44 protein-coding genes and 3 tRNA genes (1 of these 47 cut by a window edge) are annotated in these 57445 nt (G+C 49.8%); 28 read left to right on the top strand and 19 right to left on the bottom strand.

Features of this window, described 5'->3' with window-relative positions; all coding sequences use genetic code 11:
* Positions 1 to 304: 304 nt before the first annotated feature.
* The 10 genes from Q366_RS03270 to Q366_RS03225 form a co-directional block, all read right to left on the bottom strand.
* Positions 305 to 2089, bottom strand: coding sequence for an SLC13 family permease (locus Q366_RS03270; protein ID WP_035236321.1), 1785 nt, complete (start codon positions 2087 to 2089; stop codon positions 305 to 307).
* 596 nt (positions 2090 to 2685) lie between these two features.
* Positions 2686 to 4671, bottom strand: a complete 1986-nt coding sequence (locus Q366_RS03265; RefSeq protein WP_169742921.1) for a cache domain-containing protein — start codon at positions 4669 to 4671, stop codon at positions 2686 to 2688.
* Between the two features lie 331 nt (positions 4672 to 5002).
* Positions 5003 to 6280 carry a DNA-methyltransferase gene (locus Q366_RS03260; protein WP_084691684.1) on the bottom strand — a complete coding sequence of 426 codons (1278 nt, stop codon included), beginning with the start codon at positions 6278 to 6280 and terminating at the stop codon, positions 5003 to 5005.
* A 31-nt stretch (positions 6281 to 6311) separates the two neighbouring features.
* Positions 6312 to 6878, bottom strand: a complete 567-nt coding sequence (locus Q366_RS03255; protein ID WP_035236319.1) for a manganese efflux pump MntP — start codon at positions 6876 to 6878, stop codon at positions 6312 to 6314.
* Between the two features lie 63 nt (positions 6879 to 6941).
* On the bottom strand, positions 6942 to 8291 hold the full coding sequence (locus Q366_RS03250) for a multiheme c-type cytochrome (protein ID WP_035236238.1): 1350 nt from the start codon (positions 8289 to 8291) through the stop codon (positions 6942 to 6944).
* A gap of 184 nt (positions 8292 to 8475) precedes the next feature.
* Positions 8476 to 8988, bottom strand: a complete 513-nt coding sequence (locus tag Q366_RS03245; RefSeq protein ID WP_035236235.1) for a dihydrofolate reductase family protein — start codon at positions 8986 to 8988, stop codon at positions 8476 to 8478.
* A 143-nt stretch (positions 8989 to 9131) separates the two neighbouring features.
* Positions 9132 to 10739 (bottom strand): fumarate hydratase, encoded by a 1608-nt coding sequence (locus tag Q366_RS03240; protein WP_035236232.1) that lies wholly within the window; start codon positions 10737 to 10739, stop codon positions 9132 to 9134.
* 149 nt (positions 10740 to 10888) lie between these two features.
* Complete coding sequence (locus Q366_RS03235; protein WP_035236229.1) at positions 10889 to 11623, bottom strand: fumarate reductase iron-sulfur subunit; 735 nt, start codon at positions 11621 to 11623, stop codon at positions 10889 to 10891.
* Positions 11623 to 13593 carry a fumarate reductase flavoprotein subunit gene (locus tag Q366_RS03230; protein ID WP_035236227.1) on the bottom strand — a complete coding sequence of 657 codons (1971 nt, stop codon included), beginning with the start codon at positions 13591 to 13593 and terminating at the stop codon, positions 11623 to 11625. The genes Q366_RS03235 and Q366_RS03230 overlap by 1 nt, the downstream gene beginning before the upstream one ends.
* A gap of 15 nt (positions 13594 to 13608) precedes the next feature.
* Entirely contained in the window at positions 13609 to 14706 is a 1098-nt protein-coding gene (locus tag Q366_RS03225; RefSeq protein WP_084691683.1) for a fumarate reductase cytochrome b subunit, read from the bottom strand.
* A 290-nt stretch (positions 14707 to 14996) separates the two neighbouring features.
* Between Q366_RS03225 and Q366_RS03220 the strand changes: the two genes are divergently transcribed.
* The 3 genes from Q366_RS03220 (at position 14997) to Q366_RS03210 (ending at position 20198) form a co-directional block, all read left to right on the top strand.
* Positions 14997 to 17042, top strand: coding sequence for a FapA family protein (locus tag Q366_RS03220; RefSeq protein ID WP_035236224.1), 2046 nt, complete (start codon positions 14997 to 14999; stop codon positions 17040 to 17042).
* Positions 17020 to 18729: a hypothetical protein gene (locus tag Q366_RS03215; RefSeq protein ID WP_035236222.1), complete on the top strand. Its 1710-nt coding sequence runs from the start codon at positions 17020 to 17022 to the stop codon at positions 18727 to 18729. Before Q366_RS03220 ends, Q366_RS03215 begins: the two co-directional genes overlap by 23 nt.
* Before the next feature lie 104 nt (positions 18730 to 18833).
* Positions 18834 to 20198, top strand: coding sequence for a glycerate kinase type-2 family protein (locus tag Q366_RS03210; RefSeq protein ID WP_035236219.1), 1365 nt, complete (start codon positions 18834 to 18836; stop codon positions 20196 to 20198).
* A gap of 10 nt (positions 20199 to 20208) precedes the next feature.
* Here Q366_RS03210 and rho read toward each other — a convergent pair whose 3' ends face one another.
* Positions 20209 to 21285 (bottom strand): transcription termination factor Rho, encoded by a 1077-nt coding sequence (gene rho, locus Q366_RS03205; protein ID WP_035236216.1) that lies wholly within the window; start codon positions 21283 to 21285, stop codon positions 20209 to 20211.
* Positions 21286 to 21580: 295 nt separating this feature from the next.
* Here rho and Q366_RS03200 point away from each other — a divergent pair.
* Positions 21581 to 21656: transfer RNA gene (locus Q366_RS03200), tRNA-Val, on the top strand.
* A 16-nt stretch (positions 21657 to 21672) separates the two neighbouring features.
* A tRNA-Asp gene (locus Q366_RS03195) sits at positions 21673 to 21749 on the top strand.
* 180 nt (positions 21750 to 21929) lie between these two features.
* On the opposite strand, the gene leuB is transcribed toward Q366_RS03195, so the two are convergent.
* From leuB to aprB, 6 genes are all read right to left on the bottom strand, one after another.
* Complete coding sequence (gene leuB / locus Q366_RS03190; protein WP_035236214.1) at positions 21930 to 23018, bottom strand: 3-isopropylmalate dehydrogenase; 1089 nt, start codon at positions 23016 to 23018, stop codon at positions 21930 to 21932.
* A 140-nt stretch (positions 23019 to 23158) separates the two neighbouring features.
* Entirely contained in the window at positions 23159 to 24364 is a 1206-nt protein-coding gene (gene qmoC, locus Q366_RS03185; RefSeq protein ID WP_035236211.1) for a quinone-interacting membrane-bound oxidoreductase complex subunit QmoC, read from the bottom strand.
* A 34-nt stretch (positions 24365 to 24398) separates the two neighbouring features.
* A complete protein-coding gene (locus Q366_RS03180; RefSeq protein WP_035236209.1) occupies positions 24399 to 26738 on the bottom strand; it encodes an FAD-dependent oxidoreductase in 2340 nt (779 codons plus the stop codon).
* Between the two features lie 6 nt (positions 26739 to 26744).
* Positions 26745 to 28016 (bottom strand): CoB--CoM heterodisulfide reductase iron-sulfur subunit A family protein, encoded by a 1272-nt coding sequence (locus Q366_RS03175; protein ID WP_035236206.1) that lies wholly within the window; start codon positions 28014 to 28016, stop codon positions 26745 to 26747.
* A 289-nt stretch (positions 28017 to 28305) separates the two neighbouring features.
* The gene (gene aprA, locus Q366_RS03170; RefSeq protein ID WP_035236204.1) at positions 28306 to 30267 is read right to left on the bottom strand and encodes an adenylyl-sulfate reductase subunit alpha; all 1962 of its coding nucleotides are present in this window, start codon (positions 30265 to 30267) and stop codon (positions 28306 to 28308) included.
* 51 nt (positions 30268 to 30318) lie between these two features.
* Positions 30319 to 30756 carry an adenylyl-sulfate reductase subunit beta gene (gene aprB, locus Q366_RS03165; RefSeq protein WP_035236196.1) on the bottom strand — a complete coding sequence of 146 codons (438 nt, stop codon included), beginning with the start codon at positions 30754 to 30756 and terminating at the stop codon, positions 30319 to 30321.
* 445 nt (positions 30757 to 31201) lie between these two features.
* Between aprB and Q366_RS03160 the strand changes: the two genes are divergently transcribed.
* From Q366_RS03160 to Q366_RS03150, 3 genes are read left to right on the top strand one after another with little or no spacing between them, the layout of a single operon-like run.
* Positions 31202 to 31948 (top strand): YkgJ family cysteine cluster protein, encoded by a 747-nt coding sequence (locus Q366_RS03160; RefSeq protein ID WP_035236193.1) that lies wholly within the window; start codon positions 31202 to 31204, stop codon positions 31946 to 31948.
* A gap of 5 nt (positions 31949 to 31953) precedes the next feature.
* Complete coding sequence (locus tag Q366_RS03155) at positions 31954 to 32772, top strand: SDR family NAD(P)-dependent oxidoreductase (protein WP_035236192.1); 819 nt, start codon at positions 31954 to 31956, stop codon at positions 32770 to 32772.
* Between the two features lie 22 nt (positions 32773 to 32794).
* Positions 32795 to 33700 (top strand): LysR substrate-binding domain-containing protein, encoded by a 906-nt coding sequence (locus tag Q366_RS03150; RefSeq protein WP_035236188.1) that lies wholly within the window; start codon positions 32795 to 32797, stop codon positions 33698 to 33700.
* Between the two features lie 84 nt (positions 33701 to 33784).
* On the opposite strand, the gene Q366_RS03145 is transcribed toward Q366_RS03150, so the two are convergent.
* Together Q366_RS03145 and Q366_RS03140 are read right to left on the bottom strand one after the other, a co-directional pair.
* Complete coding sequence (locus Q366_RS03145) at positions 33785 to 34357, bottom strand: zinc/iron-chelating domain-containing protein (RefSeq protein ID WP_035236187.1); 573 nt, start codon at positions 34355 to 34357, stop codon at positions 33785 to 33787.
* 22 nt (positions 34358 to 34379) lie between these two features.
* Positions 34380 to 35468 carry a deoxyguanosinetriphosphate triphosphohydrolase gene (locus tag Q366_RS03140; protein ID WP_035236185.1) on the bottom strand — a complete coding sequence of 363 codons (1089 nt, stop codon included), beginning with the start codon at positions 35466 to 35468 and terminating at the stop codon, positions 34380 to 34382.
* Between the two features lie 75 nt (positions 35469 to 35543).
* On the opposite strand from Q366_RS03140, the gene Q366_RS03135 reads away from it, so the two are divergent.
* The 20 genes from Q366_RS03135 to Q366_RS03045 form a co-directional block, all read left to right on the top strand.
* The gene (locus Q366_RS03135; RefSeq protein WP_035236183.1) at positions 35544 to 36071 is read left to right on the top strand and encodes a nucleoside deaminase; all 528 of its coding nucleotides are present in this window, start codon (positions 35544 to 35546) and stop codon (positions 36069 to 36071) included.
* 105 nt (positions 36072 to 36176) lie between these two features.
* Complete coding sequence (gene infC / locus Q366_RS03130) at positions 36177 to 36722, top strand: translation initiation factor IF-3 (protein ID WP_084691682.1); 546 nt, start codon at positions 36177 to 36179, stop codon at positions 36720 to 36722.
* 132 nt (positions 36723 to 36854) lie between these two features.
* Positions 36855 to 37052 carry a 50S ribosomal protein L35 gene (gene rpmI / locus Q366_RS03125; protein ID WP_004071481.1) on the top strand — a complete coding sequence of 66 codons (198 nt, stop codon included), beginning with the start codon at positions 36855 to 36857 and terminating at the stop codon, positions 37050 to 37052.
* Between the two features lie 85 nt (positions 37053 to 37137).
* On the top strand, positions 37138 to 37491 hold the full coding sequence (gene rplT, locus Q366_RS03120; RefSeq protein WP_035236180.1) for a 50S ribosomal protein L20: 354 nt from the start codon (positions 37138 to 37140) through the stop codon (positions 37489 to 37491).
* Positions 37492 to 37511: 20 nt separating this feature from the next.
* Positions 37512 to 38519, top strand: a complete 1008-nt coding sequence (gene pheS, locus Q366_RS03115) for a phenylalanine--tRNA ligase subunit alpha (protein ID WP_035236178.1) — start codon at positions 37512 to 37514, stop codon at positions 38517 to 38519.
* A 2-nt stretch (positions 38520 to 38521) separates the two neighbouring features.
* Entirely contained in the window at positions 38522 to 40984 is a 2463-nt protein-coding gene (gene pheT / locus Q366_RS03110) for a phenylalanine--tRNA ligase subunit beta (RefSeq protein WP_035236176.1), read from the top strand.
* 110 nt (positions 40985 to 41094) lie between these two features.
* Positions 41095 to 41170: transfer RNA gene (locus tag Q366_RS03105), tRNA-Gly, on the top strand.
* Between the two features lie 74 nt (positions 41171 to 41244).
* Positions 41245 to 41814 (top strand): ribosome maturation factor RimP, encoded by a 570-nt coding sequence (locus Q366_RS03100; RefSeq protein WP_084691681.1) that lies wholly within the window; start codon positions 41245 to 41247, stop codon positions 41812 to 41814.
* Positions 41815 to 41831: 17 nt separating this feature from the next.
* A complete protein-coding gene (nusA, locus tag Q366_RS03095) occupies positions 41832 to 43229 on the top strand; it encodes a transcription termination factor NusA (RefSeq protein ID WP_035236174.1) in 1398 nt (465 codons plus the stop codon).
* A 72-nt stretch (positions 43230 to 43301) separates the two neighbouring features.
* Entirely contained in the window at positions 43302 to 46265 is a 2964-nt protein-coding gene (infB, locus tag Q366_RS03090; protein ID WP_035236172.1) for a translation initiation factor IF-2, read from the top strand.
* A gap of 12 nt (positions 46266 to 46277) precedes the next feature.
* The gene (rbfA, locus tag Q366_RS03085; protein ID WP_035236170.1) at positions 46278 to 46688 is read left to right on the top strand and encodes a 30S ribosome-binding factor RbfA; all 411 of its coding nucleotides are present in this window, start codon (positions 46278 to 46280) and stop codon (positions 46686 to 46688) included.
* The gene (truB, locus tag Q366_RS03080; RefSeq protein ID WP_035236168.1) at positions 46685 to 47638 is read left to right on the top strand and encodes a tRNA pseudouridine(55) synthase TruB; all 954 of its coding nucleotides are present in this window, start codon (positions 46685 to 46687) and stop codon (positions 47636 to 47638) included. Before rbfA ends, truB begins: the two co-directional genes overlap by 4 nt.
* Positions 47639 to 47788: 150 nt before the next feature.
* Positions 47789 to 48058, top strand: coding sequence for a 30S ribosomal protein S15 (gene rpsO, locus Q366_RS03075; protein WP_035236166.1), 270 nt, complete (start codon positions 47789 to 47791; stop codon positions 48056 to 48058).
* 232 nt (positions 48059 to 48290) lie between these two features.
* Positions 48291 to 50396: a polyribonucleotide nucleotidyltransferase gene (pnp, locus tag Q366_RS03070; protein WP_051957790.1), complete on the top strand. Its 2106-nt coding sequence runs from the start codon at positions 48291 to 48293 to the stop codon at positions 50394 to 50396.
* Positions 50371 to 51162, top strand: coding sequence for an MBL fold metallo-hydrolase (locus Q366_RS03065; protein WP_035236163.1), 792 nt, complete (start codon positions 50371 to 50373; stop codon positions 51160 to 51162). Before pnp ends, Q366_RS03065 begins: the two co-directional genes overlap by 26 nt.
* 330 nt (positions 51163 to 51492) lie before the next feature.
* Complete coding sequence (locus Q366_RS20710; protein ID WP_245619850.1) at positions 51493 to 51633, top strand: hypothetical protein; 141 nt, start codon at positions 51493 to 51495, stop codon at positions 51631 to 51633.
* A gap of 3 nt (positions 51634 to 51636) precedes the next feature.
* A complete protein-coding gene (locus tag Q366_RS03060; protein WP_035236161.1) occupies positions 51637 to 52821 on the top strand; it encodes an efflux RND transporter periplasmic adaptor subunit in 1185 nt (394 codons plus the stop codon).
* Entirely contained in the window at positions 52821 to 55943 is a 3123-nt protein-coding gene (locus Q366_RS03055) for an efflux RND transporter permease subunit (protein ID WP_035236160.1), read from the top strand. Before Q366_RS03060 ends, Q366_RS03055 begins: the two co-directional genes overlap by 1 nt.
* Positions 55936 to 57084, top strand: a complete 1149-nt coding sequence (locus Q366_RS03050) for a DUF362 domain-containing protein (RefSeq protein WP_035236158.1) — start codon at positions 55936 to 55938, stop codon at positions 57082 to 57084. Before Q366_RS03055 ends, Q366_RS03050 begins: the two co-directional genes overlap by 8 nt.
* A gap of 167 nt (positions 57085 to 57251) precedes the next feature.
* Positions 57252 to 57445, top strand: the beginning of a protein-coding gene (locus tag Q366_RS03045) for a bacteriohemerythrin (protein WP_035236156.1). Its footprint extends 226 nt past the window's final position; 194 of the gene's 420 nt are visible here — the first part of the coding sequence; it begins with the start codon at positions 57252 to 57254; its stop codon lies off the right edge, out of view.

The raw sequence follows: 57445 nt of genomic DNA, 5'->3' as shown, positions 1-57445 counted from the left end.
AACCTGGCTGTAAGCCCGGTCTTCACGGGGGTCTGAACAATCATTGAAACTTGACAAAACAAACCCCGGAGGCAGTGATTCCGCCCCCCCCCCCCCGGGGGGGGGGGGTGTTTTTATATAGAGATGCCAATCAATTATTAGTTTCCGTACGTTATTGTCTCCCATCTTTTCGACGCGTTTGGCTCATCGTTTTCTGGACAAAATGCGTATAGCGTATCCATCATGTTTTACCGCTAAGCTTATTCATTGATTTCTGTACCGGTATGAAAAAAAACTGTTCGACAAAAGTTGGGGATCCACAGGCTTAAAACGGCCAGAAAACAGGGACAAAAATGGCTGCCATAACAATGACAATTAAGTTTAACGGCAGGCCCAGTTTGATGAAATCTGAAAATCTGTATCCTCCGGGACCGTAGACCAGCAGATTAGTCTGGTATCCTATGGGACTGGCGTAACAGGCACTGGCACCAAAACAGATGCCGATGATAAATGGTCTGGGGTCAACGTTGAGGGAAAGCGCTGTTGCGATGGCTATGGGAAGCAGTAATACAGCCGTTGCATTGTTGCTTAAAATATGGCTTAACGCACTGGTCAGAAAGATGATGGCAAAAAGGATAATATGGGGCCCTTTGCCTTCGAACAGGTTTAAGAACGCATGGGCGTAGAGTTCGGTTGCACCGGTTTTCTGCATGGCCAGGCCCAGGGCCAGGGTCCCTATAATCAGAAGGAGTACTTCAGGCTGGAGAGAACGGTAAGCGTCTTTCAGGCTCAGGCAGTGGGTGAGCGTCATTGCTAAAACACCGGCAAGGGCGCATACCATGATGCTGCCAAGCCCCAGAGTCGCTGCAATAACCACGGCAGCAAATATGCCAGAGGCAATGCGGGCCTTTTCCCTGTCAATGATCGTGTGGTGAATATCCTCAATGATCACAAAATCGGCGCTTCTTCTTATTTTCTCCAGCTTGTTCCTGGGGCATTGGACCAGAAGGATATCTCCAATCGTAAGTTTTACGCTTTGAATTTTGCGATAGGAAAAATGCCCCATACGAGTTCGTATTGCGATAATGCGTATATCGGCGTCGTTCTGTAGCTCTACTGATATCACAGGTTCTCTTAACAGGGATGAAAGCGGAGGGATAATCAGTTCGACGATAATATCGTCTTCTGGTTTCCCGCCGAATGTAAGATTTTCCTCTCCATAAACCAATGACAACTTTTTGCTTTGCAGGCTGGAGATCAGGTCCTGTGCCGACCCTTTGACCAGAAGGATGTCCTGCGGCTCTAACGCCACTGCATGTCGGGATGGATCAAAAATATTTTCATTTCTGAAAATTTCAACGACGTTCAGTCCTAAATTCTCCCTGACATACCCAGTAATATCAGTTTTTCCGATTAATGGGCTTTTATCAGTCACCATCAATTCGGCAATATATTTATTTTCGTTTTCATCATCCATTTCACATATCGGTCCGGTCCGGCCAGGCATCAGCCTGGGCGATACCAGGAATAAAAAGAGAATACCGATGACCGCAATGGGTACCCCCAGTCGGCTGAGTTCAAACATGGAGAGCGGATTAAACCCTGCACTGTATGCAAGATCACTTACAATAATATTGGTTGAAGTGCCTATCAGGGTGGATGTGCCGGCTAAAATTGAAACATAGGACAATGGGATGAGCATTTTGGACGGCGAGAAATCACATTCACAGCTCAATGCCATGATGATGGGAATAAAAAGCACCACAACAGGTGTATTATTGATAAACGCCGACAAAACAGCCACGCCTGACAGAACGATGATGAATGCATAGTAGCGGTTTCCTTTGGAAAATTTGAGGACCAGGTCTGTCAGAAAGCCCACAGCACCGGTCCGAATAAGCCCGTGGCTAAGCAAAAACATGGCGCCAACGGTAATCACGGCAGGATTGGCAAACACCGACACTGCCTGTGCCGGGGTGAGAATACCGGTTAAGGAAAGAAGTACCATGATCCCGATGGCAGTCTTATCAACTGATATTTTTTCAGAGATCAGAAGTCCCAGGGTCAGGACCAGAATAAGTGAAACCGCAACAACCGGAATATCCATCATGGGGCAACTTTCTTTATTTTCAATCAAGCTCTTTCAGGATACCTTTAAGGAATGAGTCTTAAATAACTTGCCCATTTCAAAACAGGTGGCCATTGTAGATCCTACGTTTGGAAATTCTAATTGGTCATCTTATTTCGTGCTCATTCCTAAACTTTCTGAAAGGCGATTTACGTCCATGAGCGCTGGAACACAATTTCATGTTCCGGTTAGCATCCGACACTCGAATGTCATTGAATCTTCTCGACATGGGCAATACAGGCTAACAAGACCTTTTTGCCAGGATCGACTGTCATTCATTGAAAAACCTGGACAATTATCATCATTCTTAGAATTTTCTCCGGGTATAAATATATTCCACCATCTATTTTCAGTGTCTGATCTCATCATACACCTCCATAAATTCAGGTTGCATTTTTAACTTAGACTGGAAACTATTCTTGCCTTTGATTTATAAGTTAGTTCAATAATAAAATATTTCAATGGTCTGCTTAAATAAAAATAATGCCCAAAAAGTTCTTGTGGCCCATGGCTATCTGCCCAGGTAATAACGGTATTTAGACAACTTCGGGGTGAGTTTTGCGGTATTGCCTTTATTGTTACATGGGGATAAACACCATACTGAGAATATCATTGCGATAACCGTCAGTGCGCTTATATTCCCGGTAACCCGCTGAAACCTGCATACCCATGGCATAGGTACGGCTTGTCAAGGTTATGATTGATGCCCCTCGTTCTCCATTTTTAAGGGAAAACAAATTATCATCTAATTCAAGAATAGAGCCCACTGGATATTCCGGAGATGTTGACGCCAATATTGTTTTTTTTCGGTCGGCAAACAAGGCAAAACTGCCTTCAATAATCTTTTTGTCCTCGTTTCGGGGTAAAATATCCATGAGCATTTCCTTAAACTGAGGCTCTGCATCAAAAACAATGAGGATCGTTCCGACGATTTTAGAGATATTTTTGGAGTCTCGAATTGCGGTCGAATAGATATAAGTGGGCCTGGCACCATAAAGTGGGGTAGACAAAAAGTCGGTGACTGCATAGTCTTGTTTGGAAGGCAATGCCATTGTTTTCGCCAGAAGGCCTTTATCTATTTTCGTGCCGATGAACTCCTGGCCTTTGGGTAAATTATTTTCAACAAAATGTTCTTCTACGCCCAAGGGAGGGTTGGATACTGCGATAATTTCCCCGGCCTTGTCGGTGAGGGCAAGCCGCAGATAGGGTGTGTAAAGATCATTAATGTACTGAAGGCGTTCTCTGAGATTTTGGGAATCCTGATCTTCAAAGGTCCCCGTCTCCCTGCGCGTTAAGGTTTCGCGAAACAAAGGGGTTAGAGCCCACCAACAGACATCATTGGCCCTCTCATAGAGGTTGCGGTCTGCAATATTATTTCCCTGAAAGGCCCTGAACTGAAGCTCATTGAACAATGATGTGCCAACGGTCTGCATGAGATTGCTGAAAATGAGATTAAAAATACTATTTATCTCCGTACCAATTTCTTCTATATATTTAATGATCTCTACAAATGTTTTATCTTGAAATTTGATAGCCTGGATAATGCCGTTAAGCCCGTCCCTTTTCATATCCTCCAAAAGAAGGTCTGATCGGTTTTTAATATTGGCAAGGTCTTTAAAATAATTTTGTATCTCGACTATTGTTTCCTTCTCAAATACATCATTATTTTGATCCATGGAAAAAACATGTCCCATCTCAATCATGGCAAGACCATACCAGGTTAGCCCGTAAAATCCCTGATATCCTTCTGTGGGAACAGTACTCATGATGTACTCTTTTCCACCAAGGTTCATGAATGTGAATTCCGCGTCTATTTTGACGGGCACCCTTTTGGCTTGGGGCAAAACTTTTGTATTACAGGTACTTAAAACCACGCCTTTCTCATCTAATATCCCACAGATAATGTTCTCATTGCCTTGTTTTAAATCTTTAAAAATACCGGCTATCTCATCTTCAAAATCAAAGCACAGGCACAACGTCCCCAATGCGATACGTTTTTTGGGATCTTCAATTTTTTGAGAGTAAATCAGCACGTTGCCATGGCCCGGCATCAAATCCGTTGGCCGAAAAGTTTCCACATATTTATCTTCATCAATGTTTTTGTGAAGATCAATGTCTTGGGTTTGTTTCAAAAGCGGATCTTTGGAAAACGATACCCTGTTTTCAGGGTTAAGATTGGCTAAAATATTACCAGCCACGTCAAGAATAATTATTTCATTATAAACCGTGTACTCAAACTGGTATTCGGCGAGACGGGTCCTGATTTTTTTTTTTTTCTCTTCTAAAGATGCATCTTTGTCATTGTTTGAGTTTGCATATTTTAAAAATTCAATAATCTCTCCATCCGTAGATAAGTATCCGACATCGGCGGTCCGTTCAAATAGATTCCGTTTTAAAATATTAATGGTGAATCCGGCTGCATCATAAATTTGGGAAATCGCCTTTTTGGCCATTTCCATGAAAACCGCGTCGGTTACTTGGGTCTGAATGAGCTCATATTGGCTGATTGTTGCCTGCATATCCTGAATAAGGGGCTCAAACATTTTTGCAGCATCTTTTTTCATTCTCCCGGCTTCAATCATCCCCGATTTCATGACCCCACGCCATCGTTTATTAATTATTTTGAACCGTTTGTTTGACGCTGAAATTCCATCTGCAAAATTAAGGAGATGATTTTTTTTTGTTAAAATAGAGTCTGTATCCATCCTTGTTAAACCTTAAATTCTAAACCGAACTGGTATTTCATTGAAACTTTTAACAAGGGGATTGAGTTTTCCTGCCCTGTCCAGTATGTGTCGGCTTCCTTTTTTTAATAGTTGCTTGAATAAATTCACACCCAATTATTATATATACAAATATATAACAAGCCATTTTTTTTGATGCAAATATTTTTACTTAATTCTCCGTTTGCGAATAGAAAACTAACATTGGTCCATCTGTGCAGATCCATTGCCAAGGCCTGTGGCGTGAACCTTGAAAATCCATCGGAAAATGTAAACTTTTGAAAGAGGTGTATCGGCAGGGCGCTAGCTGAAAAAGCCCTGTCTCAGAGCGGGGTCTGGTCCGGCCGGGGCTCCCCGGCACAGACGGGGTGGTTTGGACTGCAGTGGCAGTGTGCCCGGTTTCCCGGGACGGGATGTCGTAATTGACAATTATATTTTCATCACCCTGTTGTTCAACAGATACCGGGATACTGAATACAAGTTCTTTTTCCTGGCGCGTCACCACAGGAAATCCATAGTGCGTATTTTCATGCTTGATGGGTTTTCCGGCTTCCAGACGCCCCCGGATAAAGTCCTTATGGGCTTCTATGCGGTGCTGAATGACAGATGAGAAATGACCAAGGGAATCATTGCATTTATCATAAAAATTTTCCAGAAGGCTTGGGTCTATTTCATATCCTGCACAATTGCGTCCGGCAGCCATGGCTGCAAGCGTTGTGGTGCCTGTACCCAGAAACGGATCCAGAACAAGATCCCCTTTCACGGAATACATGTTGATCAGGCGATAAGCCAGTTCAAAGGGGAAGGCCCCGCTGCGATTACGGTTCTTTTGTTTTCCCATGGCCTGGCGGGTGCCTTTAAGATCCATCCAGATGTCTGAAAACCACTGGTTGCGCTCTTCCCAGAACAATGCGCTTTGCCGCCGGTTTTCCTTGGTTGCAGGAGAGGGGAATTCGCGTTTCCCCCCCTTTCTTAAGATAAGAATATACTCATGCTCTAACGTAACATAGGCCCCGGCCGGCAGCATGCCTGATCCCATGAACTTGTTGGGCGCATTGGTCTGCTTGCGCCATAATATGCATGGCAAGGCTGTAAATCCCAGGCCTTGGGCGGCATTTAATATTCTGGCGTGGTTGGGATAAAGGGCAAAATTATCCCCCAGGGTACGTGTGGCATCTCCGATATTGATGCAGGCAAATCCCCCGGGTGAAAGCACCCTGAATACCTCTTTCCAGACCCGGTCCAGCACCTGGTGCATGCGTTCAAAGGCCTGGAAACCGTCGTGTTTTTTAAGGGCCTGTTCAATGTTTCGGTCCTGGCGATTGAAAATTTCATCCCACATGTCAATCATGGGATAGGGCGGTGATGTCACCACAAGTTTAACACTGCAGTCAGCCAGTTCCTTCATCTTTACAGCATTGCAGATATACTGTTTATGGAATGTTTTCATATGACAGTCAGATAACCCGGATTTTTAATAATCAGGCCCCCCAGAAAAGCGAGGGAATCAGGATTTTTAAACCAAGGCCAATTAATATAATTCCGCCCACAATTTCCATCCGGCTGCCGAACGCTGCCCCCACCCGTTTTCCGATGCCTATGGCGGCCACGGACATGGCACAGGTAATGATACCGATAAGCGCTGACGGGTACCAGATATTGATATCCATCACGGCCAGTCCCAGCCCGATGGCCAGGGCATCAATGCTGGTTGCAAAACTGAGCATGACCATGGTCAGGCCTTTGGATGGATCCCTGTGAAGGCCGTCGCCGGGGCCGGCAATCCCCTCCCGGACCATGCGTCCGCCCACAAAGGCCAGAAGGGCAAAGGCGATCCAGTGGTCCACGGCCCGGACGTATGAAACAAACCCGGTTCCCAGAAGCCATCCGATCACCGGCATCATGAACTGGAACAGACCAAAGTGAAAGGCCAGGCGGAAGACTGCCCGCCGGTTTTTTGCATACCCTGAGGCCGCAGCAGCCATGGATACGGCCGAAGCATCCATGGCCAGCCCGATGGCCATGACAATGATATCAAACAAATGCATTTTGATTTTATTATCCAATGGCGGCAACAAAAGCCGCCGTCATTTAAGCCATTATCAAAACTATCAAAACGTTTTCTGTGTTGCAGCCATCTCCACCACCGGCAAAGGCCCTAGGAGCGGTCCGGGCACCTGATTGAGAATTTTCTGGGGCATGGACCGGTACAGCAGCCGTGCGGTCAGTGTGTGCCCCTTTTGGGGCGTGGACCTTAAATTAAATAAATGGACCGCACTTTTCCCTGCAGGAATCCGGGTGTCGGATAAAATTTGTTTTGCTTTTGCCATGTTGATGACCGGGTTGCCAAGGCCGTCTCCCAAAATGGTTTTAAACATCACAGTGTTTTCCGGCAGTTCATTGTTTTCATCGGGAATCCCGGTCTGGAAAACGGGTTTTCCGTCACTGTCCGTCAAGGTGACTTCAACCCATACCTGGCGCAAATCCCCAACTCCTGTGGGCAGACTGTGACCGGCCCCTGTATTGGTTACAACGACCCGGGCGGTGTGGTTATCTATCATGATCAGAAAAATATCTGCCGCATGTGTCAGACGTTCCACAGCCATGGCTGATTTCTCTTTGGCAGAAAACCATTCCGGCACGCCTGAGTTGGCGCCCACGACATTGTGGGTGAAGATATGGGGCCGCTGTTTTGCATCGACGGCTGCTTTGCCTGGATTGTCAGGTCGCGCCGTCGATCCTGTGGCCGGCACCCCGGGCCGCTGGTACATGTGGCACCCCTGACAGGGTACATGCTTGTCAGGATCAGGACTGTTGTACAAACTGTTTTCCCATTCCGTGTATGTGGTTTCAAGGTCGGTGCCAAAGACCATATGCTTGACATTATGGCAGGTACCGCAGATTTTTGAATCTGTATGCAGTTTTGAAAAAGCGGCATCGTGAAAATCAGGTTCAGAATCGTCAAAGGGACCATGCTTAACACCGGGATTATCCTCGCCCTGTCCAGGGGATAAAACCAGTCCGTTATTGTACATCCGGGCCACGTCCACGGCTGCGTGGCAATAATCGCACTGGATACCCTGGGCAGGGATCTCCCGGGTCTGGGATAGATCATCGGACACCTTTTGGGGGAAACCGGTAACATACCCCACAGGGGTATGGCACTTCACGCAGGACTCAGCCTCCTCAATCTGGCCGGCATCGGTCAGGCCCTGGCGGAAAAATTTTGCCACCCGGGTATAAACCGGATCTTTGTGGGAAAGGTTGTGCATGGAACCCTGCCACTGGGCCATAATCTCATCGTGGCACCCCCCGCAGGTCTCAGGATCAATAAATTGATCCGGTTTAAAGATATTTTCATTGGAAGAGGCGTCAACGGGTACGGCCCACACCAGTGCAATACACAGTAACGCAAGCCCGGAGCAGGCGGCTGCAATCCGTATTCTTTGTTTTTTGTGCATAATTGAATACTCCTTTTTTCCGAATTTTTAAGAATCTCTCCAGTCCGCCGGACCGGTCATTTTTTCGGCGTTCAGGATTTGCAGGGGCCACAGCCCTGTTGATTGGCCCTTTGGGTCCCTTTTGCGATCCATTCAAAAAAGCGGATAATAAAGTTTTTTTTCTTTTCTGTGACGGTATTGTTTTTCATGGGTTTATCACGCGATAAATAAGTAGAAGATGTCCCTCTTCGATATCCTGACTGGACTCGAACGACAGGTTAAGGTCAAGTTCAAGAGGCGGGGCAAATATGGACAACCCTGAACCAAACAGCTTGGGCACCAAGGTCAGGTGTACCTGGGTGATCAGGTTGTCACGGGCAAACAATGCGTTGACGGTGGCTCCGCCGACCAAGGCCGCACTGGTATACCCCCTAAGCGCAAGATCTTCAAGAATCAAGGCCGGGGACAGATCCGTAAATACCAGGTTGTCCTGATCACTTTGTCTGGATTTATCCCGGGTCATGACGATATTAAGGCGGCCGGGCAGGGGCTTGCCAATGGTGTCATAGGTTTTTGATCCCATGATCATGACACCTGCCTTTTTGGTCTGTTCCACAAAATATTTTTTATCGGCTTTACCGGTCCAGTTTACGAACTGGCTGGAATTCCGGGCAATCTTACCGTCCACGGTTGAGGCGATCAGCAGAATGACTTCCATTTAATTTCCCTGTCCAGATGGAAACAGGACAGACAGGCATCGCAAGTAGATCCGGCAGCCGCTGTCTGTCCTGTTTGACTTTTTTGATTTTGTGGAAAAACAAAGACTTTTCTACAAAATCAGATCGAATATCAGATTAATATTTATACCAATCCTTCAAAAAAATCATTTCCTTTATCATCAACAATGATAAACGCAGGGAACTTTTCCACCGTGATCATCCAAACGGCTTCCATGCCAAGCTCTTCATATTCAACCAGCTCGACCTTTTTAATGAAGTCCTTGCCCAGGCGTGCAGCCGGACCGCCAGGGGAACCTAAATAAAAACCGCCGTAGGTCTTGCAGGCATCGGTGACAACCTGGGACCGGTTGCCCTTGGCCAGCATGACCATGGAAGCCCCTTCTTTCTGGAAAATGGGTACATAGGGATCCATGCGTCCGGCCGTGGTGGGTCCGAAGGATCCGGAGGCTTCACCTTCGGGTGTTTTTGCAGGCCCTGCATAATATATGATGTGATTTTTAATGTAATCGGGCAGTCCATCGCCCGCTTCATAACGTTCCATGAACTTGGAATGGGCAATGTCCCTGGCCACAATGATTTTTCCGCTCAAAGAGAGGCGGGTGGATACCGGATACTTGGTCAGTTCAGCCCGGATTTCATCCATGGGCCGGTTCAGATCTATCTCAACAGCGGGCGCCAATTCAGGTTCGCTGGCCGGCATATATTCTGCCGGGTTTTCAACCAGCTGTTCCAGAAACACGCCGTCCCGGGTGATTTTACCCTTGATCTGACGGTCAGCAGAACATGAGACGCCAATGCCGATGGGACAGGAAGCCCCGTGCCGGGGAAGCCTTACGACCCGGATATCCAGGGCAAAGTATTTGCCGCCGAACTGTGCCCCAAGACCTAAGTCCCTGGACCGATCCAGAACTTTTTGCTCAAGGTCAATGTCCCTGAACGCATGGCCGGTTTCGCTGCCCTGGGTGGGCAGGGTATCCAGGTAACGGGCCGATGCCAGTTTCACAGCCTTGAGATTCAGTTCCGCAGAGGTTCCGCCAATGACAAATGCAATGTGATAGGGGGGACAGGCGGCTGTGCCTAAATGCTTCATTTCCTTGAGCATGAAGTTAATCAGGCTCTCTTCGGTATTGAGTACGGCCTTGGTCATCTGGAACAGGGCTGTTTTATTGGCAGAACCGCCGCCTTTTGCCATGAACAGGAAGTTGTATTCATCACCCTGGACCGCAGCGATTTCCACCTGGGCCGGCATATTATTTTTGGTATTCACTTCCTTGTACATGGTGAGCGGGGCATTCTGGGAATACCGCAAATTGTTTTTTGTATAGGCTTCAAAGGCGCCTTTGGACAATTCGCACTCATCATCGGACCAAGTCCAGATCTGCTGGCCTTTTTTGCCCATAATAATGGCGGTGCCGGTGTCCTGGCACATGGGATAGACCTTCTCAGCCGAAATTACAGCGTTTTTCAAAAGTTCCAGGGCCACATAGCGGTCATTGTCGGAACTTTCTGGGTCATCAATCACAGCCCGCACCTGCTCAAGATGTCCGGCCCGGTAAAGATGAGCCACATCCTTAAACGCAGCATTGGCCAGCAGAGTCAATGCAACAGGCTCCACCATGACGACATCCCGGCCTTCAAATTCCCTGACCCGGACATGATCCTTGGTTAACAGGCGGTATTGCGTTGCATCTTTTTTCAGTGGAAACATGGGTTCATAATTAAATTCCATTCGCTTATCCCTTTTTAGTTTGTCCCTCTGTTTAGAAGATCTGACAAGCAGCATATCTTAAACTTTTGCTGCCTGCCGACATTATTTGAAATATTTAATATAAAAGTCCGGACAAATTGTCCAATTTTCTTTTCTGTTTTTCCGGGTTCCTAGTTCACCATAGCCATCCTGCGTCTTAAAAATGCAATCTGGGTCTGGAGAGGCAGATTCTTGGGGCAGTGATCCTCGCATCCCAGAAGGGTCATGCAGCCAAACACCCCGTCGTCATCACCGATGATCTCGTAAAATTCTTCATCGGTCCGTTTGTCCCTGGGATCCAGATAAAACCGGGCCAGGCGCATGAACCCTACGGCGGACAGAAAATCCGGCCGCATACGTTTTGTGGCGCAGGCAGACACGCAGCACCCGCACTCCACGCAGCGTTCCATCTCATATACCTCATCCATGATATCGGGATCCATGCGCGCTTCCAGTTTGTTGAAATCCATATCGTCAGTTTCAATATCATGGATCCAGGATTCCACCCGTTTGCTCATGGCCTGCATGAATTTGCCCGTGTTCACGGACAGATCACCGATGAGTTCAAACCCGGGCAGAGGCAGCAGGGTAATCTCTCCATTCTCAAATTTTGATGTCAGGGTCCGGCAGGCCAGATCAGGTTTGCCGTTGATCACCATGCCGCAGGAGCCGCAGATCCCGGCCCGGCAGACGAAGTCAAACTGCAACGAGGGGTCCTGAATTTCCCTGATCTCGTTTAATGCAATGAAAATGCTCATCCCCGGGGTTTCGGTGACCTCATAGGTTACCATGCGCGGTGCATCGCCGCTTTTCTGAGGGTTGTACCGAAATATCTCAAATTTTAAAATTCTTTCTTGCGGGCTCATTATTTATACCCCCTGCCGATACGTTCGTTTTTGCCTTTAAATTTTTCCGGAATGGACGTGGGATTAAGCAGCTCCTGCATTTCGAAGCGGTCTGCCTTTTTATTGGCCTTTTTGATCTCCTGGATCCGGGCCACGCGTTTTTCCGTATCCGGATGAACAATGGTCTTGTCCGCACCATATCCCCTGGAACCCGGCGGCAGTTCCATCTTCATGACATCCAGTGCTTCATAGGTGATGTCCGGCAGATCTGCGTTGTCGTCCGTCCAGGAGGTGAGGGTGCGTTTGAGCCAGTCGCGGTCGTTTCTTTCCGGGAAATCTTCCCGGGCATGGGCCCCGCGGCTTTCGGTTCTCAGCATGGCGCCATAGGCCACACACTGGGCCAATTTGATCATTTTGGGCACCCGGATGGCTTCCACAAGTTCGGGGCTGGCTGAAGAGGTCTTGTTACGCAAGGCAATATTTTTTGCCCGCTGGTTGAGCTTTTTGAGCGCTTCCACAGCCTGCGCAAGATCCGATGCGTTGCGAAAAATTCCCACCTTGTCCATCATAATTTTCTGCATCTCAGCTTTAAGCGCGAAGGGGTTTTCTCCATACGCCCGGGTGAGCAGGTCTCCAATATTTTTTTGCTCACGGTTCACAAAGTGTTCAATGGTGGTGGTGGAGATCTTCAGACTGCTGGCCGCACAATAGTCAGCCACAAATTCACCCACGATCATGCCGGCCACAACGGTTTCAGCAACAGAGTTGCCACCCAGGCGGTTAAATCCGTGCAAGTCCCAGCAAGCGGCTTCACCGGCCGAAAACAGCCCCTTGAGGGTCGGGCTTTCGCCCGTGGCCTTGGTTCTGACCCCGCCCATGGAGTAGTGCTGGGTGGGTCTTACAGGAATGTATTCCGAAACCGGATCAATGCCCAGGAAATATTCGCAGATCTCTTTGATCTCACGCAGATTCTTCTCAATATGCTTGCGCCCCAGAAGGGTGATGTCCAGCCAGAGATGCTCACCGTAGGGGGACTGGACCCCTTTGCCCTTTCGCATGTGCTCGGTCATGCGCCGGGACACAACGTCACGGGAGGCCAGTTCTTTTTTTTCGGGCTCGTAGTCGGGCATGAACCGGTAACCGTCCTTATCCAGAAGCAGGCCACCGTCCCCCCGGCACCCTTCGGAGGCCAGAATACCCACCGGCAAAATACCGGTGGGATGAAACTGAACCGCTTCCATATTCCCCAGGGTGGCAATACCGGTTTCCAGGGCAATGGCGCAGCCAATGCCTTCACAGATCACGGCATTGGTGGAAACGGCATAAAGCCTGCCAAAGCCGCCCGTGGCAATGGTGGTGGCCTTGGCAATATAGGCGATCAGTTTGCCGGTGATCAGATCCCGGACCACGGCACCGTGGCACACGCCGTGTTCGTGAATCAGGGCAATGGCCTCTTTTCTTTCATGGACAGGGATGTCCATCTGGATGGCCTTGTTGCCCATGGCATAGAGCATGGCGTGGCCGGTACCGTCGGCGGTGAAACAGGTGCGCCATTTTTGGGTGCCGCCGAAATCCCGGGCTGTGATCAGGCCGTGGGCCTCATGTTTTTCGGTGATGGTCGCCTTTTTGCCATTAACAATGATGTCCTTGTCACCGCCCCTGATCCTGGACCAGGGAACACCCCAGGCAGAGAGCTGGCGGATGGCTTTGGGGGCCGTGTTAACAAACATTCTGGCGACATCCTGGTCACATCCCCAGTCAGACCCTTTAACCGTATCTGCAAAGTGGATATCTTCATCATCCCCTTCGCCTTTGACGCAGGCGCCAAGGCTTGCCTGCATGCCCCCCTGGGCAGCGGCAGAGTGAGACCGTTTGGCAGGTATCAGGGACAGGATAATGGAATCATAGCCCCGTTGCTTGACTGCAATGGCCACGCGAAGCCCTGCCAGGCCGCCGCCGATAATGAGTGAATCCGTATATATGATATTCATTGGGCTTTCCCTTTTTTAGAGTGTTTCTGCTGGACCATGACCGCCTTCAATGTGGTGGGCGTCCCCTTCGGAGGCCTGTTCTTCGGACTCCGAAGATCCGGCGTCCTGGCGGGGCGCTTCATGGGCAGGTTCATCATTATCTGCAGCGTCTTTCCGGACGGCTTCCTGATCACCCGGTGGGTCTTCATGGGCAGGTTCAGATTCCTGAACAGCGGGCGCGTTGTCATGGATCACGGTTTCTTCGATAAGGGGCTCAGCTTGTTCATTCACTAGGTCGGCTTCAGGCGCGGCTTGCCCATGGACTGATTCGGCTTCGGATGCCTCTTCAGGTGCTTCTTCCACTGTTACGGGCTCAGTCTCATGGGTCTGGGTTGCGTAGGAGGGCTGATTGGGTTCGCTGCCTTTATGGCGCAGGTCGATAATCGCAAAGACCAGAAGAGCCAGAAGTCCCACAGACAGAAAAACAATGATCAGCTTGTTTCTCAGATTTTTGAGTTTCGCCCGAATTTCCCGGCCGCGTTGGTAATCAGTCCCCTGGAACCAGCCCCATTTCATGCACAGCCGGTAAAGGCCGATGTTGCCGTGAAGCGCCACAGCCACCAGCAGAATCAGGTAGACAAACCACATATTGTCCGACACCACTCTGTCGGCGCACAGATAGGGATCAATGGACCCCGGATGGGTAAGCATGGTGTAAAGATGAACAGAACCGGCAAAAAACATGATAAAACCGGTCAGGATCTGGATATACCATAAATTGGTATCCTGATGCTTCATCATGGCCATCTGGTCTTTCATGATGCGGTGCTGTTTCCAGGAATTGGGAAATTTCCTCATGCCCAGCAGGGCATGGAGTATAAACAAGGTAAACACAACGAACACGGCGAAAAATACGGCAATGGGGTATCCGTGCCCGGTGTCGGACAAAAATGCCAGTTCCATGTTTTTGGACACCCAGGTAAAGGCGTCTGGGCCCATGATGATACTGGCGTCCAAACCGATATGCACCCACACGAACAGCCCCAGAACAAGACCGGTGGCACTTTGGAGGAAATCCAGCCGGGCCGGAAGCCTGCTTTTTTTCTTGTTTGATTCAATGCTGTAGCTTTCCAATGTAGAACCCTCCTTGGTGTTACCGTTTAGAATGCATCCTTTATGCCTGAAAAATAGCCCTGAATCCATCCAAAGCTTAGGGGATATTTTATTTTTTCTTGAAGTTTTACCTTTGATGCGCCACAATAGCAATATTTAATCCCGTCTTGGGTGAATCTTGGTAAAAGGCGCAGTTTTTGGTTGCAGGATGGTTAGGATCACAGATGAAATAAATTGAGCAGAAATTGTGGTCCTTGGGATACCTCAGGATACCGCAGCAATATGGTAATCTCCTTTTAAAGACGATCTATATGCTTGAAAAACTTGCCCTACAGAAAAAATTCATTACAAAGGCTCAGTGCTCACAAGCCCTGGAAGCATGTCGCGGCGCAGACAACCTTGATCTTGCATTAAAGAACTATTTTGAAAAGGAAAATATTCTTACCGACAAGCAAATGAAAGCGCTTCTGGCCACCTATTCTGCGTTAAAAATCATCCAGAAAAGTCAGGTATTCGGAAACAGTGCCGTTGACCTAGGGTTTGCCAGCAAAGAACAGTTCCTCCAGGAAATGGCCCGGCAGAAAAAAAAAATCGCGGAAAACAGACAACCCGAGTTTATTGGTAAAATATGGGTACAAGACCAGACACTTACCCAGGAACAGTACCAGGAGATTATACAGCCGCTTCGAAAAGTGCAGCCCGCCCAGGGCCCTGCCCGGGCATCCAAGCCTTTGGCAGATCCTGGGGCGGAACAGCCTGGGGCGGAACAGATAGATTACTCGCTGACCAGGGAGCTTGCCTGTGGCGTGATGCTGGAAGTTGATGTCTCCGGTATGACGGCATTTATAAGAAAAACCGGTAAGTTTAAAGACACGGTGACTGCCGCTGAAATCATGGAACAGCTCGAGGATAACGGCATTGTTTACGGCCTGGTTGAACCATTTGAGGTGGAAAAATTCATCGCTTCTTCGGAATTCAGGACCCGTCCGTTCCGGATAGCGAAGGGAACTGATCCCGTACCGGGTAAAAATGCCAGGATCGAATATTTTTTCGACACAGACCCTCTCAAGGCAGTGGGCATTGATGAAGACGGCAACATGGATTTCAAAGACAGAGGCCCTATCCCCTGGGTGAAAAAAGGGTGTCTGCTGGCAAAAAAATTCCCTATGACTGAAGCCAGTGAGGGAAGAAATGTTTTTGACCAGGTTATTCCTGGCCCTGCCGTGGCTGACCGGCCCCTGAAATCCGGCACAGGGGTTGTCTGCGCTTCCGGCGGCCTTGAAGCATATGCCCAAATCAGCGGCACCCCGTCACTTGATCAATCCGGCAAAATTCAGATACGCGGTACCTTTACCGTGCCCACGGATGTAAGTTTCGAAACCGGTAACATTAATTACAACGGAGATATCGTCATCAAAGGTACACTCAAGGCCGGATTCAAAGCCATGGGCCATGTGATCCATGTCGGCACGGTGGACGGCGGAAAAATCCATGCCACAGGGGATGTTACGGTTTCCAACGGGATGATCAGCGGCAATGTATATGCCCGGGGCAATGTCAGCATAGGGTTTGTACAGAACGCCACTATTTACTGCCTGGGCAACCTCTTCGTGGACAAAGAGATTCTGGACAGCCGGATCATCACCTCCGGTGCGGTAATGATCAAAACCGGTGAAATTATCTCTTCGGACATCACCTGCAACAAAGGGCTTTTTGCCCAGCATCTGGGCACTGAAAAATCTGTGCCTAACATCGTTACCTTTGGTGTTGACACCTTTACTGACCGGGAACTGAAAAGTATCTCGAACCAAATTGAACACATCATGGAAAGGCAGGAAAAGATCCATGAAGAGCTGGATTCCCTGTCTAAAGAAATTTTTCGTAGAACAGCAAATACGTTGAGACTGGTTCACGAAATCGATCATGCAAGGCAGGAAAATTTTTTGTTGTCAAAAAGCCCGGGTGCTTCCTCTGCACGCGGACTTAAATCCCAGATCCAGGTAAACAAGCGATTGCTGGTGCGTTTAGACAAAGAGCTGAACCAGATGCTTGACCGCATTGAAGAGAAAAAAAGCCAGAGAGAAAAATTTAAAGTCGAAGCAGCCCAGTTGGAAAACACCCTTGAAAAATTGAGAAGCGAACAGGGCAATTTCACCCAGTGGAAGCAACACAATCCAGGGGTGGCCCAGGCGGTTGTCTCAGGCCGGGTCATTCCGGGAACCATGATAAACGGTCCGGATGTATCAATGGAAATTCTTGAGATCAGAAATAATGTAAAAATTTTTCAGACCCGTGTCACCACCGGTGGCGACACGGCATCGGGAATAGACATCGTTGACAATACTAACCGAAAATAAAATTCAGACGTTCCGGGACAGGCTGTATACCAATGACATGCCGGAAATCATACGCCGGGGTGGTGAAGGCCTGACGCCTGTAAAAAAATATCCTGAAGACGAGCGCGGCTATCCCCTTGTCCCCATCAAAAAAATTACCCGTTTTTTCCTTGAAGAAATGGGAAAAGCGCAATTTGTGCTGCCGAATCAGTATATCGAGGAACTTTGTACATTATTTAAAATACTGATCTTTGATCTGCCGGCTGTCTCATTTGATCTGGGGGTCAGCATTTCCCAGAATGACATCCAGGAGGCGGACAATAAAACCACCATTGAACTGCTCACCACCAATGTCATCATTACCTATTTTCATCTGGTAAAAACCAATATAGGAAGCCAGGACGACAGCCTGCTTAACCCTGATATGCAGTCCATTATCAAACAAAGCACAGCGGGCAGGGATTATAAACACCTTGTATCCAACACCCTGAAAGGGCTTATTTTCAGCCTGGCACAGGACAAGCCCTGGTTTGAATACATCCAGGATATCAATGACGCAGACCTGATCTGCCGGCTGGCCGGTGCCAGACTGCCGCGCATGGAAAAAACAACCCTGGTGTCCATCATCAGTAAATCCCGGCAAGAGATCGACGGCCACAACGAGATCTTTACCAAATTGCTTTATACGCGTGCCCGGACCGTATCCAACCAGGAAAACAAAAAAGAGTACTTCAAGTCCATGGATAGGCTGGATACCGTCATCTATGGTGTGTTAAAAAAAATAGACCGGTTCCTGGCCATGACTTACCAGCTGCATCAGATTCTGGACCTTCCTTCCAAATCCATCATCGGCGATACATTTTCCAAGCTCAGGCAAAATATGCAGTGGCTGTTTTTCGAAGTATGGCCCAAAGCGCTTGAACAGGGGGAAATGCCGCACCAGACAGCTATCTCCGCCCTGCGGTATAGAATGAATATCCTATTCAGCGTACCCCACATCACGCGGTTCTGCCGGGAATTTACCCATACCCCGGAATTTCAGGCCCCTGTGAATGATCTTTTTCAACTGATGTTCAAGGCGCTTGCAGATAAAATTAGGCAGGTGTCCATGGAAAAAAGCAACACCCGTGCCGATCTGGAACGGGTGGAAAGGGCATTGTTTGAAATCCGGCGGGCCATTGAAAACCTTGATCCGGATCAGTCCCAGTTTACGCATGAAAAAGAGGATGTAAAAATCGCGTATATCGCATTGATTCTTAAAACCGATCTTGAATCCTTGGAAGCGGTTTTGAGTCTTTGTGACATGGTTTGTGACGTGACCCATGACAAGGACCGGGAGATCATGATCCGCATACGGTCCGTACTTATGGAAAAAAGTTTTTTTCCCCTTGAAGAATATGCCGGCAAAAAAATACCGCCCAAGGATGCCATTCCCGAAATCAGTAGACGGCTTCAGGCTTTTGCCGTCCATTACCGGCCCCAAAGGGAATTTTACCGGACATTTTTTGATACCTATATCATTGCCAAGCCCAGGCCCAAGGTGCCTCATTTCACCCAGTTTCTGATGACCAACAGGTATTTTGCCCAGGCCATGCTTATGCACTTTGCAAACGGCAAGGCCATGGCAGACCTTTTACCGGGATCTTATATCGAAAAAGCAGGGCAGTTACTTAATGATTTGCTGGAAAAAACCAAAGCGTCGGTCTGATGCCCCGACATAGTGCGTTTTATAAGAAACTAGAGACAAGATACAGGAAACAAGAGGGCGAAGCGCCTGGGGCGCCCATTTTACCCCCGCATTAGGGAACAACCATGAACCCGTCACAACCATTTTCCGATCTGAAAGCCATATACCTGGCAGCAATCAAACGAGTGGACCCCTACACCATGGTGAGGTCAAGGGTAACCCTGGACAGCAACACCCTTAAAATTCATCTTGAAAACCAGGATATGCGCCTGGGTTTGGACAAATTTGAAAACATATATGTGCTTGGCGCAGGTAAGGCCACGGCGCCCATGGCAAGGGCAATCGAAGAGATCCTTGGGCCGAAGCTTTCCGGAGGACTTATTTCAGTCAAAAAAGGGCATACAGATATTTTAAAAAAAATTAAAATCATCGAAGCCGGCCACCCGGTCCCGGACAAAAACAGCGTTTCTGCAGCGCAGCAGGTCATTGATATTGCAGCAAAAGGGAAGGAAACAACCCTGTTCATCAATCTGATTTCCGGGGGCGGTTCCGCCCTTTGGGCCTGTCCGGGGGAATGCGGGGGGGCATCCATTACCCTTGCAGACAAACAGAAAACCACTGAACGCCTGCTGGCCTGCGGGGCCGGCATCAATGAAATCAATCGTGTAAGAAAACAGCTGTCCGGCATCAAGGGGGGAAAACTTGCCCGGCACATGTATCCTGGCACATCCGTGAACCTGATCCTTTCCGATGTGGTGGGCGATGACCTTGGTACTATTGCCTCCGGTCCCACCGCACCGGATCTTACCACCTTTACCCAGGCCCTTGGCATTGTAAAAAAATACGAATTGTCATCCAGACTGCCGGCAAGGGTGGTAAAAATGCTTGAATCCGGTGCGCAGCAAAAAACAGATAAAAATGAAGTCAGTGATGATCAGATTTTTTCAAAGGTTCATAATATTCTTTTGGGCAATAACCTGTCTGCCCTGAATGCGGCCCGGCACAAAGCGGAACGCCTTGGATACAACACCCTGGTGCTAAGTTCCCGGATCACCGGCGAAGCCCGGGAAATTGCCAAGGTCTTTTCCGGTATGGCCCGGGATATCGCTCTGGGCAGCCTTCCCCCACAACGTCCAGCCTGTGTGCTTGCCGGTGGAGAGACCACGGTGGCCATCCAGGGGAATGGTAAAGGCGGCCGGAACCAGGAAATGGCCTTGTCCTTTCTTCAGGAGCTTGAAACCAGCCCGGCCGGGATTGAAAACATATTTTTTCTTTCAGGAGCCACGGACGGCAATGACGGTCCCACGGATGCGGCCGGGGCTTTTGCGTCCCGGACTGTTCTGGATGCAGGAAAAAAGGCAGGTATGAATATCAGTGAATACCTGGCCAGGAATGATTCATACACCTACTTTGATGCGGCAGGACATCTGTTTAAACCCGGCCCCACCAACACCAATGTGTGTGATCTTCAGATTCTTATTATAAAATAAACCCGGGGTGTTATAAGTTGTCTTGGATTATGGACAAAAACTGTGCCATGGCCGTGACTTCATCTAACGGCGCAATGCTGCGGCGAATATCAACAATGTTTTCATATTCTTCAGTTCCCATGAGCAGATCTTCTTTTCGGGTCCCGGATTTGTTGATATTAATGGCCGGCCAGATTCGTTGTTCGGCGCACTCCCTGGACAGGTACAGATCCATGTTGCCGGTGCCTTTGAACTCCTGGAAAATAACCTCATCCATGCGGCTGCCGGTCTCGACCAGAATAGTGGCAATGATCGTCAGGGAGCCGCCGTTCTCAAGCTTGCGGGCACCCCCGAAAATTTTTCTGGGAAACTCCATGGCGTTGGCACCAAGACCGCCACTCATGGTTCTGCCATAGGAATCCGTGTCATTGTTAAACGCCCGGGTCATCCGGGTTAAAGAATCGATGAAAACTACGGCATCCTGACCGATTTCCGTGCATCTGATGGCTGTGTGCATCGCAAGGCGGGTCATCCGCATGTGCTGGCCAATTTGTTGGTCAGCGGAAGAATACAGCACATGGGCTCCTGTCAGCCCTCTTTGGAAATCAGTAACCTCCTCAGGCCGTTCATCCACAAGAAGGACAAATACCTTGGCATCAGGGTGGTTGGTGACCACAGAATTGGCCATATGCCTTAAAATTGTTGTTTTTCCGGATTTTGGCGGGGCGATGATCAGACCGCGCTGCCCCATGCCGATGGGAACAATCAGATCTAACGCTTTTCCTGTAAGGTCATCAGGCCCCTGGGCAAGATGGTATCTTTCAAAGGGGTTGATGCTGACCTGTTCCTGGAGCATTGGCGTTTTTATGAATTCGTCAAAGGGAAGGTTGTTGATGGTCTCAATGCGTATGAGGGCAGCGTTTACATTCTGTGGGCTCTTTTTTTCTCCATAACCCTGAATAAAGCTGCCTTCCCTGAGATTAAGCTTGCGTATCAGACTGTTGGGTACATAGGGATTTTCAGGCTTGGGATGAAAATTTTCTTCAATATTTCTTAGAAACCCAAAGCCTTTGTCCATGATTTCCAGGTATCCCTGAACAGGTTCCATTGTCGACTCCTAAATTATACTTTTGTTGCTGACATTATAAATCAGGGCCTCTGGATAAATCAGGCCATCTGGCCTTGGGGTATCCCCTGGTTTATTTTGACCGTTGTCAGGAAAAGAAGTGATAAGATTTTGCATTAAATTATTCTAACTATTTATATATTGAAGAAGAACTATAACAATGTATCCATAATTTTGCAAGGATTTGATTAAAATCCAAGCAAATGCGTAGATAAAATAAAAAAATAATAATTTTGCTTGACACGCATATGGGGACTTGATATAACCCCCCTGTTTCGGGCGATTAACTCAGCTGGGAGAGTGCAAGCCTTACAAGCTTGAAGTCGCAGGTTCGATCCCTGCATCGCCCACCAGATAAAAGTGATATACGGGGGTGTAGTTCAGTTGGTTAGAACGCTAGCCTGTCACGCTAGAGGCCGCGAGTTCGAGTCTCGTCACTCCCGCCACAATAAATCAAAGGGCTTTTGAGGTAACTCAAAAGCCCTTTGACTTTTTGGGGGATAGAAATCAGAAAAAAACGGCCACCAAAAAAATTTCAACGGCCGGGGTCTATCGTGAATAAGTAGAGTCTGAACGGGATCTGTGTTTGAACGGCTCCTTTAACGAGCCGTTCAAATAAATATTGATCAAGCGTCAGGTTCTGCCAGGGCATTAATAATGGCCGTTCCCATTTCTTCGGTACTGACGGCATTCTCTTTTTTTTCTGTCAGGTCTGCTGTGAGAATTTCCCTGTCAATCACATTGGAAATTGCTGCCTCAATGGCATCCGCAGCCTGGGTTTGTTCAAATGTGTATTTGAGCATCATGGCTGCGGACAGAATCTGGGCAATGGGGTCGGCTATGCCTTTGCCCGCAATATCCGGTGCTGAGCCGCCAGCCGGCTCATAAAGGCCGAATTTTTTTTCATTCAGGCTTGCCGAGGGCAGCAGCCCCATTGATCCTGTGATCATGGCACATTCGTCAGATATAATATCACCAAACATATTTCCGCATAAAAGGACATCAAACTGGTGGGGGTCCCGGACAAGCTGCATGGCTGCATTGTCAACGTATATATGATTCAAGGTGACATCAGGATATGATTTAGCGATTTCTGTGACTGTTTCCCGCCACAAAACCATGGAGGTCAGTACATTTGCCTTGTCCACAGACGTTACAATGCTGCGTCTTTTTCTGGCAGCCTCAAAAGCCATTCTGGCAATGCGCTCAATCTCGAATCTGGAATATACCATGGTATCAAATGCGGTTTCATCCGGTCCACTGCCTCTTTTTCCCCTGGGCTGGCCAAAATAGATTCCGCCGGTCAGTTCCCTGACACATAAAATGTCAAATCCGTTTTTTACAATTTCCGGCTTCAAGGGAGACGCTGATGCAAGGGAAGGGAATACTTTGGAGGGTCTCAGGTTGCAGTATAAGCCAAAGTGTTTGCGCAGCCGCAGAAGCGAAGCACGTTCAGGCTGTTCCTCCGGTGGCAGGTTTTCCCATTTAGGACCGCCAACCGAACCAAACAAAATGGCATCGTTTTGTTCGCACACTGCCAGGGTCGAATCCGGCAGTGCTTTGCCATGATTATCAATGGCTGCACCACCCACATCTGCGTATTCAAAGGCCAGTTTAAAATCAAAAATATCAGCAACCTTATCAAGCACCCTGATTGCCTGCCCCATGACCTCCGGACCAATGCCATCTCCGGCAAGTACAGCGATTTTGTTCAATGTTTCTGCCTCCTGTAAGTTTATATATAATAAATTTAATTAAGATATACTGGAGTATTTTGAATAAGGCAAGAACCAAGAACACAAAAAAAGGGGCTGGTTAGTACCAGCCCCTTTTCATCAATTATGCAGCTTAAAAACTATTTTCTGTTGGCGTAATCTGCATAGCCCATGGCAACCGTACGGTAAACAATGTGGGCCATTTTTGAAAACGGCAGGAATGCAAACAGTTCGAAAATGGCAATCAGGTGAATCCAGTAAAAGAAATAAGAAAGCCATGCGATCTCAGCCAGGCGGGCCATTTCCGTGAGCATACCGGAAAGCCCCAGGGCAAAGACAATACCAAGAATAAACCAGTCTTTATAGGCAGTGACCTGTGTCTTGTTGGTCAGTCTGTTCTTGATCATCATGCCTGAACCAATGACCAGGGAAACACCTGCAATATTGGCCAGCCATTTAATGGGGTTGAGCTGGGGATAGGGTCCGGCATAGCCGCCCACGTAGAGCATGATGCCGCATACTGCAGTGACAATGAAAAGGCCGATAAAGGCAAAAAGCACCATCATATGCGGGGTGGAACGGTCTTTATTGGCTTCGCACTGGTTGAATTTGTCATGTTTCAACACCATGGGTATGACATTGATAACAGACTGTAAAAGGGCTTTGTAATCCAACGAGGTCTTATCCGTTTTGCCTTCGAGAACCGCATTGTCATGGATGTCGACAATGAATCGTTTCAGGGCAAGAAAGAAGACAACCGTTGCAAAAATAGCCGTGGGAACAAATGTCATATCCACAAACCAGGTGGATACAAAGTTGGAATGGGCAATCACATGTTCTGCGCCTTCATGGGCATGGGACCAGTGAAGGCGTCCGCCAAGGGCATCGCCGAACAGGGCATGGAATATTTTTTCCATGATGCCGCCAAAGGCAGTGGTGATAATGGCAAGCAGCGCAAACCAGGCTGCCGGGATCCCCAGCAGAAGCGGCAGCTTGGACGGATCGTTGATGGCCTTGGCAAGGGCTTTGGGGGTTGCGTATTCAGTGATGGCTGCGGAACGGATCGCTGCCAGTACATCGCCCGGGGCTGCACCCCGGGGGCACATATCCGTGCAGTCTCCGCACTGGTGGCACAGCCAGATGTCAGCGTTGCCGATCAGTTTGTCTTTGAGTCCCCAGGACGCAGCAATCATTTCCTTTCTGGGAAAGGGGCTGTTTTCAGGAGCAATAGGGCAGGCCACGGAACATGTGGCGCATTGGTAACATTTTTTCAGAGTTTCTCCGCCAAGACCTTTGATCTCGGCAATGAATCCCAGATCGGGTTGGGGAATATAATTGGCACTCATAGTAAGATACCTCCATTAAGTTTGTATGCCGCAGTTAGAAACCTTTGAACGGGTTCGGGCCAAGTGCGTCCACTTCTTCAACAAAGTCGTTGATGATCTGGGGCAGTTTGTCATATTCATCAATGGCGACTTCCGCAAATGCCACACGTTCTTCTTCGAGGGCAAGCGAGGCGAGTGCATCACCGATTTTTTTCACACGGATTTGCGCAAGTTCAGATCCTTTGACAAAATGGCACTGGTAATCATCGCCGTGTTTGCAGCCGATGAGGATAACGCCGTCAATGCCCTGGGCCAGTGCGTCCTTGATCCAGATGGTATTCACGGAACCCAGGCAGCGAACCGGAATCACCCGGACATCAGGTGAATAATCCACGCGGTTCATACCCACCATATCCAATGCAGGGAGTGCATCGTTTTCACATACCAGGGCCAGAAAGCGCAGGGGTGGTTCGCTATAATCGTCCTCGGACGGAACGCTGATGGCCTTGACCTGGGAACCGATACTGTCAATGGTATAATCGGCAAAGGAGATAATACGTTCCGGGCAGGCACCCATGCAGGTACCGCAGCGACGGCACCGGGTGGGATTGGCTTTTGGGGTTCCTCTGGCATCATCATCCAGGGCGCCGAAGGGGCATTCAACCGTGCAGCGCTTGCACTGGGTGCATCTCTGGAAGAAGAAGTCCGGAAAAGTCGTGTCACCGGAACGGGGGTGAACCGCCATACCGCGGTTGGCGCTTTCAATACACTGGATGGCTTTGAGTGCGGCACCGGCGGCGTCTTCCATGGACTCTTCAATGGTCATGGCCCGGCGGACGGTACCGGCGGCGTAAATACCGGTTCTCTGGGTTTCATAGGGAAAGCAGATATAGTTTGAATCCGCATACTGGCCGAAAATATCATTATCCCTGAAGCCGGGGCCCTGGCGGTAGGCCAGGTTGATGACCGGATTGTCCTTGGTGGCCGGAACCATGCCGCTTGCCACAACAACCATGTCCGCTTTAAGCACCAGGCTGTCACCCAGCAATGTGTTCTTGGCTGTGACCATCAGTTCTGAACTCGTGGCCGTAACGTCGGTAACCGCACCCTTGGTCAGGAAAATGCCGTCATCCTGTTGCATGGCTTTGTAGAAATATTCCTGAAGGCCCGGGGTTCTCATGTGCTGGTAAATGACGTAGGCCTTGCCGTCAGCAGGATAGTCTTCCCTGACGTAACGGGCCTGTTTCAGGGCAACCATGGAGGTTACGGAACCTGTGTATTCAAAATCGCTGTCATCTTCATCTTTGCCGGCAGACTGGATAAATAACACAGTTTTGGCTTCCTTGCCGTTGGAGGGACGCAGGATTTTGCCCTTGGCCGCAATCATTTCGAATTCGTCATTGGTGACCACATCGGGATTGTCCAAAGCAAGGTGTTTGTATGCCTCTCCTTCCAGGACATCAGGCCGCCAGCCGGCTGCCAGAACAACTGCGCCGTAAAGCTCTCCGTTCGGGTCAAGGGAAAGGATATCTTCTCTGCCTTCATTGAATTTCAGGTATTTTTCATGGGCAGCGTCAGCATCCAGTTCCTTGCCGTTTTCATCCACCAGTTCTTCAGGAGGCAGCGGAAAGGGTACGTCAAAGGGGATCTTTTCACCGGGTTTTTTCATGGTTACGGTGAATTCACCCGGCTGGCCGGCAATACGTGCCACAAGGCTATTGGTCCGTACATCAATGTTGGCATTGCCCTCAACTTCCTGGACAAGTGCTTCCACCACCGGTGCCTGAAGGGTTTCAAAGGGAGACCGAACAGGCATCTGACTGCGCAGTTTGGCTGCATATCCGCCAAGGGATGCTGCTTTTTCAACGATGGTAACCTCATAACCGGCTTTGGCAGCATCAAGGGCTGCAGACATACCGGTTACGCCGCCGCCGATGACCAGGACCTTTTTGGAAAAGGACTGTGTCTGGTAGGGCTCGGGCAGTTTGACTTTTTCCAGGCGGATCATGCCCATTTTAATATAATCCTGGGCCTTCATCTGGATCCGGTCAAAGTGTTCACCGTCGTCTTTCTGGTCTTCGGCCAGGGCAGGATAGGTTTCCCGGGAATGGGGCCATACCACGCCTTCCCTTAAATTGGCCCGTTCAATAATGCATCCGGGGAAGTTAAATACATCAAAGTTCACCCGGCGGGAACAAGCGCCGATAACCATGGCGTTTACTTTGCCCTCGTCAATATCCTTTTGAATAATTTCAACACCTGCTTTGGAGCACAGGAAGGGGTGGGTGGTGCAGTTGATGCCCTCATCGCCGGGGACACCGGTTAATGCTTCCATGTCCAGTGTTTCACCGATGCCACAGCCTGTGCAGATATATACGCCGTATTTTTTATCCATGGTTCGTTACCTCCTCAGAGTCTGAATGGCTTTAAGGGCCATGCCGGTTGCATTCTGGTTGGATGTCACAACGTCGGCCGGTTTATTGGCACACCCTGCTGCAAACAGGCCGCCTTTGGAAAAGTCATTGATAATAAAGCCTTCGTCATCAAAGGTCAGATCAGCTGCGGGCTTATCAATGGCGCAGGTGGGCTGCATTCCGGTGGCCAGCACAAGCATGTCAACGGTTTGTCTGATTTTTTCTCCTGAGATGGTGTCTTCGGCCACAAGATTGATATTGCCGGTGCCGCTCTCTTCACTGACTTCGGCAACCTTTCCTTTTACAAAAAATACGTTTTCATCGGCTTTAAGTTTGGCATAAAAGTTTTCATATTTTCTGCCCGGGGTCCGCAGATCAATATAATAGATGTAAATTTTTGCATCAGGATACTGAGCCCTGATGTAGGTGGCATGTTTCAGGGATGCCAGGCAGCAGATATATGAGCAGTAGGGCAGATGGTTTTCATCCCTGGAACCGGCACACTGTGCAAAGGCAATGGTTTCCGGTGCTTTGTCATCGGACGGGCGGATGATTTTACCTTCGGTGGGGCCGTTGGAAGAGGCCAGCCGTTCCAGCATCATGTTGGTGATAATGTTCTGGTACCGGCCAAAGCCCAGGTTATCAATGCGGGTGGCATCATAGGGCTGCCATCCGGTGGTGAATACAACGGCACCGACTTTCAGGTCAAATGTGCTTTCTTCCATAGAAAAATCAATGGCGTTATATTTGCAGGCTTCCTTGACCTTTTCCCGGTCATCCTTGCCCATGGCCGAATCCATGACATACCGCTGGGGAAAGGCCATGTTGTGGGGCAGGTATGCGGCTTTGCGCCGGTTCATGCCAAAGTTGAATTCATTGCTGATTTCAGTTTCGCACACTTTTTCACATTCACCGCAGCAGGTGCAGTTGCTGTTTACATACCGGGGTGTGCTTTTTACGGTGACAGTGTAATCTCCGGGCGTGCCGTCAACGTTCTGTACTTCGGAAAGCGTGTACACCTTGATGTTCTTGTTGTCTTTGAGGCGTCTGTAATTGATTTCAAGACCGCAGGTAGGCGGGCAGAGTTTGGGGAAGTAGTGCTTGAGCTGGGTGACTCTTCCACCAAGGGATGCTTCCTTTTCAATCAGGAAGACTTCGTAGCCCACTTCGGCAGCTTCCAAAGCGGTTGTCAGGCCGCTGATTCCACCACCAACCACCATAATGCTTCCACTTACCGGGGCTGAATTTTCTGTAGTCATGCTGTCCCTCCGTGCATTTAAGTTCTGTAGTTGTGTTGTGTGTTAAGTTCCAAATCTTTGTATGCCGGATCCTGGCAAAACCAAATGATACTTTGGTTTAATCCCGGGGCCAGCATCCTGATCTCCTAATTTGCAAGACTGCAAATTAACCTATAAACGATTTGCTTGCAAGCTTGCAAAAAAGGAGACAGGGCCGGGCAGGCATAATCTGAAAAAACCCCCAGGCACCGGTAAGCCGGCACCTGAGGGTTAATATCAAGACATCCTTAGGTTAAAACGTCTTACCGCACTAGTCGGAGATAATTTTAACGTAGGGTTCTTTTTTCAGAGTCCACTCATTGGTCTTCTTGTTATATGAAGAGTTGGTGAAGCAGAACCATTCTTCATCATTCTGGCCCATGAAGTCGCCTCTGTAGTAGAAACCAGGGTATCTGGATTCTTCACGGAACTGAATGTGACGGGTATGCGCCTGAACAGTATAGAGACGATGGATAATTTCCCATGCTCTGAGCAGCTCGTGCAGGTCAGCAGCAGCAATTTTCTCAAGGTCTTCACGGAACATTTCGAACAGGTCCATGAGAACTTCAAGGGATTTGCCGTTGGTCATGTAGAACGTACCGGTACCAGCACCATACTCATTGGTCATCTTCATCAGACGCATGGCCATGCCGGCAGGTTTGCAGTATTTGGGGTTCACATCTGTGGCTGTGGTGTATTCAAAGTTATCCAGGTAGTTGTATACCGGATAGTAAACCATGTCCACCAGTTCCTGGTCAGTTTCAGCAAAACCGGAAACCTTGTCGCCTTCGGCTTTCAGGTACTGAATCATGGACTTGGCAATGATACGGCCTTCTGCATGGGAACCGGAAGAGAACTTGTGACCGGAGCAGCCAACGCCGTCACCGGCAGTGAACAGACCGCGGACAGTGGTCATTCTGTTGTAGCCCCATTTGTAGGAAGCAGGTACCCAGTCTTCTTCAGGACCGGAACACCAGATGCCGCAGCAACCAGAGTGAGAACCCAGCAGGTACGGTTCGGTGGGCATGATTTCTGAGTCTTTTTTCTCGGGCTCAGTGTTGGTGGCACACCACAGGCCTGCCTGGCCAACGGACATGTCAAGGAAATCTTCCCAAGCTTCTGATTCCAGATGTTTGAGTTCTTTTTTGTCCATGGTTTCGCCAAGTGCAGCAAGGGCTTTGGTGGTTTCCATAATGATGGGACCGCGGCCTTCTTTGTATTCTTTCATCATCAGATGATTACGCAGACAGGTCGGGGTTACCGCAGCAGTTCCGTAAGGTGCATATTTTTGAAGCTCAGCTTTGGCATCATCGGAACCGGCATAGTTTTCACCAAGGCCGTTAACGGTTTTTGCTTTAAACAGCAGGAACCAGGCACCAACAGGGCCGTAACCGTCTTTAAAACGGGCCGGGGTGAAACGGTTTTCCATCATGGACAGCTCGGCACCGGCTCTCAGAGCCATGGTGTAAGTGGAGCCGGCATTCCATACAGGATACCATGCACGGCCTTTACCTTCAGCAACGGAACGGGGCTGGTAGATGTTAACCGCGCCACCGCAGGCAACCATCATAACTTTTGCGCTGATGATATAAACTTTGTTTTCACGTACGGAGAAACCAACTGCGCCAGCAGCTCTGTTGGGATCATTTTTGTCGTTGAGGATTTCAACGATGAAAACCCTTTCCAGGATGTTTTCGTCACCCAGGGCTTTTTTACCGGCTTCAGCAACGATTCTCTTGTAGGATTCACCGTTGATCATGATCTGCCATTTACCGGTACGAACAGGAGTGGCGCCGCTTTTCAGGGTACCGGATTTCATACCTTTTTTACCGTCGAGGTTCTTGCCGTCGTCGGTTTTTTTCCAGATGGGAAGTCCCCATTCTTCGAACAGGTCTACGGAATCATCAACGTGACGGCCAAGGTCAAAGATCAGGTCTTCACGAACAATACCCATCAGGTCGTTACGAACCATGCGGACATAATCTTCGGGTTTGTTTTCACCGATGTATGTGTTGATGGCGGACAGGCCCTGGGCAACAGCGCCGGATCTTTCAAGAGCGGCTTTGTCAACAAGCAGGATCTTGGTGTCGTCATCAGCCCATTTTTTGATCTCAAATGCAGTACCGCAGGCAGCCATACCACCGCCGATGATCAAAACATCAACGTCTCTTTTCTCTACCTCTGGTGCTCTAACGGTCTTAATTTCACCAGCAGGTTTGTTAGGTAATGCCATTATATACCTCCAAAAATTTTAATAAGTATCAGAAATTAAATTTAAGTAACCCTATGCCAGCTCGGTGGGAACTTTCAGCTCCATGCCGTCGGCTTCCTCAGTGGAAAGCAGGCCTGAAGATAAGTCTTTACCCTTCAGATCGCTATAAGCGTTGGCTTCGCCTTCGGGTGTGGTTCTAATGGGGAACTTGAAGCGTTTTACAACGCCGTTTCTGAACTTACAGGTCCACATAATGTCCTCAGTACCCATCATGGGCTGTACAGACGCGCCCATGGGCACGAAGTCAGAGTACCCTCTTACTTCGATGGCCTGGGAGGGGCAGATCTTTACGCAAGAGTAGCATTCCCAGCACTGATCCGGTTCTTGGTTGTAAGCTTTCATTGCATTGGCATCCAGAACCATCAGGTCATTGGGGCAGATGTACATGCATGCGGTTTTATCCCCGCCTTTACAGCCGTCACATTTTTCTGCGATTACAAAAGATGGCATTTAAAATACCTCCATTAATGTAGGTTAATCAAAATTGCACAAATACCGTTGTGCGACAATTTGTATCTATCTAGATTAAGGCCTGTCGATATTTTTTCGAAAGGCCTGTAATTTAAACCAGTTGGGCTTTGAGGATGATAGGGTGAAACCGTTTCAAATTTCATCCAGCAAGCCTTCTTCACCCCAAACAAATGATATGGGAATAACACCCTGACAAGGTCTGTGTCAAGAAAATTCAAAAAAAATGATTTAATGAGTTCTTCAATTTTTTTGAACGATCAGTATCCTGACAATATGTATGTATTTTTATTAATAAAAACACAATATCTTGTGAATGTATGCATTAAAATCATCTGGAAAAACCATTCGGATCCTGGTAGTTTACCAGCCGGTTCTGAATAAACCGGTTTTTAGCTGAACTTTAGAAAAAAATAAAGGAAAAAAAATGAGCGATGAGATGCTGCCTGTGGCCTTGGATGATTCCATGCAATTCAACTGCAGTCCGGATAACCCTTGTTTCAATCAGTGCTGCAGGGATTTGAATCAGGCACTGACGCCCTATGATATTTTGAGAATGAAGAATGCAGTAAGTTTATCATCCAAACAGTTTCTGCGCGAATATACATCCCGGCATACCGGACCCGGCTCCGGACTGCCGGTGCTTACCTTCAAGGCGAATCCAGCCACCGGCCATGCCTGCCCCTTTGTTACGGATTCCGGATGTTCCATATATAATGACCGCCCCGCATCATGCCGCATGTACCCCTTGGCCCGGGCCATTGCAAGGGACAGGGTCTCCGGAAAAATTGTCGAGTATTTTGCTCTGATTGAAGAAGCGCACTGCAAGGGCTTTGGCGTTCAAAAGAGCGGAGGAACCGTGGCCCAGTGGCTCAACGGCCAGGATGTGGCCTGCCATAACACAGAAAATGATAAAATTCTTGAGCTGATCAGTCTTAAAAATCAGATCCGGCCCGGGAACCTCGAAGCCGCTGAAGAAGATCTTTTTTACATGGCCTTATATGATCTGGATGATTTCAAAATTCAGATTACAGAAAGAGACCTTCTTGGGTCAATGGACCTGCCGGGAGAATATATGAAAAAGATTGTGGCCGATGATCTGAGCTTGCTTAATTTCGGCATTGCCTGGGTAAAATACCAGCTGTTTGGTAAGGATCTGGAAATCGGGGTCTGAAAATTATGGAAATTGAAGGAAAGGTGGCCCTGGTTCTCGGGGCAGTCAAGGGAATCGGCAAAGGCATTGGGCTTGACCTTGCCCGGCAGGGGGCATGTCTGGTCCTTACCCGCCATGACTGGCCGGATGCCTTCTGTGATATGGAAGCAGAATTTGAGAAGACAGGGGCCCGGCATCACATCATAAATGCAGATTTGCGCAAAACCGATGATATATCCGGACTGGCGCAATTTATAAAAGACCGGTATGGACGCCTGGATATCCTGGTGAACAATATTGAACGCGGCGGCTGGCCTGCTGTTCACGGGGCCTATGTCGAAGAGCAGTGGGATCTGGAGATTGAAACCACACTTAAGGCCAAGCGCTGGGTTTTTGAAGCGGTGTTTCCTTTGCTCAAGGCCAGCGATGACGCCGTTGTCATTAATATTTCTTCTGTTGCGGCCATAACCGGAAGGTCCGGTCCTGCTGCCCTGGTTTTCAACGAGGGGTATTCAGCCGCCAACCGGGGGGTTCGTGTGCTCACCGAAACATGGGCCCGGATGGGGGCGCCTTTGGTGCGGGTGAACGAATTGATGCTGGGCATATTTGAAACCCGTCATGCCCAGGGGACCCGGGGGTGGCAGGAGGTGCTGACGGATGCGGAAAAACAGTCCCTGATAGACCATACCCTGGCAGGGCGGACCGGCCGGATTTGTGATGTTGTCAAGGCGGTTAATTTTATTATCAGGGATGCCCCCTACATGACGGGTGCCACCCTGCGTATAGACGGTGGGTTTGTCCTGGGCGGGGCCCCGGTGCCGCCGATGCCCCGGGGCATCGTTTGATTAGTTATATGGAGGCATGCGATTGACATTAAGGCAACTGGAATTGTTTCTTGCGCTTGTGAAGACACCTCATTTAAGTCAGGTGGCCAAGGATTTCGGCCTGACCCAGTCGGCAGTATCCATGGCCATAAAATCCCTTGAAGAGGCCTTGGGAAAACTATTGTTTGATCGCATCCACAAAAGGCTGGTGGTTAATGAAAACGGGCGCTATTTTTTCAGGATGGTGGATCCCCTTGTTTTTGGCCTGCGGGAAAGTGAGTCCATGTTCAGGGATCAGGACCTGGTGGGCGATATCAAAGTGGGTGCCAGTTCATCCATTGCCAACTATATCCTGCCCCAGATTATTTATGAGTTTGCCGAGCTGTATGAAGGGGTCCGTGTGGAAAAAATAACCGGCAATACCATAGAGATCGGCAAGCTTATTGAAGACGGTGTTGTGGATATCGGTTTTGTTGAGGCCGACTACAACAGCATCGAGATCGAGCGGGAGGTGCTTGGCATGGATGAGCTCTATGTGGTGACCGGTGATCCGGACCTTGTTCGCAGCGAAGATTACCGGATAGACGAGCTTTTATCAAAACGCTGGATTTTTCGGGAGGAGGGATCCGGCACCCGGGATGTGTTCCTTTATCATATAGAAAAGTACAAAAAACGGTTTAAACCCTTCCTGGAAGTGGGGCATACAGAAGCTGTGAAATCGGTACTTAGGAACAAGGGGGCCATAAGCTGCCTGTCCAGAATTTCCGTAATGAATGAGCTTTTGTCCGGGCAGCTGTTCCGTCTCAAAATAAAAGATTTTAAATTTTCCCGTTCCTTTTACACCATCTGGCATAAGGATAAATATTTCTCATCGGTTCTTCAGGAATTTATTCATTATACAAAGGAGCGTTACAAGGCTGTATATGAAAACCAGGTCCACGCCCACTAATATGGTGTGAACGATAAGTCACCCATCTGTGCCTTGCATCTGGGGAACTTTTCGTCCAAACACGGTAGGCCATCCAGTTTTGGTTTATGGTGTCAGAAGAATCTGGGCAATGGTTTTTTTTATTTTTCCGGTTTTACCTGTCAGCTGTCTGAAATCCATTTCTATAACAGCCATCTGCTTATAAAACGGGGTCCGGTCAAAAGGAATATATGTACGGCTGTCAAATTTTCCGGCATCACAGCCAGATCCTTTTATTGCATTAAATCCGGGTTTGTGAAGCTCGTGGGGCAGTCCGTGCAACCGGCAGATCATTGGACGAAAGTGGTAAAGACTGCACCTGCCCGTTTTGAGCAGGGGGCAGGGGATTTTTTGGGATACCGGCTGGGTCTGGTTTTCCGCAGTTTCAGAAAAAGTTTGACAACAGTAATCCCGGCTAAGCGTTAACACATGCTTCTGGTCTGTGTCGGGCAATGTCTGCAATCCAAATTTCAGAAAAGAGGCTTCTGCATGGGTATGGTGAAAAAAAAGAGACAGGCAGCAGTTGTCTTCACAGCCCTTGCACTGGAATCCATATTGTGCGGCAACCTGATTCCATGCGTTATCCATATCATGGTAGAGCTGGATCAGGGGTGAAAAGTGTTCCGGGATATGTGTCATGACACTCCTTGGCGAGCGCTTTTTAAACCAGCGGATTGGGGAAAAACAGACGCGCGTACAGTTTAAGTGCGTACCGGTCTGTCATGGAAGCAATGACGTCACACACCGAGCGGTTCAGTGTATTTTTTGCTGAATCCCATGGGGCCATTTCCATTTTTTCCAGTTCTGTTTGCATCTCCTCGGGATTTTCCATGAAGTAGTTGTAAAGACCGACAATTACTTTTTTTGCCTTTACAAATTCGCCGTGAACCGCTGGGGAACGGTACACCTTTTCATAGAGAAATTTTCTCAGGACCGTCATGGCTTCCATGGTGGCCTCACCCATGTTCAAAATAAAGTCTCCATTTTTGGGGCCGCTGTTGTAAACCAGTTGCTCCATCATTGTAGATGCGCGGGCAGAGTGGGTTGTACCAAGCTTTCGGATGCAGATGGCCGGCACCTCATCCATGGAGATTACCTTGCCCCGCAACGCATCATCAAGATCGTGGTTCAGGTAGGCAATGATGTCGGCCACGCGCACGATCCGTCCTTCAATGGTGGACGCGGTTTCACCGGGCGTGGCCGGAATAATATTGCCAAATCCCTTGGAATGTTTAAGAATACCGTCTCTGACCTGGGTGGTCAGATTCATGCCCTTTCCTTTGTTTTCCAGGACATCCACCACCCTTAAGCTCTGATCGGAATGGGTAAAACGGGAGGAGTGTATCTGGATCAGGGCAGTTTCTCCGGCATGTCCAAAAGGGGTATGGCCTAAATCATGGCCAAGGGCAACTGCTTCGGCCAGGTCCTCGTTCAGGCGCATGGCCCGGGCAATATTCCTTGCTGTTTCAGAAACCTCAAGGGTATGGGTGAGCCGGGTCCGGTAATGATCCCCCAGCGGCGATAAAAAAACTTGGGTTTTGTATTTCAAGCGCCTGAAGGCATTGCAATATACAATGCGGTCCCGGTCCAGCTGAAAGGGGGTCCGGATGCTGCCGGGGGCAACTTCAGGGCGCCTGCGTTCAGCGCTGGTACTGGGGGTGCCGTATCTTGACAGGAAATTGTGCTCCCGCTGCTGGAAGATTTCCCGGATACTGGGACTTTGCTCTATTTTGGGTAATGTTGTATTCATCAAAACAATGTTGAATTAAAATAAAAAACAAATTAAGTACAGTATTTAATGAAAAAATCAAGATAAGGAGTGCTTTTGGATTACGCGTTTTTTATGGGGCAGGCCCTTGAACAGGCCCGTAACGCCTTTGATCGCGGGCAGTTTCCTGTCGGGTGTGTGATTGTTCAAGACAATCTGGTGATTGCCTCGGGTGCCAGGGACGGCACGTCCGGGGATCTATCCTTTTTCAGTGAGATTGACCACGCTGAAATGCGTGCGCTCAAGGCCCTTGAATCATCGAAAGTCAGATTCATTCCGGAACGGGCTGTGCTGTTCTGCACTATGGAGCCTTGTCTGATGTGCTTTTCCGCGATCATTCTGGCCGGTATCCGAAGGGTTGTCTTTGCCTATGAGGATGTGATGGGAGGTGGAACAGGACTGGACAGGCAGCATCTCTCTCCCTTGTACAGGGATGCACAGATTACGGTGGTTGCCCATGTTTTACGTAAAAAAAGCCTTGATCTTTTTTATAATTTCTTTAATAACGAGGCTAATTTATACTGGAAAGACAGCCTTCTGGAATCATATACGCTTGATCAATGGAATAAGTTGGGGGGGGGATGATGTAAGGGCGTAATTCAGCAACAAAATAAATAATTCTTGCTATGTATGCCCAATGTATATATAATCCATAGGTTATGCTTGTTATATTGACATGATTATAATTTTGTGCTGCGGCGGGAGGTTAAAATATCTACTAAGAGAGTTAAGCAAGATCAGACAAGAGTGAATAAGGGGATCAGGGCCACTGAGGTACGGGTTATCGGTTCTGATGGTGAACAGATAGGAGTTGTGCCCATTGCGGAGGCGTTGCGTATTGCCCAAAGCGATGAGTTGGATCTGGTTGAAGTTTCTCCGGATGCCAAGCCCCCTGTCTGTAAAATAATGGATCATGGAAAGTATAAGTACGAGCTGACTAAGAAGAAGCAGGAAGCCAAAAGGAAGCAGAAAAGTGTTCAGATCAAGGAGATCAAGGTTCGTCCCAAAACAGACGACCATGATCTTGCAACCAAGGCTCGGCACATAGAAAAATTTATTGCCAATGGTGATAAAGTAAAAATAACACTGGTTTTCAGGGGGCGTGAGTTTATGCTCAAAGAGCAGGCCAACACCATTCTGGAAAAAATAGTGGATATGACCAAAGACTTTGCCCAGGTGGAACAGCTTCCCAAGTTTGAAGGGCGGGTCATTACCATGCTGCTTGGCCCCAAATAATCACAGGTTATCTGTTTCAGCCTTTTTGTGAAGGCCTTCCGGTGTCAAAGGGATACTTATGTGTGGTAGTATATCGCATATACACCGCTTTTAGTTATTTATATATAGTTTGAACTTTCAGGAGATTGAGTTATGCCAAAAATCAAGACATGCCGTGCGGCTGCCAAACGGTTTGAAAAAACCGGGTCAGGCAAATACAAATTCCGCAAATCCCATGCCAGCCACATTTTGACCAAAAAAACCACCAAGCGGAAAAGAAGCCTGCGTCAGCCCCAGATTGTTGCCGGGTCTGATATGAAAGAGGTCCGCCGGATGCTGCCTTACGGCTAATCAGGCACGGCGGTTTTTTAATGCTGACATATGAAGCCCGGCCAATGTAGCGGCCGGCTGATGAGATATAAGGAGTGCAGAAAAAATGAGAGTTAAAAGAGGATTCAAAGCAAGGCGGCGCCGCAATAAGGTGCTCAAACTGGCAAAAGGGTTTACGGGTGGAAGAAGCAAGCTTTACAGAACCGCTGCAGACGCGGTGGACAAAGCATTGATGTACGCCTACAGAGACCGCCGGGCAAGAAAAAGAGATTTCAGGAAATTGTGGATTGTACGTATCAACGCCGGTGCGCGGATGAATGAGCTGTCCTATTCCCGGTTCATGAACGGATTAAAACTGGCCGGCAGTGAACTGGACAGAAAAGTTCTGGCTGATCTGGCAGTATCCGATCCCGCCGGATTCTCCCAGCTTGCTTCCCAGGCGTCTGCCAAATTGAACTAAAGCGTATTTTCGGGGGAACCTTGCAAAATAATCTCCAAGACATTGAAAAACAGGCCCTGGAAAAAATCAGCACAGCAGACTCAAAGGACGCCCTTGAGTCAATTTCCGTTCAGTTTCTGGGCCGCAAGGGAGTGCTCACTGCTTTTTTGCGCAATATTCCATCCCTTCCGGTGGATGAACGTCCTGCTGCAGGGAAAAACGGTAATCTGCTCAAGCTAAAGCTTGAAGAAGCGGTACGGCAGGCCCGGTCTGAACTGGAAGCCGGTGCCGCAGGCGGTGCTGAAGGCATTGACATTACTCTGCCCGGGCGTATGGTGAAAAAAGGCGCCCTGCATCCCATCACCCAGGTGATGGATGAGATCAGTGGTATTTTTCTGCGCCTGGGGTTTGACATCGCCGAAGGTCCGGAAGTTGAGACCGATTATTATAACTTCGAGGCCCTGAATATCCCCAAATATCATCCGGCCAGGGACATGCAGGATACATTTTATGTGTCTGAAAATATTGTTTTGAGGACCCATACGTCAGGGTCCCAGCCCCGGGTGATGGAAAAAAATGAGCCGCCTGTGCGCATTATTTCCCCGGGCAAGGTGTTCCGCTGTGACTCGGATTTGACCCATACGCCTATGTTTCATCAGGTGGAAGGCCTGATGGTGGACAGGAACATCTCCTTTGGGGATCTTAAAGGGGTATTGACCACCTTTGTTCAGCAGTTTTTTGATAAGGATACGTTGCTGCGGTTCAGGCCCAGTTTCTTCCCTTTTACCGAACCCAGTGCCGAAGTCGATATCCGCTGTGCCATGTGCAAGGGCAAAGGCTGCCGGGTATGTTCGAATACCGGTTGGATTGAAATTCTAGGATCCGGTATGGTCCACCCGGCTGTGTTTGAAAATGTCGGTTATGATACCCAGAAGTATACAGGGTTTGCCTTTGGCATGGGCATGGAACGGGTTGCCATGCTCAAGTACGGAATTGATGATATCAGAAAATATTTTGAAAATGATGTGCGTTTTCTAGGGCAGTTTTAATTATGAAAGTCAGTTTAAGCTGGTTGCGTGAATATATCCCCGTTGATCTTGATCCCAAGGATTTATCCGACAGGCTGACCATGGCCGGCCTTGAAGTAGATGGGGTGGAAAGTCTTTATGATTACCTGGACAATGTGGTTGTGGCCCAGGTTGTACAGGCAAGGCAGCATCCCAATGCTGACAAGCTTACCTGCTGTACCGTGGATATTGGAAAGGGAGAGCTGTTTCCCATTGTTTGCGGCGCACCCAATGTCAGGGAAGGCATGTATGTCGCCTGTGCGCTGCCGGGTGCTGTGCTGCCCGGTGATTTTAAAATCAAAAAAAGCAAACTGCGGGGCGAACCATCCCATGGCATGCTGTGTTCGGCTGCGGAGTTGATGCTTGCCCATGACGCATCCGGTATCATGGATCTTGACGGCGAATTTGTTACCGGAACCCCCCTTGAATCTGCCTTGAAACTAACAGATGCTGTCCTCGAGATCGATCTGACCCCCAACCGGCCGGACTGCCTGAGCCTTATCGGCGTGGCCCGGGAAATCGGGGCGCTTACAGAACCCCGGAATAAAGTAACCCTGCCGGACGTGACATTTCCGGAAGCCAAAATGGATTCCCGGGATATCCACGATTTTGTCTCTGTCCGAATTGAAGACCCTCAATTGTGTCCAAGATATACCGCAGGTATGCTGTTTGACGTCAAGGTCGGCCCGTCTCCGGTCTGGTTAAAACAGCGCCTTGAGGCTGTTGGGCTCTCTTGTGTCAATAATGTAGTGGATATCACCAATTTTGTCATGATGGAAACCGGACAGCCGTTGCACGCCTTTGATTATGACAATATTGCCAAAAGCAAAATCATAGTCAGAACAGCCGGAAAACCCGGCGATGCCCCCCTTGAGTTTACAACCCTTGATTCGAAAGTCCACAAGCTGGACCCTGAAATGCTCATGATCTGTGACGGGGAAAAGCCTGTGGGTATTGCCGGTGTCATGGGCGGTGAGAATTCTGAAATTACGGATGCAACCACCCGGGTGCTGGTGGAAAGTGCCTATTTTAATCCCGTGTCCATCCGGCGCACCGCCAAAAGGACAGGGATTGCATCAGATGCCTCCCACAGATTTGAGCGCGGCGTGGACCCCGAAGGTACCTTGTTTGCCCTGAATCGCGCCGTTTCATTAATGGCTCAGTTCTGTTCGGCTACCATTGCCAGGGGAATTATTGATGAGAATCCCGTCAAAACCCCGCCTGTTACCATTGACTTGAGCCCCAAGGCGTTGAATGTGCGGTTAGGGACCTCGTTTTCCGCAGATGAAATAGCACAGATTCTGGGGTCCGTGGAATTTGGCATAGATAAAAAAGCAGCCCAAAAGGATGATGGCCTTCTGCAGGTTCATGTCCCCTCTTTCCGGGTTGATGTGGCCCGGCCCGAGGACCTTTCCGAGGAAGTGGCCCGGTTGTGGGGATATAATAAAATTGAAACCAGCTATCCTTTGATCACAGCCAAAGGCCGCACTCTTGCCAGCCGGCCGGTGCTGCGCGGTAAAATCCGCCAGGCCATGACCGGGTTTGGATTTTGTGAGGCCATCAATTACAATTTTATCCGCAAAGATGCCTGTGCGCGTATGGCCATTGAAGATCCGGACAAGAGGACCCGGATGGTTGAGATTTTAAATCCCATTTCCGACCAGATGGCTGTTCTCAGGACATCCATTGTGCCCGGATTGCTGGAAGCCATGGCCAGGAATACCGCCAAACAGGTGGACACGCTTCAGTTGTTTGAAATCGGCAAAGTTTTCTTTGATACAGCCCCGGGCAAGCAGCCCGAGGAAGTAGAAGTGGTCGGAGGACTGATTACCGGATACCGCTGGGACCAGACCTGGTATTCCAAAAAGGAAGCCGTGGATTTTTTTGATCTGAAGGGTGTTGTGCAGGGGTTGCTGTCGTATTTTCAGATTTCCGGTGTTCTTTATGAAAGAACCGAGACCGGAACCTGTCCCTATTTTGAGCCGGGATATGGTGCCAGGATAGTGAAAGACGGTCTGGTCCTGGGGACCCTTGGCAAAATTGCATCAGGTGTGGGTGCAGCCTTTGGTTTGAAACAGGATGCGTATCTGTTTGATCTGGACATGGACAGTCTTGAAAAAGCGCTGCCCCAGGCTATCCAGGCGGTTGGGCTGCCCAAATTCCCTTCAATTTCCAGGGACATGACCTTTATTGTGCCAAAACGTGTTGAGGTGGGTGTCATGATAGATACCATCTCAGCCTTTGCTCAAAAACAGGGTCTGATCGAAGACTATTTTCTTTTTGATGTATTTGAAGGCAGCAACATTGGTGAAGATAAAAAATCCCTGTCATTCAGGGTCGTTTACCGCTCTGCCTCAAAAACCCTGACGGAAAACAATATTAAAAAGATCCATGAGCAGCTGTCCCAAAAGATAATTAATGATTTTCAGGCTGACTTGCCCGGATAATTTTTAGACGGCTGCAATTGACCCGGGAAAACCGGTATGAAATGGAAAAGTGCGGTTATATTAGGGTATTGACAAATTTAAGATGCTCTGTTATAAAGTGCTGCTAATATGCGGGCATAACTCAGTTGGTAGAGTGCAAGCTTCCCAAGCTTGATGTCGCGAGTTCGAACCTCGTTGCCCGCTCCAAATTAATTTGGAATTGGTATTGGCTGGCAGATTTGTTCCACTTGTTTAGGGGAAAGATATGATCTGAACCTGATATGTTGGTGAGGATTTTTGAGTGTTTTTACTATCGGGAACGGGCTCTGCCCGTTTTTGTATTTGTGGAAAAAGGACGACGGTTGCTGCAGGATATGGGATTTATAAACATCAAAAACCCCGGTGTCGTTGAACAACAGATTCAGGCTGTGGCCGAACCCCTGATTGATTCTTTGGGGTTGGAACTGGTGCACATTGAATGTGTTGTCCATAACCGGCAGAAATTTGTCCGGGTTTATATGGACAAATCCAAAGGGGTTGGCCTAGATGACTGCGTGGCTGTCAGCCGGGAACTTGGGGATCTGATCGATATCCATATTGAAAATATCGGTCCTTACCGCCTGGAAGTATCATCCCCCGGTCCAAACCGCCCCTTGAAGAAAAAGGCGGACTTTATCAGATTCCAGGGTGAACGTATTAAAATTGAAACCCATGAAGTCGTTGAGGGAAGAAAAAAGTTCACCGGGATTCTTGAGAAAACAAATGATGATTCTGTGACGATTGCAGTTGACGGCAGGTCCTTTGATATTTTGGGAACCAATATCATGAGAGCAATTCTTGCAGGTCAGTAAAATGGAGAGCATTTAACATGGTTATTACAGACATAAAAAGGGTAATCGATCAGGTCAGCCGGGAAAAGGGTATTGATGCGGAAATCCTTATTCATACGTTGAAAGAGGCCATTGTTTCTGCCGCCAGAAAAAAGATTGGCCCAAGGGCGGATATCGAAGTCCATTATGATGAAAAAAGCGGAGATGTTGAAGTTTTCCATTTTAAAGAAGTTGTTGAAGAGGTTGAATATTCGGATAGCGAGCTGACTCTGGAGGACGGGCTTGAATTTGATCCGGAATGTGAAATCGGGGATTCTTTGGGCATTCGAATTGACACCGAAGAGTTTGGCCGCATTGCAGCCCAGTCCGCCAAGCAGGTGATCATACAGAAAATGCGGGAAGCAGAGCGCAATGCCGTGTATGAGAATTTCATCCATAAAAAAGGTAAAATAATTAACGGCATTGTCCAGCGGTTTGACCGGGGTGCCATCATTATTAATCTGGGCCAGGCCGAGGCGGTATTGCGGCCAAGGGAGCAGATGCCCAAGGAAAGCTATAAACGGGGGGATCGGATCCGTGCCTTTGTCCTTGATGTGCTGGAAGAATCCAAAGGTGCCCAGATTATTTTATCCAGGACCCATCCGGAATTTCTGGTTGAACTGTTTAAAACAGAGGTGCCGGAGGTGGCCGAAGGCATTGTTTCCATCCGGGCGGCAGCGCGGGTGCCCGGCGTAAGGGCAAAAATTGCTGTCTCCTCCATTGATTCCGATGTGGACCCCGTAGGTGCCTGTGTGGGGGTTAAAGGGAACCGGGTTCAGAATATTGTTCAGGAACTGCGGGGCGAGAAAATCGATATTGTTCAGTGGAGCCCGGATGTTGCAAGATTTGTCTGCAATGCCCTGTCCCCGGCTGAAATCGCAAGGGTTATCATTGATGAAGAAAATCAGTCCATGGAGGTGATTGTCAATGATGAATATCTCTCCATTGCCATTGGTAAGGGAGGGCAGAATGTATCCCTTGCCTGTGAGATCACCGGCTGGCATCTTGAAGTCACCAGTGAAGAGGAATACAGCCGGGAGGTCAAGGAGGGGTACGACAGCCTGATGAAACTCTCCACAGTGGATCTGTCGGCAGCAGAGATACTCTTCAAGGCAGGTTATTCCTCATTTTTGGATATTATGGATGCCATGCCCGAGGATCTTGCGGCTTTTTTAAATATTTCCGTGGAAAATGCCCAGGCCATGATTGACGAAGGCGGACGCCTGATGGCGGGTGAGCGGCAAAGTGCCCGGGAGGCACTTCTGCAGGCTGCCCCGGCTCAGGACAGCGCCACTGATATGGATGACAATGCCGGGGATGGGAACATGTTTGCTGATGCCGAGGATGGGCAGGACAATGAGGAGAAAGATGGGCAGGTTGAAAAATCAGGTGAATAAGGACTGTTGCATCGGTAACGCGGGGAACGTATTTCAAAAGAATCAACTATAGAGGATTACTGGGGGCAACGAATGGCCAAGGTCAGGGTATACGAGTTAGCTAAAGATCTGAACATGACAAACAAGCAGCTTCTTGACAAACTTAAGGAGCTGGAAATAGATGTTAAAAGCCATATGAGTGCTTTGGATAACAGTGACGTCGCCGCTGTCAAACAGAATTTATTGGGCAAAAAGAAGCGCTCCAATGAGGTTAAGGTCCGTCCCTCGGTGATCCGCAGGCGCAGGACAACGGCTATATCCCAGACTGATGAACTGGAGATGGATGAGGAGGATATGGAAGACGCTCTCGAGCCCGAAGAACCGACGGTCCATGACCCTGGTGACCAGGAAGATGCGCCGGGTCAGGAAGATGGTGCTGTTGCAAAGGCGCAGCCGGTCTCCCGTGACAGTGAGAAGGCGCCTGAATCCCCGAAAGAACCGGTTGTAAAACGGCCTGCCAGAAAGGTTCTGTCCAAAACCAGCGAACCCGCCAAAATTATCAAGCCCGCCAGGGTTGAAGAACCGCCGGAGTCTGAAAACGTGACCATTGATGTCAAAGAAAAAATTGAAAAGGTTCCTGTCGAAGATGACCATGCTGTAAAACAGCAGGAAGATGAAACCTCTCAAACGCCTGTGGTACCGCCCCAATCCCAAGAAAAAAATGAAAACCATACGCCTGAACCGGCAGATTCCGGGGAGGATAAGTCTTTTCCGGAACCGGTGGGTGGTGATCCGGAAGCGTCCCTGGAGCAGGAACAGAATACGGCACAGCCTGGCGGGGATGAACTCCAGGACGATGGCAATAACCAGGGCAAACGTAAAAAGAAGAAGAAAAAAACAACGCCTGCCAAGATTGTCAGAGTGGCAGATCCCATGGTCTTGGAAAATATAAAACGCATGAAAGCCGGAGAGAATCATTCCGCAACCGGAAGTGATCATGACCGGCCTGTCCGCAGGCAACCGGTACCGGAGCCCGATGCGTCCGCTACGCCGGGGACGGATGTGGTTATGCCGCCTGATCCCCCCAATGAGCGTAAGCGGGCGTGGACGCGTGATGACCCCCAATCCTCTGACGGACCCGGATCCAGGAAAAAGCGGCGTAAGAAAAAGGCTGTGGTGGAAGGCGATGACCTTTACAAGGGCAGGGGCGGCGGCCGTAAGAAAAAGGGCAGAAAAGATCCCAAAGGCAAAAAAAATGGTTTCCAGAAAACCCAGATCACAACGCCCAAGGCCATCAAGCGACGCGTAAAGATTGATGAGGCCATTGAACTGGCTGAACTTGCCAAGCGTATGGGTATCAAAGCCAACGAAATGATTGTAAAACTCATGGGCATGGGCGTGATGGCGACGGTGAACCAGACCATTGATTATGACACCGCCTCCCTTGTGGCTGCTGAATTTGATTTTGAAGTTGAAAAGGCAAGTTTTGAAGAAGAGACCCTGCTGAATGTGGCGTCGTCCGAGGCCGAGGACGAAGAAAAATTGGAAGGGTGTCCCCCTGTGGTTACAATCATGGGGCATGTTGACCATGGTAAAACGTCATTGCTGGACGTGATCCGGAAATCCAAGATCACCAGCGGCGAGGCCGGCGGCATTACCCAGCACATTGGCGCGTATAATGTTCAAACCCCCAATGGCGGACGGATCACCTTTCTTGATACACCGGGGCATGCCGCATTCACTGCCATGCGTTCCAGGGGAGCCCAGGTTACGGACATTGTTATTCTGGTGGTGGCAGCCGATGATGGTGTCATGCCCCAGACGGTTGAGGCCATAAACCATGCCAAGGCGGCAGGCGTACCTGTGGTGGTGGCTGTGAACAAAATGGACAAGGAAGGTGCGGATCCGGATCGTATTATGCGTGAGCTGTCCGAACACGATCTGCTGTCCGAGGAGTGGGGTGGTAACGTTATTTTTGTGAAGGTTTCCGCAAAAACCGGCAAGGGCATTGATTCGTTGCTGGAAATGGTGCTGCTCCAGGCCGAAGTGTTGGAACTGCGGGCCAACGCGGACCGGAATGCCACGGGCTACGTGGTGGAATCCCGTCTGGATATCGGCCGTGGTGCTGTGGCCACTGTTCTGGTAAAACAGGGCACCTTAAAGGACGGTGACCCCATTGTCTGCGGTCTTCATTCCGGCCATATCCGGGCCATGATTGATGATTCCGGAAACCGGGTGGAATCGGCAGGACCTTCCACGCCTGTGGAAATTGTGGGCCTGACCGGCGTTCCCGATGCCGGTGACGAGTTTGTGGCTGTGGCATCAGACAAGGATGCCAAGCAGATTGCGGCCCACCGTATGCAGAAACAGCGGGCCAAGGAGCTGGCCAAGAAGAGTCGGGCCAATTTGCAAAAAATGTTTGAAAATCTCGGCTCAGCCGAGATCAAGGAACTCAAGCTTATTGTCAAGGCAGATGTCCAGGGCTCCATTGAAGCGCTGAACGACTCTCTGAAAGACCTGGCTAAAGAAGAGGTGGATGTTAAAATTGTTCATTCCGGCGTGGGCACCATCAATGAGTCTGATGTGTCCCTGGCCGCGGTATCCGATGCCATTATCATCGGGTTCAATGTCCGGCCCACACCACAGATCCGCAAGCTTGCCAAGGATGAGAATGTGGACATGCGCTTCTATGACATCATTTATGATGTGATCAATGATATCAAAGCCGCCCTTGACGGCATGATGCCCTCAACCTTTCAGGAAAATATCATTGGGCGGGCCGAGGTTCGGGAAACTTTTGTGGTTCCCAAAATCGGGACCATTGCCGGGTGCGGCATCACAGAAGGCAAAGTGGTGCGTGGCAAAAAAGTGCGCCTGCTGCGTGACGGTATTATAAAATGTGATACTGAACTGTCTTCCCTGCGCAGGTTCAAGGATGATGTCAAGGAAGTTGAACAGGGATATGAATGTGGTATCGGCCTTGAAAGGTATAATGATATCAAGGCAGGTGATGCCATTGAATGTTATGAAGTTGAAGAAGTTAAATACCAGGGATAGCAGGACCGGTCTATGAAACCCTATACACGTGCCGATCGGGTCTCCATGAAGATTCAGCAGGCCATAACGGAACTTTTGTCTAAAAAGATGCAGGACCCCAGAATGGAGATGGCAACGATATCCGGGGTGAGAATGTCTCCGGACCTTAGTCTGGCCTATGTCTATGTTACGGTGTTCGGGGATAAAAAAAGGATTCGTGAAACCCTGGAAGGGTTCAAGAAATCAAAGGGGTTTATTAAGAAAAAAATTGCCCCGGAACTGGGCCTGCGGTTGATGCCGGACCTGCGTTTTATTCACGATGACTCCTTTGATGAGGCTGCCCGTCTGGATGCCCTGATTGATGCAGCCCCCAAGGGGGAGAACCGGGAAAAGGACGATGTGTCCGGTGCCCCGGACGAGCCCTGGGGCGACATAGATGAATGAAAAGCGGCATTCTTGTTGTTCATAAACCCCAAGGCATCTCCTCGGCCGGAGTGGTCAACCGGCTCAAGCATCTGCTCAAGGTAAAAAAAATAGGCCATACCGGAACCCTGGATCCCTTTGCCACAGGGGTACTGCTCATTGCCGTGGGCCAGGCCACCCGGATTTCAAAGTATTTTCTAAAAGGGGTTAAAGGGTACAATGCCCAGGTTACCCTTGGCATTGAAACCGACACCTGTGACTGTACCGGTACGGTCACGCATACAGCTCCCCCCGATATCCTTGCCGCTCTGAATTCTGATCAGGTCAAAGATGTTGTGACCGGTTTCCATGGTCCCCAGGAACAGATCCCCCCGGCGTATTCGGCGCTAAAGCATAAAGGCCAGCCCCTGTATAAACTGGCCCGCCAGGGACAGATGATTGAGAAACCGCCCCGGCCCATTGATATTATGGCCATTGCCATGGAAAACTTTCACAGGGATACCAACGGCCATCCGGTTTTTGACATGCCGGTGATATGTTCAGGGGGCACCTATATTCGCAGCCTGGCCCATGATATCGGAGTGGCACTGGGGTGCGGCGCCCATTTGTCTGCATTGCAGCGCACCCGGTCCAGTCAGTTTAAAATTGAACATGCTGTGCCTCTTGACGTCCTTGGGGAGATGACATCCCGGGATATAGAAGCCCGGTTCATATCCATGTCCCAGTGCTTAGGGTTTCTGCCTGCCATCATTGCCGACACTGAAACAGCCGGAAAAGTCAAGTACGGCCAGCCCCTGTCGGTGGCGCAAACCCCCATGCCTGACGCTTCGTTTATGACTGGTGATAAAATCGCGTCCCAAGACAGCATCCCGGATATCCGGGTGCTGGATTCAGAGGGTCATTTGCTGGCCATCGTAACCCCGGATAAATCCGGGCAAACATACAAATATTGTTGCGTTTTTAATGCTTAACTGGTAAAAATACCAGGCTATCTTAGCGATGTCCGGGTGGTTCACAGGGCTTTTTTCTGAATGGAATATTGGATAAAAGGCAATTCAAGTGAACTGCTTTCATGTTTACGGCATCGAATTTTAATGTATTCCAAATAAAGGAGTGTTACCGTGGTATTACTTGCAGAAAACAAAGAGGAGATGATTGAAAAATTCAAGCTCCATGAGTCCGACACGGGTTCACCTGAAGTTCAGGTGGCCATTTTAACCCACAGGATCAGCTATTTGACCGATCATTTGAAAACCCATAAGAAAGACCACCATTCAAGACGGGGGCTTTTAATTCTGGTCGGCCGGCGCAGAAGTCTTCTGGACTATCTCAAGAAAAAAGATATTAACAGGTATCGTTCATTGATCGAGAATCTCGGACTCAGAAGATAAGATGGATCTATTAAACCGGTTTTTGATGCGTTTTGGGTCAAAAACCGGTTTTTGTTTTCAGCAGGGCGGCGCAAGACGGGAATGGCTTTTATATAAGTTCGCATCTTTGCTATCAAACCAACCTTGGCAGCCATTGAGGTGTTTGATGGTAAATATGCGGGGTTATTATATGTAAGCCTTTAACCCACCTTCTGCCGCCGTTTTTTTATTTTTTAGTTTATCAGGAGAAATTATGGAAAAAGTTGTTTCAGCCGGTATCGGCGGCAAAGAATTAATTATCAGTACAGGAAAAATTGCCAAACAGGCCTCCGGGGCCGTGATGGTGCAGTACGGGGAAACCGTGGTGCTTGTGACGGCGGTGGCGGCCAAAGACCCCAAAGAGGAGATCAGTTTTCTTCCCCTGTCCGTTGAATACCAGGAAAAAATTTATGCAGCCGGCAGAATTCCGGGGAACTATTTCAGGCGGGAAATAGGGCGGCCTTCGGAGCACGAAACCTTAAATGCCCGTCTCATTGACCGGCCCATCCGGCCTTTGTTTGAAGATGGCTATAATTTTGAAACCCAGGTGATTGCCACCGTGATGTCCACGGATAAATTGTGCGACCCCGGCATCCTTGCCATGATCGGGGCTTCTGCTGCCCTTGAAATTTCAGACATCCCCTTTAACGGCCCCATTGCCGGTGTCAAGGTGGGACGGGTCAACGGGCAGTTCATTGCCAACCCCACGCCTGAACAGATGGAACAAAGTGACATTGATCTGACCGTGGCCGGTTCTAAAACCGGTGTGGTCATGGTGGAAGGCGGGGCTGACATCGTATCTGAAAAGGATATGCTGGATGCCATTTTCTTTGGTCATGAAGCCATGCAGCCTGCCATTGACCTGCAGGAAGAGTTGAAAAACACTGTGGGGAAGGAAAAGCGCACATTCACGCCGCCCAAAAAGGATGAGGCCCTGGCCGCCAAGGTTCAGGACTGGGCCTGGGATAAGATTCATGAAAAGGTGCAGATTAAAACCAAAATCGAGCGTCAGAACGCCCTGAGTGGGCTTAAGGATGAGGCGGTTGCCCGGTTTGAGCCTGAATATCCGGAAAAAGGCAAAGAGATCAAGGAAGCGTTCAGCAAAACCGTGAAAAAAGTATCCCGGGATATTGTTCTCAAGGAAGGCAGACGCATTGACGGCCGGGCCTTTGATGAGATTCGCCAGATCACCTGCGAGGTGGGCTGTCTGCCCCGGCCCCATGGTTCTGCGCTGTTTACCCGCGGTGAAACACAGGTCATGGGCGTGCTCACCCTGGGTTCGGGCCTGGACGAACAGCGACTGGAGACCCTGGACTCCAATAATGAGACCCGGGCATTTATGCTTCACTATAATTTCCCTCCCTTTTCCGTTGGCGAGGTGAAACGTCCGGGCGGACCGTCCCGCCGGGACATCGGCCATGGAAACCTGGCCCACAGGGCGTTGGACCGGATCATCCCCCCCCATGATGAATTCGAATATACCATCCGCCTGGTGGGCGAAGTCATGGAATCCAACGGCTCCTCTTCCATGGGAACCATATGTTCCGGATGCCTGGCCCTGATGGATGGCGGTGTCCCCATTAAAGCCCCGGTATCCGGCATTGCCATGGGTCTGGTCTCTGATGAAAACAACACGGTTGTGCTTTCCGATATTCTTGGTGACGAGGATCATTTCGGCGACATGGACTTCAAGGTTGCCGGCACCAAAGACGGCATTACCGCATTGCAGATGGACATCAAGATTAACGAATTGTCCAAACAGATTATGGAAACCGCTTTGAACCAGGCCAATGCCGGACGTTTGCACATTCTGCAGAAAATGCTTGATACCCTGGATCAGTCAAGGGCGGAGATATCTCCCCGGGCGCCCAAGATCGTCTCTATCCAGATCAACAAGGACAAGATCCGGGATATCATCGGCCCGGGCGGCAAGGTGATCCGGGCGCTCCAGGCCGACACAAATACCACCATCGAGGTGGATGATGACGGCATCGTCAAAATTGCTGCTGAAAATGAAGAGGATTCCGCCAGGGCCCTGGGTATGGTCAAGGATATTGCCATGGATCCGGAGATCGGTGCCATCTATGAAGGGGCCGTGGTAAAAATCACCGACTTTGGTGCCTTTGTAAATATTAAAACCGGCACGGACGGCCTGGTTCATATTTCGGAACTGGCTGACTACCGGGTCAAAAAGGTCACTGACGTGGTTAAGGAAGGTGACGTGATAAAGGTCAAAGTGCTTGATATCACCCGTGACGGAAAAATTAAGCTTTCCTACAAAGCTGCCAAAAAAGATGCAGAAGCCGCTAAAGAAGAATAGTTCATTCTGCCTGTGTCCCCTTGCCAGCGGCAGCAAAGGGAACGCTATATTCGTATCCGCGCCGGATACCGCCGTACTTGTTGATGCCGGGCTTTCAGGTATAGAGATCCAGCGCCGTATGGCGTCCGTGGGGGTCGCCCCCCAATCCCTGAAAGCCATCATCATCACCCACGAACACACCGATCACATCAAAGGGGCAGGGATACTGAGCCGAAGGTTCAATATCCCTGTCTATGCCACCCGGGATACCTTTGCCGCCTGCAAGAATCTTGGTGCCATTGACCAGGTTACTTTTTTTGAATGCGGCGACGCCTTTGAGATCGGTTCTCTAACCGTCAATCCTTTTTCTATTTCCCACGATGCCTGCGACCCTGCAGGTCTTACATTGACCCACGGTGCAAAAAAAATAGGTATTGCCACTGATCTTGGTGTGGTCACCAACCTTGTCCGCACCCATTTAAGCCATTCCAATGCGCTGTATATCGAAGCCAACCATGACCCTGACATGCTCATGGCCGGCCCATATCCCTGGCATTTGAAGCAGCGGATTCAGTCCAGAACCGGCCATCTTTCCAACCAGGATGCAAGGGATCTGGTGGCCCAGGTCTTTCACAAGGATCTTGACCATGTGATTCTGGCCCATTTAAGCGAGGAAAATAATCGCCCGGAAAAAGCCGCCACGGAGATGTCTAAAAATCTTGACCCCTTGTCCACAGCACTGTATGTTGCAGGACCGGACCAACCCGGTGAAATGATCTGGCTGTAGACAAGAAACTAGAGACTGGAAATAAGAAACAAGAGGGCGAAGCGCCTTTGGCGCTTATTTTATATATGCCTGTGCCTGTCTGCCAATAATTCCTAAGTTAACGACATTGGGTTGTGAGATGATGCGTTATGCTTTTATTGCGGCTGTAGTGATTTCGGGTTCTTCCATTGCCGGCTGCCGGCTGATATCCCCTGAACCTGGGGCTGTGCTTCCCGTTGAAATTCCTGATGCTTATGTTCATAACGCTGTGATTGACGACACCCACCGATCGGTAGTGAAACCCTATACGGCCAGAGCCATTACCAGAACTATTTTGGGGCCTGGGCCTCCATGGAAAGCCTGGAGCGCCAGCTGGTCATCAAGCAGGCAACCTATGTCAAAGAACGGATTGCACTTTACAAAGTAACCGGCTGGCGGGGTTCTTTTTTCAAAGCCACCCCGGCCCACGATAATAATGTCGGAGCCAAGTGAGTTATGAATCAGACTGCTTCACACAGATTCCCGGGTGTAACCCTTTTGAAAATTATTTTGCCTGTCTGCCTGATTGCCGCCGGGATTGCAGGCTTTTGGCACTATAAATCAAAAACAGTGGCATTCAAACGCAAACCCGCTGAAAAAACAGCCCCGGTGGTGGATATCATGAAAGTGAATCCCGGACGGGTCACAGCCCTGATCCGGGTCATGGGTACGGTTCAGCCGGACCGGGAAGTGGTGATTAAATCCCAGGTGGCTGGAACGGTTATCCAGGTGGCCCCGGAATTTGTCCAGGGGGGATTAATCCCCAAGGGAGAAACCATGGTCCGGATTGATCCGGCTGACTATAAGCTGGCCGTGAGCAAGGCCCAAAGCGCATTGGCCCATGCCCAGGCTGATTTTGAAATTGAAAAGGGCCAGCAGCAGATTGCACGCGAAGAGCTCAAGCTCATGGCCGCCATGTCGCCCAACGGGCTCCGAGAGACCAGCCTGGTGTTGAGAAAACCCCAGCTTGAGCAGGCCAGGGCTGCCGTGGCAAGTGCTGAAAGCGATCTTGAAACCGCGCGCCTGGACCTGGAACGAACCCGGATAATTGTCCCCTTCCATGCCCTGGTGTTATCCAAAGAGGTGGATGCCGGTGCCATGACCGCAGCCCAGGGAGGCCTTGCCACCCTGGTGGACGTGACCTGCTACCAGGTAAAAGTCCAGGTGCCCCTGGACCGCCTGGACCGGATACGGATCCATGAAACCAGCGGGAGTCCTGTGCGTATCCGCTCCCTTTATGCCGGCCGGGAATGGGAGGGGCGTGTGGTGCGGACCACGGGAGCGGTAACCGAGCAAAGCCGCATGGCAGGCGTCATTATCCGGGTGGATGATCCTTTGGGCCTCGGGCCTGCCAAGGGGCGTCCGGCCATGCTGCTGGATGATCATGTGGAAGCGGTCATTGAAGGCCAGTCCTTTGACAATGTGTTTTCCCTGCCCCGGGCCCTGGTCCGGGAGAATTCCAGTTTATGGATATATCATGACGGGGTCCTGGAGATCCGCAAGGTGGCCCCTGTGTGGATTGAAAACGACCGGGTGTTCATCCAGTCCGGACTTTCCCCTGGTGATCTTGTGATCTGTTCTGATCTTTCCGCCCCTGTTCCGGGCATGGCCCTGACCCTTGCTTCAGGGGAGAGCCAATAATGTCTGAAAACAACCCGGGCCTTCCCGGTTCTGCAGGGCACGCTCCAAGAGGCGCCATCGCCTGGATGGCCGGCAACACCGTGGCAGCCAATCTGCTCATGGCGGTTTTCCTTGTGGGCGGCCTTTTCATGGGGGTGAACATCAAGCAGGAAGTGTTCCCCGAGTTTACCCTGGATTCGGTGAGTATTTCAATAGCCTATCCCGGTGCCAGTCCGGAAGAGGTGGAATCAGGCATTATCCTGGCCGTGGAAGAGGCGGTGCGGGATCTTGAAGGCATTGATGAAATTACATCCGAGGCTTCCGAAGGCAGTGCATCAATCACCATAGAAGCCCTGGAGGGGGCTGATGTCACCCGGTTGTGGCAGGAGATCAAAAGTGAGGTGGACCGGATTGACACCTTTCCAGATGAGGCTGAAGATCCGGTGATCGCCATCACCTCCAGGCAGCGGGAAGTGGTGCGCCTGGCCCTTTACGGCGATGCCCCGGAGACCACCATGCGGGATCTTGCCGACGAGATCAGGGACAGGTTTTTGTCTGATCCGGAGATCACCCAGGTGGAACTGGAAGGCGTCAGGGAGCGGGAGATCCTGGTGGAGATCTCCACCAACACCCTGCGGCGCTACGGCATGACCCTGTCCGATGTGGCGGATGCCGTTTCCACAGCTTCGGTGGAACTGGGCGGCGGTGCCATCAAATCCGGGGGGGGAGATATCCTGCTGCGCATCAAATCCAGGAAAGATTATGCCCTGCAATATGCAAAACTGCCCATTCTCACCCGGGAGGACGGGTCCCAGCTGGTGTTATCTGACATTGCCGCTGTCAGCGAAGGGTTTGAGGATTCGAATGCCTGGGCCTCATTTAACGGCAAACGGGCCGTTACCATTGCGGTTTACCGGGTGGGAAAACAGACCCCGACCAAGGTGGCTGAGGCCACCAAAAAGATGCTGAAATCCATTAATGCAGACCTGCCCGGGGGGATTCATTTAAGCATTGTCAGGGACCTGTCCAAAATCTTTGTCCAAAGGGCGGATCTTTTGTTGAACAACGCCTATATGGGACTTGCCCTGGTCTTTTTGTGCCTTGCCCTGTTCCTTGAAATCCGGCTGGCTTTCTGGGTCAGCCTGGGCATCCCCATTTCATTTCTAGGGTCTTTTATCTTTTTGTCTGCAGCCAATTTTACCATCAATATGGTAAGTATGTTTGCCTTTATCGTTACCTTGGGCATTGTGGTGGACGATGCCGTGGTGGTGGGGGAAAATATCTATCATTGCCGGCGCCAGGGCATGGGGTTTCTGGAGGCATCCGTCCAGGGGGCAAAAAGCATTGCTGTTCCCGTGTTTTTTTCCGTGATCACCAATATGGTTACCTTTATACCCATCATGTACATCCCGGGCGTAATGGGGAAGGTGTTTAAAACCATGCCCCTGGTGGTGGTGGCGGTGTTTGGTGTCTCTTTGATCGAAAGCCTGTTGATCCTGCCGGCCCATTTAAGCCACCCCAGCCGCCCCTTGTTTTTCCCCTTGAATGTTCTTGAAGCGTGGCAGGCCAGATTTTCTGAAAAATTTGAAACCATGGTCAAATCCGTGTATGGCAGGCTTCTGTCTGTACTGCTTGCCTGGCGGTATACCGTCTTTGCCCTGGGGCTTGCCTTGTTACTGGTCACCTTCGGATATGTGAAGTCCGGGAAGATGGGCATGGTCCTGTTTCCCAAGGTGGAATCCGATTACGCCTTTTGTGAGGTTTATCTGCCCTATGGTACGCCTGAAAGCAGGGTGCGGGAAATGGAAACCCGCCTGGTGGCATCGGCGGAGAAAACCGTGGATGAAAATGGAAACCAGGATTTGTCCACAGGGATTTTTTCCCAGGTCAGTGAGAACCGTATCCGGGTGAGGATCTACCTGACAGATCCCGAGGTGCGCCCGGTATCCACCTCCGAAGTGACCCGGATCTGGCGGGAAAAAACCGGTCAGGTCCCAGGCGTTGAGACCATTACCTTTGAAGCCAACCGGGGCGGTCCCGGTTCCGGCAAAAGTCTGACCATTTCCCTGAGTCACCGGAATACGGATATTCTGAACCGGGCCGGTGAGGATCTTGCCCTGCATCTGGCTGAGTACCCTATGGTTTCGGACATTGATGACGGATCTGCCCAGGGAAAACGGCAGTTCGATATCACCTTGACCCCTGCCGGCCATCGCATGGGGCTAACCCCGAAAACCATTGCCGGCAAAATTCGAAATGCCTACCAGGGCGTTGAGGCAGTGAAAAACCAGCGGGGAAGAAATGAGGTCACGGTAAGGGTGCGTCTGGCCGGAGAAGAACGCATTTCCGAAACCGCATTTGAAAATTATGTGCTCAATGCCCCCAATGGGGAGATTATGCTTCGGGATGCCATTGAAACCGTCAAGGGCCGTGCCTATACCGTGATCAGCCGGACCAACGGACGGCGTGAAATCCAGGTTACGGCCAATGTTAACCCTCAGTCGTTGTCTGACAATATTATCCGGGACATGAACCAGGAGATCCTGCCGTCCCTTGTGAGCCGGTATCCGGGTTTGTCTTACGGGTTCAAGGGTAAACAGGAAGATATCAAGGAGAGCGTGACTGCCTTGGTTAAAGGTCTGGCTCTGGCGTTATTTTGTGTGTTTGCGCTTCTGGCTATTCCCTTTAAAAGCTATTTTCAGCCGTTGATCATCATGCTCTGCATTCCCTTTGGCATGATCGGGGCTGTGGCCGGCCATATTATCATGGGGTATTCCCTCTCTGTTATGAGTCTGTTCGGCCTTGTGGCCATGTCCGGTGTGGTGGTCAATGACTCTTTGGTGCTCATTGATTTTTCCAACCGGCTGGTGCGTGGCGGCATGCCTGTGACGGCCGCAGTCAGGGCCGCCGGGATACAGCGGTTCAGGCCCATTCTCTTGACGACGTTAACCACCTGCGGGGGATTGGCACCGATTATCATGGAAACTTCGCGCCAGGCAAGATTTCTTATTCCCATGGCTATCTCCCTTGGATTCGGTATTTTTTTTGCCACGCTGATTACCCTGGGGCTTGTGCCTTGCCTTTACCTGATATTGGAGGACATCATAGGGCTCTTTAAACATGAGGGGCGACGTCATGACTGACGTGGCGCTTTGTGCATGCCCGGATTATGATGCGGCAAATGTGGCATCTGCAGTGGACCGGGCCGTGGCGTTGTGCGGGGGCATGGAAAGGTTTGTCCGCCCGGGGCAGCGTGTGCTGCTCAAACCCAATATGCTCAGTGCCGCACCTTTGGAACAGCGGGTGACCACAGATCCTGCCGTGGTGCGTGCCGTGGGAAAACTGGTGTTAAAGGCCGGGGGGCGGATCATCATCGGAGACAGTCCGGCCATTGACAAGGTGTCCCGTATTTCCCGGGTTAACGGGATGAAGGAAGTGGCTACCGAGCTTGGGGCAGAGCTGATTGAATTTTGCCGGCCAATCCTGGCCAGAACGCCCCAGGGCTCAATATACCATGCCCTGGAACTGGAAGAGACCGCACTGACGGCTGATGTGGTCATCAATCTGCCCAAGCTGAAAACCCATTGCATGATGCTTTTAACCATGGGGGTTAAAAATCTTTTCGGTACCGTGGTCGGCCCGCGGAAAAGCCAGTGGCATATGCACGCAGGCGCTAACCGGATCATGTTTGCCGATCTTTTGCTGGATATCTGCCGTACGGTCAAACCGGCCCTGACCATCCTTGACGCTGTCTGGGGTATGCAAGGCCGGGGACCCAATAACGGCACACCCTGCCATTTAGGTTTTCTGGCGGCCTCCTGTGATCCTTTGGCCATGGATCTGGCCCTGGCGCCTTTGCTGGGCGCTCATCCGGCAAGTTTTCCTTTATATGGTGCGGCTGTCCGCAGGGGCCTTGCCAAATCCGATGGTTCTGATACGCAGATGGTTGGTGACGACCCCAACGGGCTAATCCCAAAAGAGTTTCAATTGCCGGTGCTGGAATCGGCCATGCCGGTGCCGGGTTTCCTTTCCGGACTGATTCGCAGACACCTGACCTCCCGTCCTGTCCAGAACCCTGAGCTGTGCCGGGGCTGCGGCAAATGCGCAACGGTCTGTCCGCCGGGAAGTCTTCGGCTGGTTGAGCCGCTCCGGGCCGTCATTGATCATCTGACCTGTATCCGCTGTTATTGCTGCCAGGAGGTCTGTCCGGCCAACGCCATCCATTTTAAAACAGGCGCGCTGGTGGGAATTGTTGACCGGTTGCGTGCCATAATGCCGTATTGATTATCTTTTCATTCTTTGCTATTCCTTGTTTGCAAAAAAGGATTTACCTGCCTGTAACTCCCAGGATGTTTTTGCTATACTCAACTTATGTGATTCTTGCCGAACAGAATCAGACCATTTATATCCCGCTTGATTAGGGATTTTGCCGGGGAGATGGAAATAAACCGATGGATCAGACTCAAAAAATCATCTGGACAAACGATTTCAAGATCGGCATTGATGACGTTGATCTGCAGCATGAGTATTTTGTCTTCCTGATCAACCGGCTCATTGATGAGCTGAAGATATCAGATGACACCGCTTATAAACACCGTTTTCTTGAAGAGTTGTGCCTTTATGCCGCGTTCCATTTCACGAGCGA

This window comes from Desulfobacter vibrioformis DSM 8776 (assembly GCF_000745975.1).
GTDB lineage: Bacteria > Desulfobacterota > Desulfobacteria > Desulfobacterales > Desulfobacteraceae > Desulfobacter > Desulfobacter vibrioformis.
The sequence above is the reverse complement of the archived record's forward strand: the minus strand, read 5'-3'. Positions and strand labels throughout refer to the sequence as shown.

Coding starts and splice junctions, on each gene's coding strand:
- truB (WP_035236168.1), top strand. CDS start 46,685: ATGAAAAGCGGCATTCTTGTTGTTCATAAACCCCAAGGCATCTCCTCG.
- rpmI (WP_004071481.1), top strand. CDS start 36,855: ATGCCAAAAATCAAGACATGCCGTGCGGCTGCCAAACGGTTTGAAAAA.
- Q366_RS03240 (WP_035236232.1), bottom strand. CDS start 10,739: ATGGAATTTAATTATGAACCCATGTTTCCACTGAAAAAAGATGCAACG.
- Q366_RS03210 (WP_035236219.1), top strand. CDS start 18,834: ATGAACCCGTCACAACCATTTTCCGATCTGAAAGCCATATACCTGGCA.
- nusA (WP_035236174.1), top strand. CDS start 41,832: ATGGTTATTACAGACATAAAAAGGGTAATCGATCAGGTCAGCCGGGAA.
- infB (WP_035236172.1), top strand. CDS start 43,302: ATGGCCAAGGTCAGGGTATACGAGTTAGCTAAAGATCTGAACATGACA.
- Q366_RS03250 (WP_035236238.1), bottom strand. CDS start 8,291: ATGCACAAAAAACAAAGAATACGGATTGCAGCCGCCTGCTCCGGGCTT.
- Q366_RS03235 (WP_035236229.1), bottom strand. CDS start 11,623: ATGAGCCCGCAAGAAAGAATTTTAAAATTTGAGATATTTCGGTACAAC.
- Q366_RS03050 (WP_035236158.1), top strand. CDS start 55,936: ATGACTGACGTGGCGCTTTGTGCATGCCCGGATTATGATGCGGCAAAT.
- Q366_RS03245 (WP_035236235.1), bottom strand. CDS start 8,988: ATGGAAGTCATTCTGCTGATCGCCTCAACCGTGGACGGTAAGATTGCC.
- Q366_RS03230 (WP_035236227.1), bottom strand. CDS start 13,593: ATGAATATCATATATACGGATTCACTCATTATCGGCGGCGGCCTGGCA.
- Q366_RS03160 (WP_035236193.1), top strand. CDS start 31,202: ATGAGCGATGAGATGCTGCCTGTGGCCTTGGATGATTCCATGCAATTC.
- Q366_RS03175 (WP_035236206.1), bottom strand. CDS start 28,016: ATGACTACAGAAAATTCAGCCCCGGTAAGTGGAAGCATTATGGTGGTT.
- Q366_RS03270 (WP_035236321.1), bottom strand. CDS start 2,089: ATGATGGATATTCCGGTTGTTGCGGTTTCACTTATTCTGGTCCTGACC.
- pheT (WP_035236176.1), top strand. CDS start 38,522: ATGAAAGTCAGTTTAAGCTGGTTGCGTGAATATATCCCCGTTGATCTT.
- rplT (WP_035236180.1), top strand. CDS start 37,138: ATGAGAGTTAAAAGAGGATTCAAAGCAAGGCGGCGCCGCAATAAGGTG.
- Q366_RS03255 (WP_035236319.1), bottom strand. CDS start 6,878: ATGCATTTGTTTGATATCATTGTCATGGCCATCGGGCTGGCCATGGAT.
- rho (WP_035236216.1), bottom strand. CDS start 21,285: ATGGAACCTGTTCAGGGATACCTGGAAATCATGGACAAAGGCTTTGGG.
- rbfA (WP_035236170.1), top strand. CDS start 46,278: ATGAAACCCTATACACGTGCCGATCGGGTCTCCATGAAGATTCAGCAG.
- Q366_RS03180 (WP_035236209.1), bottom strand. CDS start 26,738: ATGGATAAAAAATACGGCGTATATATCTGCACAGGCTGTGGCATCGGT.
- Q366_RS03145 (WP_035236187.1), bottom strand. CDS start 34,357: ATGACACATATCCCGGAACACTTTTCACCCCTGATCCAGCTCTACCAT.
- qmoC (WP_035236211.1), bottom strand. CDS start 24,364: ATGAGTGCCAATTATATTCCCCAACCCGATCTGGGATTCATTGCCGAG.
- Q366_RS03055 (WP_035236160.1), top strand. CDS start 52,821: ATGTCTGAAAACAACCCGGGCCTTCCCGGTTCTGCAGGGCACGCTCCA.
- aprA (WP_035236204.1), bottom strand. CDS start 30,267: ATGGCATTACCTAACAAACCTGCTGGTGAAATTAAGACCGTTAGAGCA.
- Q366_RS03100 (WP_084691681.1), top strand. CDS start 41,245: ATGTTGGTGAGGATTTTTGAGTGTTTTTACTATCGGGAACGGGCTCTG.
- Q366_RS03060 (WP_035236161.1), top strand. CDS start 51,637: ATGAATCAGACTGCTTCACACAGATTCCCGGGTGTAACCCTTTTGAAA.
- aprB (WP_035236196.1), bottom strand. CDS start 30,756: ATGCCATCTTTTGTAATCGCAGAAAAATGTGACGGCTGTAAAGGCGGG.
- Q366_RS03155 (WP_035236192.1), top strand. CDS start 31,954: ATGGAAATTGAAGGAAAGGTGGCCCTGGTTCTCGGGGCAGTCAAGGGA.
- pnp (WP_051957790.1), top strand. CDS start 48,291: ATGGAAAAAGTTGTTTCAGCCGGTATCGGCGGCAAAGAATTAATTATC.
- Q366_RS03260 (WP_084691684.1), bottom strand. CDS start 6,280: ATGAAAACATTCCATAAACAGTATATCTGCAATGCTGTAAAGATGAAG.
- Q366_RS03140 (WP_035236185.1), bottom strand. CDS start 35,468: ATGAATACAACATTACCCAAAATAGAGCAAAGTCCCAGTATCCGGGAA.
- Q366_RS03065 (WP_035236163.1), top strand. CDS start 50,371: ATGCAGAAGCCGCTAAAGAAGAATAGTTCATTCTGCCTGTGTCCCCTT.
- Q366_RS03220 (WP_035236224.1), top strand. CDS start 14,997: ATGCTTGAAAAACTTGCCCTACAGAAAAAATTCATTACAAAGGCTCAG.
- Q366_RS20710 (WP_245619850.1), top strand. CDS start 51,493: ATGGAAAGCCTGGAGCGCCAGCTGGTCATCAAGCAGGCAACCTATGTC.
- Q366_RS03265 (WP_169742921.1), bottom strand. CDS start 4,671: ATGAAAAAAGATGCTGCAAAAATGTTTGAGCCCCTTATTCAGGATATG.